General features: G+C 67.3%; 50 protein-coding genes (1 of these 50 cut by a window edge). 34 read left to right on the forward strand and 16 right to left on the reverse strand.

The genetic code is table 11. The features are described 5' to 3' along the window. The first annotated feature begins 401 nt into the window (after window positions 1-401). From AC3WL7_RS15710 to pcaC, 12 genes are all read left to right on the forward strand, one after another. Window positions 402-1,913 (forward strand): right-handed parallel beta-helix repeat-containing protein, encoded by a 1,512-nt coding sequence (locus tag AC3WL7_RS15710; protein WP_492751466.1) that lies wholly within the window; start codon window positions 402-404, stop codon window positions 1,911-1,913. A 22-nt stretch (window positions 1,914-1,935) separates the two neighbouring features. Then, window positions 1,936-3,237 (forward strand): carbohydrate porin, encoded by a 1,302-nt coding sequence (locus AC3WL7_RS15715; RefSeq protein ID WP_492751468.1) that lies wholly within the window; start codon window positions 1,936-1,938, stop codon window positions 3,235-3,237. Window positions 3,238-3,272: 35 nt separating this feature from the next. After that, the gene (gene aroD, locus AC3WL7_RS15720) at window positions 3,273-4,124 is read left to right on the forward strand and encodes a type I 3-dehydroquinate dehydratase (RefSeq protein WP_492751470.1); all 852 of its coding nucleotides are present in this window, start codon (window positions 3,273-3,275) and stop codon (window positions 4,122-4,124) included. 53 nt (window positions 4,125-4,177) lie between these two features. After that, on the forward strand, window positions 4,178-5,497 hold the full coding sequence (locus AC3WL7_RS15725; protein ID WP_492751472.1) for an MFS transporter: 1,320 nt from the start codon (window positions 4,178-4,180) through the stop codon (window positions 5,495-5,497). A 171-nt stretch (window positions 5,498-5,668) separates the two neighbouring features. Then, window positions 5,669-6,349 (forward strand): 3-oxoacid CoA-transferase subunit A, encoded by a 681-nt coding sequence (locus tag AC3WL7_RS15730; protein WP_492751474.1) that lies wholly within the window; start codon window positions 5,669-5,671, stop codon window positions 6,347-6,349. Next, window positions 6,346-6,993, forward strand: coding sequence for a 3-oxoacid CoA-transferase subunit B (locus tag AC3WL7_RS15735; protein ID WP_079221589.1), 648 nt, complete (start codon window positions 6,346-6,348; stop codon window positions 6,991-6,993). The genes AC3WL7_RS15730 and AC3WL7_RS15735 overlap by 4 nt, the downstream gene beginning before the upstream one ends. 1 nt (window position 6,994) lies before the next feature. Continuing rightward, window positions 6,995-8,209, forward strand: coding sequence for a 3-oxoadipyl-CoA thiolase (gene pcaF / locus AC3WL7_RS15740; protein ID WP_492751477.1), 1,215 nt, complete (start codon window positions 6,995-6,997; stop codon window positions 8,207-8,209). Window positions 8,210-8,278: 69 nt separating this feature from the next. After that, complete coding sequence (gene pcaH, locus AC3WL7_RS15745; RefSeq protein ID WP_079221590.1) at window positions 8,279-8,989, forward strand: protocatechuate 3,4-dioxygenase subunit beta; 711 nt, start codon at window positions 8,279-8,281, stop codon at window positions 8,987-8,989. A gap of 4 nt (window positions 8,990-8,993) precedes the next feature. Beyond that, window positions 8,994-9,557, forward strand: a complete 564-nt coding sequence (gene pcaG / locus AC3WL7_RS15750; protein WP_283220605.1) for a protocatechuate 3,4-dioxygenase subunit alpha — start codon at window positions 8,994-8,996, stop codon at window positions 9,555-9,557. A gap of 90 nt (window positions 9,558-9,647) precedes the next feature. Continuing rightward, window positions 9,648-10,991, forward strand: a complete 1,344-nt coding sequence (locus AC3WL7_RS15755) for a 3-carboxy-cis,cis-muconate cycloisomerase (RefSeq protein ID WP_492751480.1) — start codon at window positions 9,648-9,650, stop codon at window positions 10,989-10,991. Between the two features lie 23 nt (window positions 10,992-11,014). Further along, entirely contained in the window at window positions 11,015-11,800 is a 786-nt protein-coding gene (gene pcaD / locus AC3WL7_RS15760) for a 3-oxoadipate enol-lactonase (RefSeq protein WP_492751482.1), read from the forward strand. 22 nt (window positions 11,801-11,822) lie between these two features. Further along, window positions 11,823-12,209 (forward strand): 4-carboxymuconolactone decarboxylase, encoded by a 387-nt coding sequence (gene pcaC, locus AC3WL7_RS15765; protein ID WP_079221594.1) that lies wholly within the window; start codon window positions 11,823-11,825, stop codon window positions 12,207-12,209. Window positions 12,210-12,289: 80 nt separating this feature from the next. On the opposite strand, the gene AC3WL7_RS15770 is transcribed toward pcaC, so the two are convergent. After that, window positions 12,290-13,144: an IclR family transcriptional regulator domain-containing protein gene (locus AC3WL7_RS15770; RefSeq protein ID WP_079221595.1), complete on the reverse strand. Its 855-nt coding sequence runs from the start codon at window positions 13,142-13,144 to the stop codon at window positions 12,290-12,292. Window positions 13,145-13,245: 101 nt separating this feature from the next. Further along, complete coding sequence (locus tag AC3WL7_RS15775) at window positions 13,246-15,669, reverse strand: membrane-bound PQQ-dependent dehydrogenase, glucose/quinate/shikimate family (protein ID WP_492751485.1); 2,424 nt, start codon at window positions 15,667-15,669, stop codon at window positions 13,246-13,248. Window positions 15,670-15,967: 298 nt separating this feature from the next. Here AC3WL7_RS15775 and AC3WL7_RS15780 point away from each other — a divergent pair, with 298 nt between their 5' ends. After that, window positions 15,968-16,507, forward strand: coding sequence for an adenine phosphoribosyltransferase (locus AC3WL7_RS15780; RefSeq protein ID WP_079221597.1), 540 nt, complete (start codon window positions 15,968-15,970; stop codon window positions 16,505-16,507). Between the two features lie 89 nt (window positions 16,508-16,596). Here AC3WL7_RS15780 and dbpA read toward each other — a convergent pair whose 3' ends face one another. From dbpA to AC3WL7_RS15795, 3 genes are all read right to left on the reverse strand, one after another. Next, window positions 16,597-17,973, reverse strand: a complete 1,377-nt coding sequence (gene dbpA / locus AC3WL7_RS15785) for an ATP-dependent RNA helicase DbpA (protein ID WP_200733492.1) — start codon at window positions 17,971-17,973, stop codon at window positions 16,597-16,599. A gap of 35 nt (window positions 17,974-18,008) precedes the next feature. After that, window positions 18,009-18,281, reverse strand: coding sequence for a hypothetical protein (locus AC3WL7_RS15790; protein ID WP_295516813.1), 273 nt, complete (start codon window positions 18,279-18,281; stop codon window positions 18,009-18,011). Between the two features lie 62 nt (window positions 18,282-18,343). Next, entirely contained in the window at window positions 18,344-19,420 is a 1,077-nt protein-coding gene (locus tag AC3WL7_RS15795; protein WP_492751488.1) for a YeiH family protein, read from the reverse strand. A gap of 102 nt (window positions 19,421-19,522) precedes the next feature. Between AC3WL7_RS15795 and AC3WL7_RS15800 the strand changes: the two genes are divergently transcribed. Together AC3WL7_RS15800 and AC3WL7_RS15805 are read left to right on the forward strand one after the other, a co-directional pair. Continuing rightward, a complete protein-coding gene (locus AC3WL7_RS15800) occupies window positions 19,523-20,401 on the forward strand; it encodes a LysR family transcriptional regulator (RefSeq protein ID WP_492751490.1) in 879 nt (292 codons plus the stop codon). Between the two features lie 177 nt (window positions 20,402-20,578). Further along, window positions 20,579-22,462, forward strand: coding sequence for an ATP-binding cassette domain-containing protein (locus AC3WL7_RS15805; RefSeq protein WP_492751492.1), 1,884 nt, complete (start codon window positions 20,579-20,581; stop codon window positions 22,460-22,462). Window positions 22,463-22,609: 147 nt separating this feature from the next. On the opposite strand, the gene AC3WL7_RS15810 is transcribed toward AC3WL7_RS15805, so the two are convergent. Together AC3WL7_RS15810 and AC3WL7_RS15815 are read right to left on the reverse strand one after the other, a co-directional pair. Further along, window positions 22,610-23,071: a c-type cytochrome gene (locus tag AC3WL7_RS15810; RefSeq protein WP_079221603.1), complete on the reverse strand. Its 462-nt coding sequence runs from the start codon at window positions 23,069-23,071 to the stop codon at window positions 22,610-22,612. Between the two features lie 9 nt (window positions 23,072-23,080). Next, window positions 23,081-23,470, reverse strand: a complete 390-nt coding sequence (locus AC3WL7_RS15815; RefSeq protein ID WP_492751495.1) for a c-type cytochrome — start codon at window positions 23,468-23,470, stop codon at window positions 23,081-23,083. A 206-nt stretch (window positions 23,471-23,676) separates the two neighbouring features. On the opposite strand from AC3WL7_RS15815, the gene AC3WL7_RS15820 reads away from it, so the two are divergent. The 3 genes from AC3WL7_RS15820 to AC3WL7_RS15830 are packed head-to-tail and all read left to right on the forward strand — an operon-like array spanning window position 23,677 to window position 31,426. Then, window positions 23,677-24,834, forward strand: a complete 1,158-nt coding sequence (locus tag AC3WL7_RS15820) for an efflux RND transporter periplasmic adaptor subunit (RefSeq protein ID WP_492751497.1) — start codon at window positions 23,677-23,679, stop codon at window positions 24,832-24,834. Continuing rightward, window positions 24,831-28,355 (forward strand): efflux RND transporter permease subunit, encoded by a 3,525-nt coding sequence (locus AC3WL7_RS15825; protein ID WP_492751498.1) that lies wholly within the window; start codon window positions 24,831-24,833, stop codon window positions 28,353-28,355. Before AC3WL7_RS15820 ends, AC3WL7_RS15825 begins: the two co-directional genes overlap by 4 nt. Continuing rightward, window positions 28,352-31,426 carry an efflux RND transporter permease subunit gene (locus tag AC3WL7_RS15830; protein WP_079221607.1) on the forward strand — a complete coding sequence of 1,025 codons (3,075 nt, stop codon included), beginning with the start codon at window positions 28,352-28,354 and terminating at the stop codon, window positions 31,424-31,426. The genes AC3WL7_RS15825 and AC3WL7_RS15830 overlap by 4 nt, the downstream gene beginning before the upstream one ends. A 221-nt stretch (window positions 31,427-31,647) precedes the next feature. Here the strand turns inward: AC3WL7_RS15830 and AC3WL7_RS15835 are convergent, their stop codons facing one another. The 6 genes from AC3WL7_RS15835 to ykgO all read right to left on the reverse strand — a co-directional run bounded on the left by AC3WL7_RS15835 (window position 31,648) and on the right by ykgO (window position 36,151). After that, entirely contained in the window at window positions 31,648-32,868 is a 1,221-nt protein-coding gene (locus tag AC3WL7_RS15835) for a TraB/GumN family protein (RefSeq protein ID WP_108746514.1), read from the reverse strand. Window positions 32,869-32,872: 4 nt separating this feature from the next. Beyond that, window positions 32,873-33,403, reverse strand: a complete 531-nt coding sequence (locus AC3WL7_RS15840) for a GNAT family N-acetyltransferase (RefSeq protein ID WP_079221609.1) — start codon at window positions 33,401-33,403, stop codon at window positions 32,873-32,875. Between the two features lie 14 nt (window positions 33,404-33,417). After that, on the reverse strand, window positions 33,418-34,305 hold the full coding sequence (locus AC3WL7_RS15845; protein WP_079221610.1) for a carbon-nitrogen hydrolase: 888 nt from the start codon (window positions 34,303-34,305) through the stop codon (window positions 33,418-33,420). A 164-nt stretch (window positions 34,306-34,469) separates the two neighbouring features. After that, entirely contained in the window at window positions 34,470-35,507 is a 1,038-nt protein-coding gene (locus tag AC3WL7_RS15850) for an agmatine deiminase family protein (protein ID WP_492751502.1), read from the reverse strand. Between the two features lie 39 nt (window positions 35,508-35,546). Continuing rightward, window positions 35,547-35,876 carry a hypothetical protein gene (locus AC3WL7_RS15855; RefSeq protein WP_079221612.1) on the reverse strand — a complete coding sequence of 110 codons (330 nt, stop codon included), beginning with the start codon at window positions 35,874-35,876 and terminating at the stop codon, window positions 35,547-35,549. A 149-nt stretch (window positions 35,877-36,025) separates the two neighbouring features. Then, window positions 36,026-36,151 (reverse strand): type B 50S ribosomal protein L36, encoded by a 126-nt coding sequence (gene ykgO / locus AC3WL7_RS15860; protein WP_054656844.1) that lies wholly within the window; start codon window positions 36,149-36,151, stop codon window positions 36,026-36,028. A gap of 197 nt (window positions 36,152-36,348) precedes the next feature. On the opposite strand from ykgO, the gene cmk reads away from it, so the two are divergent. From cmk to galU, 8 genes are all read left to right on the forward strand, one after another. Further along, a complete protein-coding gene (gene cmk / locus AC3WL7_RS15865; protein WP_492751508.1) occupies window positions 36,349-37,026 on the forward strand; it encodes a (d)CMP kinase in 678 nt (225 codons plus the stop codon). A 212-nt stretch (window positions 37,027-37,238) separates the two neighbouring features. After that, window positions 37,239-38,924 (forward strand): 30S ribosomal protein S1, encoded by a 1,686-nt coding sequence (gene rpsA, locus AC3WL7_RS15870; protein ID WP_012510790.1) that lies wholly within the window; start codon window positions 37,239-37,241, stop codon window positions 38,922-38,924. Between the two features lie 90 nt (window positions 38,925-39,014). Then, window positions 39,015-39,320 carry an integration host factor subunit beta gene (locus AC3WL7_RS15875; RefSeq protein ID WP_005409286.1) on the forward strand — a complete coding sequence of 102 codons (306 nt, stop codon included), beginning with the start codon at window positions 39,015-39,017 and terminating at the stop codon, window positions 39,318-39,320. 77 nt (window positions 39,321-39,397) lie between these two features. Beyond that, on the forward strand, window positions 39,398-39,682 hold the full coding sequence (locus AC3WL7_RS15880; RefSeq protein WP_053511270.1) for a LapA family protein: 285 nt from the start codon (window positions 39,398-39,400) through the stop codon (window positions 39,680-39,682). A 6-nt stretch (window positions 39,683-39,688) separates the two neighbouring features. Then, the gene (gene lapB, locus AC3WL7_RS15885) at window positions 39,689-40,867 is read left to right on the forward strand and encodes a lipopolysaccharide assembly protein LapB (protein WP_108746518.1); all 1,179 of its coding nucleotides are present in this window, start codon (window positions 39,689-39,691) and stop codon (window positions 40,865-40,867) included. A gap of 3 nt (window positions 40,868-40,870) precedes the next feature. Next, complete coding sequence (locus AC3WL7_RS15890) at window positions 40,871-41,848, forward strand: MraY family glycosyltransferase (RefSeq protein ID WP_492751515.1); 978 nt, start codon at window positions 40,871-40,873, stop codon at window positions 41,846-41,848. A 15-nt stretch (window positions 41,849-41,863) separates the two neighbouring features. After that, entirely contained in the window at window positions 41,864-43,774 is a 1,911-nt protein-coding gene (locus AC3WL7_RS15895) for a polysaccharide biosynthesis protein (RefSeq protein WP_492751517.1), read from the forward strand. Then, window positions 43,775-44,656, forward strand: coding sequence for a UTP--glucose-1-phosphate uridylyltransferase GalU (gene galU / locus AC3WL7_RS15900; protein WP_079221617.1), 882 nt, complete (start codon window positions 43,775-43,777; stop codon window positions 44,654-44,656). Between the two features lie 533 nt (window positions 44,657-45,189). On the opposite strand, the gene AC3WL7_RS15905 is transcribed toward galU, so the two are convergent. The 3 genes from AC3WL7_RS15905 to AC3WL7_RS15915 all read right to left on the reverse strand — a co-directional run bounded on the left by AC3WL7_RS15905 (window position 45,190) and on the right by AC3WL7_RS15915 (window position 49,589). Then, window positions 45,190-46,398 (reverse strand): acetyl-CoA C-acyltransferase, encoded by a 1,209-nt coding sequence (locus AC3WL7_RS15905; RefSeq protein WP_492751520.1) that lies wholly within the window; start codon window positions 46,396-46,398, stop codon window positions 45,190-45,192. A 111-nt stretch (window positions 46,399-46,509) separates the two neighbouring features. Continuing rightward, window positions 46,510-48,882: a 3-hydroxyacyl-CoA dehydrogenase/enoyl-CoA hydratase family protein gene (locus tag AC3WL7_RS15910; protein ID WP_492751522.1), complete on the reverse strand. Its 2,373-nt coding sequence runs from the start codon at window positions 48,880-48,882 to the stop codon at window positions 46,510-46,512. A gap of 53 nt (window positions 48,883-48,935) precedes the next feature. Beyond that, on the reverse strand, window positions 48,936-49,589 hold the full coding sequence (locus AC3WL7_RS15915) for a TetR/AcrR family transcriptional regulator (protein ID WP_079221619.1): 654 nt from the start codon (window positions 49,587-49,589) through the stop codon (window positions 48,936-48,938). A 324-nt stretch (window positions 49,590-49,913) separates the two neighbouring features. On the opposite strand from AC3WL7_RS15915, the gene ndk reads away from it, so the two are divergent. The 8 genes from ndk to moeB form a co-directional block, all read left to right on the forward strand. Beyond that, complete coding sequence (gene ndk, locus AC3WL7_RS15920) at window positions 49,914-50,339, forward strand: nucleoside-diphosphate kinase (RefSeq protein ID WP_008265389.1); 426 nt, start codon at window positions 49,914-49,916, stop codon at window positions 50,337-50,339. A gap of 10 nt (window positions 50,340-50,349) precedes the next feature. Then, window positions 50,350-51,555, forward strand: coding sequence for a dual-specificity RNA methyltransferase RlmN (gene rlmN / locus AC3WL7_RS15925; RefSeq protein ID WP_079221620.1), 1,206 nt, complete (start codon window positions 50,350-50,352; stop codon window positions 51,553-51,555). Then, window positions 51,542-52,345 (forward strand): type IV pilus biogenesis/stability protein PilW, encoded by an 804-nt coding sequence (locus tag AC3WL7_RS15930; protein ID WP_492751525.1) that lies wholly within the window; start codon window positions 51,542-51,544, stop codon window positions 52,343-52,345. Before rlmN ends, AC3WL7_RS15930 begins: the two co-directional genes overlap by 14 nt. A 19-nt stretch (window positions 52,346-52,364) precedes the next feature. Continuing rightward, a complete protein-coding gene (locus AC3WL7_RS15935; protein ID WP_492751527.1) occupies window positions 52,365-53,228 on the forward strand; it encodes a RodZ domain-containing protein in 864 nt (287 codons plus the stop codon). A 64-nt stretch (window positions 53,229-53,292) separates the two neighbouring features. Continuing rightward, the gene (locus AC3WL7_RS15940) at window positions 53,293-53,931 is read left to right on the forward strand and encodes a YfgM family protein (RefSeq protein WP_079221623.1); all 639 of its coding nucleotides are present in this window, start codon (window positions 53,293-53,295) and stop codon (window positions 53,929-53,931) included. Further along, a complete protein-coding gene (bamB, locus tag AC3WL7_RS15945) occupies window positions 53,931-55,139 on the forward strand; it encodes an outer membrane protein assembly factor BamB (protein ID WP_108746524.1) in 1,209 nt (402 codons plus the stop codon). Before AC3WL7_RS15940 ends, bamB begins: the two co-directional genes overlap by 1 nt. A 15-nt stretch (window positions 55,140-55,154) precedes the next feature. Then, window positions 55,155-56,552 (forward strand): ribosome biogenesis GTPase Der, encoded by a 1,398-nt coding sequence (gene der, locus AC3WL7_RS15950; protein ID WP_108768625.1) that lies wholly within the window; start codon window positions 55,155-55,157, stop codon window positions 56,550-56,552. Between the two features lie 257 nt (window positions 56,553-56,809). Next, window positions 56,810-56,899, forward strand: partial view of a molybdopterin-synthase adenylyltransferase MoeB gene (moeB, locus tag AC3WL7_RS15955; RefSeq protein ID WP_492751532.1) — the 5' portion only. 1,047 nt of this gene lie beyond the right edge of the window; 90 of the gene's 1,137 nt are visible here — the first part of the coding sequence; it begins with the start codon at window positions 56,810-56,812; the stop codon falls past the right edge of the window.

Consider the following 56,899-nt stretch of genomic DNA (forward strand, 5'->3'; position numbering starts at 1 on the left):
CAGTAGATCCACGCCATGCGTGGATGAATTCATTCGATATCTGACAGATGTGCCGACCAACGGTCGGCACCCACCAACAGCACACGGAACCCGCCATCCCACGGAATGTGGCCTTTGACGTTGACGTTGACGTTGCCCTGGCTCGAAGCAGGTGCAGGGCGGCAGCCCTGCCAACACCCCCACCTACAACGATGGTATTACCCATTCAGTGCGATATTCGCACGCGTAGTCGATTACCGCACTTGAATGGTGCAGTGCGATAAACCTAATTTCACTCCCACAGTTTCACAGCAGTCCAAGCGATCCACCCCTGGCGGGGCGAGGGCAGCAGCCGGTCCGGTGCTGAAGCCAGGTGCAGGGGATGACCGCCGGATTTCCCTTCATCTGTGCGGAGTGATCGCATGCGCCGTCGTCTGTCCGTTGTTTCCCTGTCCCTGCTTGCCGTGCTGCCGTCGCTGGCGCTGGCTTACCAGGCCGAACCGCCGCGCGAAGACCTGCAGGTCCTGCGCGTGGACCGCTATGCCGACGACGCCAATGCCGGCTCGCTGCGCTGGGCCATCACCACCGCCAACGCTGCGCCGGGCCGCTATCGCATCGAGATCGACGCCGTCGGCACCGCACCCTACGTGATCAAGCCGGCCGCGCCGCTGCCGGAAATCAAGGGTCCGGTGCAGATCATCGGCACGCCGTGGGCGCGCGATGGCCAGTACGTCGCCATCGATGGTTCAGCCTACGTCACCGGCACCGGTACCGATGCCTGCCCGGGCGCCGAGCCGGGCCAGTCCGGCACCAACGTGCGCACCACCACGCTGCCGGGCCTGGTCCTGCGCGATACCCAGGGCGTGGAACTGGCCGGCCTGGAGATCCGCAACTTCTGCATCGGCGTGCTGGTCAACCGCGCCAGCCACAACGAGATCCATGACAACCGCATCGTCGCCAACAAGGGCGGCGCCGGCATCATGCTCACCGGCGACGACGGGAAGGGCCAGTCCACCGCCACCACCACCGTGCACAACCGCATCGTGCGCAATGCGTTCCTCGACAACGGCGACGGCCTGGAGCTGACCCGCGGCGCGGCCTGGAACCTGGTGGCCGACAACCTGTTCCAGTCCACCCGGGCCAACCCGGAACCTTCGCAGGGCATCGAAATCCTGTGGGGCAACGACAACAGCGTGGTCCACAACCGCTTCGTCGATTACTCCGATGGCCTGCAGATCAACTGGGGCAACCGCAACTACATCGCCGCCAACACCTTCACCGGCAATTCGCTGGGCCTGAGCATCACCGGCAGCGGCAACGTGGTCGATGGCAACACCATCACCGGCAATGGCATCGGCATCGGCGTGCGCCCGCAGCCGGTCAGTGCGCCGAACCGCTTCACCGCCAACCGCATCTTCGGCAACGGCCTGCCGATCGAGCGCTGCGAAGCCGGTGGCGCCTGCGTGAAGGGCCAGCCGCGCGGCGCCATCGTGTTCGGCGTACCGGGCCTGGAACACGCCAGCTTCGTCGGCTCGCGGGGCCGTGGCGTCGACAACGATCCGTCCAAGCGTGCACGCATCTGCACCGCTGCCGGCCAAGCCGATTGCCAGCCGCTGCCGAACCTGGGCCAGGCAGCGCCGCAGCTGACCGCCGTGCAGGGCAAGGGCGCGCAGCGCCAGCTGACCGGCCGTTTCCAGGGCGTGCCCGACAGCCGCTACCAGGTGGAAGTGTTCGGCAACCGTGCAGCCAGCGGCAGCGAGGCCGAGCTGGTGCTGGGCAGCGTCGAGGCCCGCACCGATGCGCAGGGGCAGGGCAGCTTCACCTTCGCGCTAGGTGCCGGGGCAGATGCTGCCGCTGCCGGCAGCCTGACCGCCACTGTCACCTCGGCGCAGGGCGCCACCTCCCCCCTGAGCGCGCCGCTGTCGCTGCGCTGATCACCTCCACGAGACCGCGACCATGAATCCTGCGAAATCCCCTTCATTGGGCCTGTCCCTGGGCATCCTCGCCACTGCGCTGCTGCCGGCCCTGGCCAGCGCGCAGTCCAGCAACCGCTACGACGGCAAGACCCTCACCGGCGACTGGGGCGGTACCCGCACCGACCTGTACGAGCGCGGCATCGCGTTCCGCGGTGACTACGTGGGCGAAGCGATGGGCGTGGTGGACGGTGGCTACGGCGAAACCGGTGCGCGCTACGCGCAGCAGGTGCGCGTGGGCATGGATCTGGACATGGGCAAGCTGGCCGGCTGGGACGGCGGTGCGTTCCACTTCACCCTCAACGACCGTCGCGGCCGCAGCACCTCGGTGGATTTCGTCGGCAACCGCTTCCCGATCCAGGAAGCGTACGGCGGGCAGTACACGCGGCTGACCGAACTGAGCTACGACCAGACCTTCAACGCAGGCCAGTCGTATTACAAGCTGGGCTACTACGCAATGGGCAACCAGTTCGGCCTGCACAGCCTGCTGACCCACTTCGTCAATGCGGCCTTCTGCGCGCACCCGCTGGCGATGTCCGGCAACAGCGGCTGGTACAACTACCCGATGGCGCGCTGGGGCGGCGAGTTCGCGCAGCAGATCAGCCCGGCGGTGAACGTGCGCACCGGCTGGTTCCAGGTCAATCCGAACCTCGGCGGCAACATCGAGCGCAATGCGTTCCGCCCGTTCGTCTCGGGCACGACCGGTTCGCTGTTCCCGGTGGAAGTGACCTGGACCCCGGCCAAGGGCAGCCGCTACGCCGGCGTCTACAAGTTCGGCGGTTACTACGACACCTCGCGCGTGGACAAGCGAGGCCTGGATACCTCGCCGACCACCGGCCGCCACGGCGCCTACGTCCTGGCCGAGCAGCGCCTGACCCAGGAGTCGGCCGACCCGAGCCGCGGCCTGACCGCGTTCGCCCAGTACATGGTGTCCGACACCGATACCGCGCAGATCAAGCGCTGGTATGCGCTGGGCGGCGTCTACCAGGGCATCGGCTCGCGCGCGCAGGACAGCATCGCGCTGGGCTACGTGGGCGCCGACATCAACGACCGCCTGGTCGATGCGCGCCGGGCCACGCTGATGGCCGGGGGCGTGCCCACCGATTCGCCGCTGTACAACCTCAGCCAGGCCGAGGAGCTGTTCGAACTGTCCTACAGCTTCCAGGTGAACCCGTGGCTGATGATCCGCCCGGACGTGCAGTACATCGTCAACCCGGGCACCTTCAATTACAGCGGTACCGACAACGCCTGGGCCGTCGGTGTCCAGGCCAAGGTGACCTTCTGATGGCCGCGCGCTCCCTCCACGCTCTGGTGACTGCCATGAAATTCCCGTTCGCGTCCGTTGTCCTCGCCGGTGCGCTCAGCGCCTCCCCCCTGCTGGCCCTGGCCGCACCGCCGCCGGCGGTGCTGCAGGTCGGCCAGCTGCGCATCGGCGAGGGCAGCCCCCGCACCATCGTGCCGATCACCGGTGCCACGGCTGACGTTGCCCTGCAGCAGGCCGCTGCGATTGCCGCCAGCAAATCCACCGACATCGCCGAATGGCGCATCGATTACCTGGACATCGCCACCGACGGCAAGGCGCTGGTCGCGCTGGGCAAGCGCATCCAGGCGACGCTGGGCGGCAAGCCGGTCATCGTCACGTTCCGTACCAAGGCCGAAGGCGGCGCCAAGCCGATCAGCGATGCCGACTACGGCGCGCTCTACGCCACGCTGCTGCGCGGGGGCGTCGCCCAGCTGATCGACGTGGAGATGTTCCGCGACCCGAAGGTGGTGCAGGCGCTGGTAGCGCAGGCGCACAAGGCCGGGGTGAAGGTGGTGATGTCCAACCATGACTTCCACGCCACGCCGCCGCGCGAAGAGATCGTCGCGCGCCTGCTGAAGCAGCAGGAACTGGGCGCGGACGTGCTGAAGATCGCCGTGATGCCCCGCGATGCCGGTGATGTGCTGGCCCTGCTCGATGCCACCTGGCAGGTGCGCCAGCAGAGCGACAAGCCGCTGCTGACGATGTCGATGGGCGGCACCGGCGTGGTGTCCCGGCTCGCGGGCGAAACCTTCGGCCAGGCCCTGACCTTCGGCATGATCGGCACCCCGTCGGCGCCAGGACAGGTCGAGGTCGATCGCCTGCAGGACGTCCTGCAGGTCATCCATGCATCCAGCCAGGCCGGTCGTTGAGACCTTCCCCGCCGGACGTTCCATCGCATCACTCTGTTGCAGGAAACCGCACCATGAGCCACGCCTCCGCCGCCGCACCCTCGCTTGTCCTGGAACGGATGAGTCCCTTCCAGTGGACCGCCATCGCCATCTGCGTGCTGTTGAACATGCTCGATGGCTTCGATGTGATGGTCATGGCCTTCACCGCACCGCACGTATCGGCGGACTGGGAACTGTCGGGCAAGGTGCTGGGGCTGATGCTCAGTGCTGGCCTGGTCGGCATGGCGCTGGGTTCGTTCCTGCTGGCGCCGCTGGCGGATCGCTGGGGCCGGCGGCCGATGATCGTCTGCTGCCTGCTGATCCTGACCAGCGGCATGGCGCTGTCGGCGCTGGCGGCCAACGCCTGGCAGCTGGGCGCGCTGCGCGTGTATACGGGCATCGGCATCGGCGGCATGCTGGCCGGTGTCGGCGTGATCACCGCCGAGTACGCCAACGCCAAGTGGCGCAGCACGGCGGTCGCGCTGCAGGCCACCGGCTATCCCATCGGCGCCACTGCCGGCGGCCTGCTGGCGGCGTGGATGCTGGAGCACTGGTCCTGGCACAGCGTGTTCCTGATCGGCGCGGGTGCCTCGCTGCTGTGCATTCCGCTGGTGCTGAAGTGCCTGCCGGAATCGCTGGATTTCCTGGTCGCACGTCGCCCGGCCAACGCGCTGCCGCGGCTGAACGCACTGCTGTCGCGCATGCGCATGCCGGAACTGCAGGCACTGCCGCCGGCACCGGTGCGTGATGGCCAGCGCCAGGGCTATGCGGCGCTGTTCGTGGGCGACCTGCGCCGCGTCGCGCTGCTGATCGCGCTGGCCTTCTTCCTGCACATGTTCGCCTTCTACTTCGTGCTGAGCTGGACGCCGAAACTGCTGGTCTCGGCCGGGGTCTCGGCGCAGCAGGGCATCACTGGTGGCGTGCTGCTGAACCTGGGCGGCATCGTCGGCGGCAGCCTGTTCGGCTGGCTGGCCTCGCGCTGGTCGCTGTCGAAGCTGACTGCCGGTGCGTTGCTGCTGGCGATGGCCTCGATGCTGGGCTTTGCCGCCTTCAATACGCAGCTGGGCGTGGCGTTCCCGTTGGCCTTCGTGATCGGCGCGGCGTTGTTCGCGGCGATGGCTGGCCTGTATGCGGCAGCGCCGGTGGTGTTTGCCGCCGAAGTGCGTACGACCGGCCTGGGCTGGGCCATCGGCATTGGCCGCGTCGGCGCGATCCTCTCGCCGCTCACCGTGGGTGTGCTGGTGGACGGCCACTGGCAGCCCTCGGCGCTGTACGTGCTGTGCGCACTGCCGCTGCTGCTGGCGGCCTGGGCATGCCTGGGCCTGCGCGTCGGCGTGGGCCAGAACCGGCGTTGAACCGATGTCCAGAGCCTATTACTCAATGTGCGATTATCGAATCAACTGGCCGAATATCGCATTGACCGGACGGGGCGCCGTGGCGACCATGTCCGGGTCGCGTTTTCCCTTCGCAGTGGCCCTGCAGCGTGGCGGCGGTGACCGCCGGCAGGCAGGGCAAGGAGCAATGCAGTGATCGACAAGACCGTGGCCAGCGTGGAAGCAGCGGTGGCCGATATCCATGATGGCGCCACCGTGATGATCGGCGGCTTTGGTACCGCCGGCATGCCTGACGAGCTGATCGACGCGCTCATCGCACAGGGCGCGCGCGAACTGACCATCATCAACAACAACGCCGGCAACGGCGATACCGGCCTGGCTGCGCTGATCAAGCACAAGCGCGTGCGCCGCATCGTCTGCTCGTTCCCGCGCCAGGCCGATTCGCAGCACTTCGATGCTGCCTACCGCGCTGGCGAGATCGAACTGGAGCTGGTGCCGCAGGGCAACCTGGCCGCGCGCATCCACGCGGCCGGCTCCGGCCTGGGCGCGATCTTCACCCCGACCGGCTACGGCACCGAGCTGGCCCAGGGCAAGGAAACGCGCGAGATCGACGGCCGCCACTACGTGCTCGAGTACCCGCTGCATGCCGATTTCGCGCTGATCAAGGCCGACTGCGGCGACCGCTGGGGCAACCTGGTGTATCGCAAGACCGCGCGCAACTTCGGCCCGCTGATGGCGATGGCCGCGCGCTGCGCCATCGTGCAGGTGCGTGAGGTGGTGGCGCTGGGCGAACTGGACCCGGAGGCCGTGGTGACCCCGGGCATCTTCGTGCAGCGCGTGGTGCCGGTGGCCGCTGAAGGAGTGCAGGCATGAACAAGCTCAGCCGCGAACAGATGGCCGCGCGCGTGGCGCGCGACATTCCCGAAGGGGCCTACGTCAACCTGGGCATCGGCCTGCCGACCACGGTGGCCAACTTCCTGCCGGCCGACAAGGAGATCTTCCTGCAGTCGGAAAACGGCCTGCTGGGCATGGGCCCGGCGCCGGCCCCAGGCCAGGAAGATCCGGACCTGATCAACGCCGGCAAGCAGCCGGTCACGCTGCTGACCGGCGGCTGCTATTTCCACCATGCCGATTCGTTCGCGATGATGCGTGGCGGCCACCTCGACATCTGCGTGCTCGGTGCGTTCCAGGTGTCGGCACACGGCGACCTGGCCAACTGGAGCACGGGCGCTGCCGACGCGATCCCCGCCGTGGGCGGTGCGATGGATCTGGCCATCGGTGCCAAGCAGGTCTTCGTGATGATGGACCTGTTCACCAAGAAGGGCGAAAGCAAGCTGGTGGCCGAGTGCAGCTACCCGCTCACCGGCCTGCGCTGCGTGTCGCGCGTGTATACCGATGTGGCGGTGTTCGACCTCGGCGCCGACGGTGCGACCGTGCTGGAAATGGTCGAGGGCATGGACATCGAACAACTGCGTGAATTGACCGGCCTGCCGCTGGCACTGGCTGAGGGAGCCTGAGATGAGCCTGCACGAGACCTACATCGTCGATGGCATCCGCACCCCGATCGGCCGCTACGGCGGCGCGCTGTCCGGCGTGCGCGCCGATGATCTCGGCGCGATCCCGCTGAAGGCACTGCTGGCGCGCCACCCGCAGCTGGACCCGGCGCGGGTCGAGGATGTCTACCTGGGCTGCGCCAACCAGGCCGGTGAGGACAACCGCAACGTCGCCCGCATGAGCCTGCTGCTGGCCGGCCTGCCGGTGACGGTGCCGGGCAGCACGATCAACCGCCTGTGTGGTTCGGGCCTGGATGCAATCGGCACCGTGGCCCGCGGCATTGCAGCGGGCGAGCTGGGCCTGGCCATCGCCGGCGGCGTCGAATCGATGTCGCGCGCGCCGTTCGTGATGGGCAAGGCGACCGCGCCGTTCGCCCGCGACCAGCAGATCGAAGACACCACCATGGGCTGGCGCTTCATCAACCCGCGCCTGCGTGAACTGCACGGCGTGGAGACGATGGGGCAGACCGCCGAAAACGTGGCCGAGCGCTACGGCATCAGCCGCGAGGACCAGGATGCGTTCGCCCTGCGCAGCCAGCAGCGCACGGCTGCTGCGCAGGCGCGTGGCTTCTTCGACGGCGAGATCGTGGCGGTGGACGTGCCGGGCCGCAAGCGCGGCGAAACCTTGACCGTCGACCGCGATGAACACCCGCGCGGCGATACCACCGCCGAGGCGCTGGCCAGGCTGAAGCCGCTGTTCCGCCAGCCGGGCACGGTCACCGCCGGCAATGCCTCGGGCATCAACGATGGCGCCGCCGCGCTGCTGCTCGCGTCGGGCGCGCAGGTGAAGGCGCTGGGCCTGACCCCGCGCGCGCGCATTCTTGGCTTCGCCAGCGCCGGCGTTGAGCCGGCCATCATGGGCATGGGCCCGGTGCCGGCGAGCCAGAAGCTGATGGCACGGCTGGGCCTGTCGATCACCGATTTCGATGCCATCGAACTGAACGAAGCCTTCGCCTCGCAGGGCCTGGCCTGCATGCGCCAGCTCGGCCTGGCCGACGATGCCGCGCACGTGAACCCCAACGGCGGTGCCATCGCCCTGGGCCATCCCCTGGGCATGAGCGGTGCGCGGCTGGCGCTGACCCTGCTGCGCCAGCTGGAAGCCAACGGTGGCCGCCGTGGCCTGGCCACGATGTGCATCGGCGTGGGGCAGGGCGTGGCGCTGGCCATCGAGCGCGTGTAAGCCTTCCCCCGTATCCATGATCTGCAAGACAGCCGCGGCCTTCGGGCCGCTCGCCAACAGGAGTACGCCATGAGCGATCCCACCGAACTGCGCGGCTACCGCAAGCCGTACCCCGGCAGCCAGCCGCCGCGCATCCATCTGCCGTATGCCTCCACCGCGCTGCGTGGCCCGGGTACCGACCCGATCGCCATCCCGGTGACGCTCTCGGAAGTGACCGGCCCGAGCATCAACCGCATCACCCTGGGCGAGCATGCCGCCGACCTGACCGCCGGTTTCCCCGGCCAGCCGCAGGGCGAGCGCATCATCGTCAGCGGCCGCGTGCTGGACGAGAACGGCCGCCCGGTGCGCAACACCGTGGTCGAGGTCTGGCAGTGCAACGCCGCCGGCCGCTACCTGCACAAGGGCGACCAGCACGACGCACCGCTGGACCCCAACTTCAAGGGCACCGGCCAGGTGCTGACCGACAGCGAAGGCCGCTACCGGTTCACCACCATCAAGCCCGGCGCATACCCGTGGCGCAACCACTACAACGCCTGGCGCCCGGCACACATCCATTTCTCGCTGCATGGTGATGGCATCGGCCAGCGCCTGGTCACTCAGATGTATTTCCCCAACGACCCGCTGCTGGCGTTCGATCCCATCTACAACTGCGTGGATGACGCCAAGGCGCGCGAGCGCATGGTGTCCTCGTTCGACTGGGAAAACACCGCCAACGAATTCGCGCTCGGCTACCGCTTCGACATCGTGCTGCGCGGTCGCAAGATGACCGTCTGGGAGTAAGACCATGAGTTTCCAATCCACTCCGTGGCAGACCGTAGGCCCGTACTACCGCCTGGGCCTGGAACCGCTGTACCGCACCGAAATCGCCCCGGCCACCGCGCAGGGTGAACGCGTGGAGGTGCAGGGCCAGGTGTTCGATGGCAACGGCGTACCGGTGTCCGATGCCGTGCTGGAAATCTGGCAGGCCGACGCGCAGGGCATCTACGCCCATGGCGAAGACCCGCGTCGCGGCAACCACGACCCGGCCTTCGACGGCTGGGGCCGCGTGCCCACCGATGACCAGGGCCGTTTCGCCTTCACCACCGTCAAGCCGGGTCGCGTGCCGGGCCTGCGTGGCGAGCCGCAGGCACCGCACCTGGTGGTGCTGGTGTTCATGCGCGGCCTGCTGCAGGCCACCCGTGGCCGCATCTATTTCAGTGACGAGGCCAGCAATGGCGAGGACGGCATCCTCGCGCTGGTGCCGGCCGAACGCCGCCACACCCTGGTCGCGCAGGCGCAGGGCAAGGGCCTGTACCACTGGGACGTGCGCATGCAGGGCCCGGATGAAACGGTGTTCTTCGCCTACTGATCGCGGCGCGCCCGACGCGCCTTCCGGCCACTCCACGCCCGCATGCAGCGGGCGCGGGTAAGCTGTGGCCACCCAGGATGGACTGCACCGATGAGCCACTCCCCAACGCTGCTGGGCGGTCTGTTCGGCGACCCCGCCGTCGACGCCGTGTTCAGTGATGAAGCACGCCTGCAGGCGATGCTGGATGTCGAACGCGCCCTGGCGCGCGCGCAGGTGCAGTGCGGGGTGATCCCCACCGCTGTGCTGGCGCCGATTGAAGCGGCCTGCAGCGCCGACCTGTACGCCGTACCCGCGCTGTCGGCCGCTACGGCACTTGCCGGCAACCCGGCCATTCCGCTGGTCAAGGCGCTTACCGCGCAGGTCAAGGCGAACGATGCCGACGCCGCGCGCTGGGTGCACTGGGGCGCCACCAGCCAGGACATCATCGATACCGGCGCAGTGCTGCAGCTGCGCGCGGCGGTCAGCCACGTGCGGGCGCGCCTGCAGGTGCTGTGCACGGCGCTGGCGCGGCTGGCCGAGGCCGAGCGCGGCACCGGCCTGCCGGGGCGCACGCTGCTGCAGCAGGCGGTGCCGGTGACGTTCGGGTTGAAGGCGGCCGGTTGGCTGGATGCCCTGCAGCGCAGCCAGCGGCGCCTTGATGCGCTGGCCGACGACACCTTGGTTCTGCAGTTCGGCGGTGCCGCCGGTACGCTGGCCTCGCTGCAGACGCGCGGGCTGGACGTGGCCGAAGCCTTGGCCGCCGAGCTGCAGTTGCCGCTGCCGGCGCTGCCCTGGCACACCGCGCGTGATCGCATCGCCGAGTTCGGCAGCGTGTTCGCGCTGCTGACCGGCAGCCTCGGCAAGATCGCCACCGACATCGTGCTGCTGATGCAGTCGGAAGTTGCTGAAGCCTTCGAGCCGGCGGGCGAGGGCAAGGGTGGTTCCTCGGCGATGCCGCACAAGCGCAACCCGGTTGGCTGCGTGGCGGCCATTGCCGCCGCAACGCGCGTGCCGGGCCTGCTGTCCACGTTGTTCAGCGCCCTGCCGCAGCCGCACGAGCGCGCGGCCGGGCAATGGCACGCCGAGTGGGACACCGTGCCGGAGATCGTGCGCCTGTGCGCCGGCAGCCTGGCCCAGGTGAGCGTGGTGGTGCAGGGCCTGCAGCTGGACCGCGGGCGCATGCGCCAGCACCTGGACAGCCATGGTGGCCTTCTCTATGCCGAAGCCGTCGCAGTCACCCTGGGCGAGCGCATCGGCAAGCCGGCCGCGCACGCCCTGGTGGAACACGCCGCCAAGCAGGCGCTGGCGCAGTCGCTGCATCTGCGCGAGGTGCTGGCGCAGACGCCGGAGGTTACCGCGCAGCTGTCGCCCGTACAACTCGATGCCCTGTTCGCCGCCGACAGCTGGCGCGGCATGGCCGATACCTGGATCGACCGCGTGCTCGCGCGCGGCTGATCCCCACATTCGCTGGAGCACGCATGCCCTTCCTCGACCTTCCGCAGCATCGCCTGCATTACCAGACCGAGGGCCGCGCCGACGGGCCGTGGCTGACTTTCTGCAATTCGCTGGGTACCGACCTGGGCATGTGGCAGCCGCAGGTGGATGTACTGGCCTCGCAGTACCGCATCCTGCGCTATGACCGTCGCGGCCATGGCCAGTCCACTGCGCCGCCGGGGCTGTACACCGTGGCCGAGCTGGGCGCCGACGTGCTGGCGTTGTGGGATCACCTTGGCATCGAGCGCAGCCATTTCTGCGGGCTGTCGATCGGTGGCCTGACCGGGCAGTGGCTGGGCGTGCATGCAGGCAACCGCCTGCGCACGCTCACCGTGGCTGCCACTGCAGCAAAGATCGGCACGCTGGACGGCTGGCAGGCGCGCATCGCCCAGGTCCAGCACGATGGCCTGCTGCCACTGGTGGACGGCACCCGCGAGCGCTGGTTCACCGCCGCCTTCGCACAGACCCATGCCAGCCAGGTGGAGGACATCCTGCAGCGCTTCCTCGCCACCAGCGTGGCCGGCTATGCAGGCTGCTGCAACGCCGTGGGCATGGCCGATTTCCGTGATGTGCTGGGTCGCATCGGCGTGCCGCTGCTGGCCATTGCCGGTGACGACGATCCGGTCTGCGTGCCGGCCGAGCTGCAGGCCATCGCCGAGGGCGTGGCGCAGGGGCGTTATGCCGCTGTAGCAGGCCGCCACATCTGCAATCTGGAATCGCCGCAGGCGTTCACTGCCGCACTGGCCGCGCATCTTTCCGCGCAGCACTGAATCACTCAACAGGGTTACGACGATGGACGAACAGGAACGCTACGAAGCCGGCCTTGCGGTGCGCCGCCAGGTGCTGGGCGAGGCGCACGTTGACCGCTCGCTGCAGGCGCGCACCGAGTTCACGACTGAATTCCAGGATTTCATCACCCGCACGGCGTGGGGCACGGTGTGGACGCGCGAGGGACTGCCGCGGCATACGCGCTCGCTGCTGACCATCGTGATGATGGTGGCACTGGGCCACGATGAAGAGTTCAAGCTGCACATCCGCGCCGCCCGCAACAACGGCGTAACGCCGGAGGAGATCAAGGAGGTGCTGCTGCAGGCCGCGATCTATTGTGGCGTGCCGGCGGCCAACCACGCGTTCGCGCTGGCCAAGCCGATCCTGGAAGAGCAGGCGTCAGAGGGCTGACGCCGAACATCCGCCGGGCATGGCCCGGCGCTACCACGCCGCGGCCCCGTTAGCGCCGGGCCATGCCCGGCGGCTGCGCCTCAATTCAACAACGTGCCCAGCCGTTGCGCTGCTTCGCGCAGGCGCGGCAGCAGCTGGGTCTGCATCACGCCCAGGCCGATGCGGCCCGCCTGGGTGCCGATGTTCAGCGCGGCCACCACATCGCCGCTGCGCGAACGCACCGGCACGGCGATCGAGCGCAGGCCGATCTCCAGCTCCTGGTCGACCAGCGAGACGCCTTCACGACGCACTTTTTCCAGCAGGTCGAGGAAGTCATCCATGCGGGTGACGGTGCGGTCGGTGCGCGGCCTCAGCGGGTTGCGTTCCAGGTAGCCTTCCAGCGTGTCGCGCGGCAGGGCGGCCAGCAGCACGCGGCCCATCGACGTGCAGTAGGCCGGCAGGCGGCTGCCCGCACGCAGGCCGATCGACATGATGCGAACGGTTTCCGCGCGTGCCACGTAAAGGATGTCATCGCCATCAAGCACGCCCAGCGAGCAGGATTCGTGCACGTCATCGCGCAGGGCATCCAGCACGGGCTGTGCGGCCGCGGTCATCGACGACGAGGCGACGTAGGCGCCGCCCATGCCCAGCACGCGCGGCAGCAGCACGAAACCGCGGCCCTGCTCGCCCACGTAGCCCAGCTTTTCCAGCGTGTACAGCACGCGCCGCACGGCTGCGCGCGAGATGCCGGTATCGGTGCTGATCTGCGACATCGTCACTTCGCGCGGGTGCTGCGAGAACACGCTCAGCACGGCCAGGCCGCGGCCGAGCGAGGTCATGAAATCCGGATCGCCCTGGTTGTCCTGGATCTGCTGCATCAGCTCATGGGCCAGTCCGCGGTCCTGCGGTGGCGCAGGCGGGCGCTTGGGGCGACGGCTGGGAGGAACGGCAGGCATGGCAGCAGCTTTCATCAGGTTCGACCTTGCATGTTAAGCGCTGGAACCGGTAACCGGTACCCACGCGGCGCAGCCTGCCAGGCTGCACCGCGTGGCACGGCTCACTTGCGCTCGGGCAGCGCGTAGGCGATCACGTAGTCGCCACGGTCCGGCGACTGGCGTGCGCCACCGGCGGAGATCACCACGTACTGGCGGCCGGTTTTCGGCGAAACGTAGGTCATCGGCGTGCCCTGGCTGCCGACCGGCATGCGTGCCTTCCAGACTTCCTCGCCGGTGCGGCTGTCATAGGCGCGCAGGTAGTAATCCTGCGTACCGGCGAAGAACAGCAGGCCTGACTGCGTAGCCAGCGAACCACCCAGCGTCGGCATGCCGATCGGAATCGGCAGGCCCATCTTGATGCCCATCGGCCCGGTGTCCTTCACCGTGCCCACCGGCACCTGCCAGACCAGCTGGCGGGTGGCCAGGTTGATCGCCGACATCGTGCCGAACGGGGGCTTCTGGCAGGGGATGCCCAGCTTGGACAGGAAGCGGTCGCGCAGCGAGCCGTACGGCGTGCCGGTCTGGGAAGCCGCACCCATTTCCACGCCACCGTCGCCGCTGGTCATCTGCGTGCGCGGGATGAGCTTGGTCCACAGGCCCAGGCGCATGTCATTGACGAACAGGTAGCCGGTGGTCGGGTCGATCGAGGCGCTGCCCCAGTTCATGCCGCCCAGCGAACCCGGCCACTGCAGCGCGAGGTCTTCGCCCGGCGGCGTGTACATGCCGTCGTAGCGGAACTGCTTGAACTGGATGCGGCACAGCATCTGGTCGATCGGGGTGGCGCCCCACATGTCCGATTCGGTCAGCGTCTGCGCACCGATCTGCGGCAGGCCCACCGACAGCGGCTGGGTCGCGGCATAGCGCTCGCCTTCAGCATTGCCCTGCGGCGCGGGGATGTTGCGCACCTCGCTGATCGGCACGCCGGTCTGGCGGTTGAGCATGAAGATCTGCCCGGCCTTGGTGATCTGCAGCAGGGCCGGCAGCGTGCCGCCCTTGCCGTCGGGCACGTCGGTCAGGGTCGGCTGCGCGGGCAGGTCGTAGTCCCACAGATCGTGGTGCACGGTCTGGTAGACCCAGCGTTCCTTGCCGGTGGCAACATCCAGCGCGACTACGGCCGAGCTGTACTTGTCATCCTGCGGGGTCCGCTCGCCGGCCCACTGGTCCGGCGTGGTGTTGCCGGTGGGCAGGTAGACCAGGCCCAGCTGCGGGTCGTAGGCCATCGAGGTCCACACGTTCGGGGTGGCACGGGTGTAATGGATCGAGGGATCCAGCGGCACGTCCGGGGTTTCCTTGGACAGATCCCAGACCCAGGCCAGCGCACCGGTACGCACGTTGTAGGCGCGCACCACGCCGGACGGTTCACCCACTTCGATGTTGTCGGCCACGCGGCCGCCAACCACGATCAGCTCGCCCGCCACCAGCGGCGCGGCGGTGAGCGTATAGAAGCCGGGCTTGATCTCGCCCATGCCGGTCTTCAGGTCGACCACGCCGTTGCTGCCGAAGTCCGGGCAGAGGGCGCCGGTCTTCGCATCCAGCGCGAACAGGCGGGCATCGATCGAGGTCATCAGGATGCGCTTTTCGCACAGGGCCGGGCCGGCGCTGGCGGTTTCGGTGGCCGGCATCGGCGCAGGCGTCGGCGCAACCGTCGTTGCCGCTGCCGGTGCGGTGGTCGCATCGAAGTAGCCGAGGCCACGGCAACGCTGCCAGTTCGGTGCGGTCGCCTTGGGATCGAAGGCCCAGCGCTGCTTGCCGGAGTCGGCATCGATGGCGATCACCTGGTTGTGCGGCGTGCACAGGTACAGGGTGTCGCCGATCTGCAGCGGGGTGTTCTGGTCCTCGGCACCGAAGCCGTTGCTTTCCGGCACGTCGCCGGTGTGCGCGGTCCAGGCAACCTGCAGTTCCTTCACGTTGGCCGGGGTGATCTGGTCCAGCGCGGCGAAGCGGGTGCCGGCGGTGGTGTTGCCCCAGTGCATCCAGTCGCGCTGTTCAGCGCCCTTGGCCACCGGCACCACCGGCGGCGTGGTGCCCTGCGCGGTCTGTACCGGGCGCGGCTGGAACGCCGACACCGCCGTGCCCAGCAGGCCGACCAGCAGCACTGCAGCCACGCCATAGGCGCCGCGACCGGCAGCCTGGCCGCGGCTGCGGCGCAGCACCGGCCAGGCCAGGGCAACCAGCAGGGCCAGCACGGCCGGCATCACCAGGCGCGAGACCAGCGGCCAGAACTCCCAGCCCGCATCCACCAGCGCCCAGGCCAGCGTGGCCACGAAGGCCAGGCCGTACAGCAGCGCACCGTTCGGCCTGCGCATCGCCAGCAGCACGCCAGCCACGGCCGACACCGCACCCATCAGCAGGAAATACCAACTGCCCCCCAGCTGTACCAGGCGAACACCGCCGACCAGCAGAGCCAGGCCGAACAGGGTCACCAGGATGCCGAGCAGGACCACCAGCACACGGCACAGGGCCGGAACTTTCGTCGTCTCGTCCACGTTGCATGAACCTCATTGCGAAGAACCCGCACGGAGGCGGGCAAAGCCCCGCGCGCGCCAGGCGTGGCGGGGGCCGTCGGCATCCCGGGCGGCTGCGGGCCATGGCGGCGGGCAGGCGTCGGCCTGCTTATGACGCAGGCTGGGTGAATGACCGGTTAGGGCGATTATCGCACGCGTGTGCGATTTTGGCGTGACGCCAGCGCGCCACCGGTGGAACGCAGCGGCGCGGTGGTGCCGGGAACGGGCAGGGCAGGGGCGAACCGGTTACCCTATGCCGCCATACAAGCTGGTAGCTGCAATGACCGACGCCACCGTGGCCGTCCCCGCCTGGGCTTCGCGCCTGCGCGATATCGCCGATTTCCCGAAGCCCGGCATCCTGTTCAAGGACATCATGCCGCTGCTGGCCCACGGCGAAGACTTCCGCGGCGCGATCTCGGCCATGGCCGACCGCTGGCGCGGGCAGCAGCTGGATGCCATCGTCGGCATCGAATCGCGCGGGTTCATCCTGGGCGCCGCCATGGCGCTGGAACTGGGCGTGGGCTTCGTGCCGGTGCGCAAGCCGGGCAAGCTGCCGGGCAAGGTGCTGCGCGAGGAATACACGCTGGAATACCGCAGCGACTGCATCGAAGTGCATGCAGACGCACTGCCGGCCGGCGCGCGCGTGGCCATCATCGATGACGTGCTGGCCACCGGCGGCACCCTGGGCGCCGCGCTGTCGCTGGTACGCCGCTTGGGCGTTGAAGTGGTGGGTGCCGGCGTGCTCGTCGAGCTGGACGGCCTGGGTGGCCGCGCCCGCTGGGAAGCCGGCCTGCCGCTGCACACCGAACTGGTGTTCTGAGCGGGACGGATCGAATCACCGCACTCCGGTAGTTGCCAACCTTGGTTGGCATTGCCCGGGATGGCCAACCAAGGTTGGCCGCTACCAGATCACATCATCCGCACGCGGAAGCGACGGCCCTTGATCTTGCCGGCTTCCAGCTTCGCGACCGCCTTGTTGACCTGCTCACGGGCGATGGCCACGTAGGAGCGGGTCGGGAAAATCGCGATCTTGCCGATGTGCTTGGCCGAAAGGCCGGCATCACCGGTGAGCGCGCCGAGGATGTCACCTGCGCGCAGCTTGTCGGTCTTGCCGCCATCGATGCGCAGGGTGCGCATTGCCGCCTGCGGCAGCTCGGCCGGGCGCGAAGTCGCCAGCGGCGTCTTCTGCCAGTCCAGCGGCTGGCCCATATGGGCTTCCACCGCCTCGGCGCGGGTCTTTTCACGACCGGCCACCAGGCTGATCGCCAGGCCGCTGGCACCGGCGCGGCCGGTACGGCCCACGCGGTGCTGGTAGCTTTCCACGTCGGTGGGCAGCTCGTAGTTGATCACCGCTGCCAGCTCTTCCACGTCCAGGCCGCGCGCGGCGACGTCGCTGGCCACCAGCACGTTGCAGCTGCGGTTGGCCAGGCGGAGCAGCACTTCCTCGCGGTCACGCTGTTCCATGTCGCCATGCAGGGCCAGCGCCGAGAAGCCGAACTGCTGCAGCGAGTTGGCGACCTCGTCCACATCCTTGCGGGTGTTGCAGAACACCACCGCCGATTCCGGCGTGTACTTCAGCAGCAGGCCGGCCAGCGCCTTCTGCCGGTGCGCCGGTTCCACTTCGCAGAACAGGTGGCGGATGGCCGGAGCCTGGTCGGCGCCTTCCACGGTCACTTCCACCGCGTCGCGCAGCAGGTCACGGGCGATCTCGCGGATGCTGTCGGGGAAGGTGGCCGAGAACAGCAGGCTCTGCCGCTCCTTGTGGGTGCGGCCGGCGATCTCGCGGATCGGCTCTTCGAAGCCCATGTCCAGCATGCGGTCGGCTTCGTCCAGCACCAGGGTGCGCACCGCGCCCAGGTTCAGGGCGCGCTTGCGGGCCAGCTCCTGCACGCGGCCGGGGGTGCCGACCACCACGTGCGGATCATGGCCTTCCAGCGAGGCCAGCTGCGGGCCCAGCGGCACGCCACCGACCAGCAGCAGCAGCTTCAGGTTGGGGATGCCGGTGGCCAGCTTGCGGATCTGCTTGGCAACCTGGTCAGCCAGTTCGCGGGTGGGGCACAGCACCAGCGCCTGCACGCGGATCAGGCTGGGGTCGATGGCCTGCAGCAGGCCGAGGCCGAAGGCGGCGGTCTTGCCGCTGCCGGTCGGCGCCTGTGCAATCACATCGCGGCGATCCAGGATCGCCGGCAGGCTCTGCGCCTGGATCGGCGTGAGAGTGGTATAGCCAAGGGCGTCCAGGCCGGGCTGCAGGGCCGGGCTCAGCGGCAGGGTCGAAAAGTCAGTCATGGCACATTGTACCTGTGCGCGGGGCTGGTCCCGCCTCAGCCCAGCCCGATGGCTGCCAACCGCACGGCCATCGCCTGCAGCTGCGCTGGCGTCGCCGGATGTCCATCGGCCTGCGGCCCCAGCAGCAGCTGGTGGAACCACGGGTTGGCGTGCCGTGTGTCGAAGTCGAACGAGCAGGTCGCCCGCACGCCCATCACGGCCTGCACGATCCCGATCAGCGTGTCCTCCGCCTCGTCGACATTGCCCGGCCCGTAGCGGTCATCGAGCAGTCGCAGGGGAATCGGCAGCAGGGCGGGCGAGGCGGTCATGCCCCAAGTCTAAGCTCACCCCAGCAGATCCACGCCATGCATGGATGGCATTGCCCCGGCGCTCAGCCCAGCACCGCCAGCACACCCTGGTGAATGGCCAGCCCACCCAGCAGCAGCCACGCGAACAGGATCGATGCCAGCAGCAGCGGCTTCAACCCGGCCTGGCGCAGCGCCGACACATGCGTGGTCAGGCCCAGCGCGGCCATCGCCATCGCCAGCAGCACGGTATCCAGCTGCACCAGCCCGGCCTGCACGCCCGCCGGCAGCAGATGCAGCGAATTGAAACCGGCCACCGCCACGAACCCGAACGCGAACCACGGCACCACGATGCGCGGCGTGCTGCCATCGGCCGCCTTGCCGCCGCGTGCCAGCCACAGCGACAGCACCACCAGGAACGGCGCCAGCAGCATCACCCGCACCATCTTGGTGATGACCGCGGTATCGGCGGCCGACTCGCTCACCGCGCGGCCGGCGGCCACCACCTGCGCCACCTCGTGCACAGTCGCACCGGTGAACAGCCCGTACTGGCGCGCGTCCATGGCCAGCCAGCCATGCGACTGCACCAGTGCATACAGCGCCGGGTACAGGAACATCGCCAGCGTGCCGAACACCACGACCGTCGAGACCGCCACGGTGACCTGTGCCGCCCGCCCGCGCACCACCGGCTCGGCGGCCATCACCGCTGCCGCGCCGCAGATGGCGCTGCCGGCGCCGATCAGCATCGCCGCCTCGCGGTCCATCCTGAAAACACGCACGCCCAGCCAGCACGCAAGCCCGAAGGTGCTGGCCACCACCAGTGCATCCATCGCCACGCCGGCCACGCCCACATGGCCGATGTCCTGGAAGGTCAGGCGCAGGCCATACAGCACGATGCCGGCGCGCAGCAGCCAGTGCTTGGAAAAGCCGACACCGGCTGCGCTGCCCGGCGCCAGCCGCGGGTAGAACGTATTGCCGACCACGATGCCGGCGACGATGGCCACGGTCAGTGCACTCAGGCCATGGGCCTGCAGCCAGGGCAGCTCGGCCAGAGACAGCGATGCCGCCGCCACCAGGCCTACCAGCAGCAGGCCGGGCAGGCGCGGCTGCCAGCGCTGGCGCAGGGCGGGCAGGGACCAGGGGGACAGGGTGGAGGCGTTCATGGCGGGACAGGGGCTGAGGAGATGCGTACAGACTGCGCTCGCGCTGTTGACCCGTAAAACGAATAATATTGATGAAACCTACCTATCCAGCAGGTACCTTCCATGCGCTTGACGCTGCGCCAACTGCAGGTCTTCGTGGCCATTGCCGACCATGGCAGCACCACCGCCGCCGGCCAGGCGATCGCGCTTTCACAGTCCGCCAGCAGCGCCGCCCTGCAGGAACTGGAAGCCCATTTCGGCACGCCGCTGTTCGACCGCATTGGTCGCCGCCTGGCCCTGAACGGGCACGGCCGCGCCCTGCTGGAACCGGCCCGTGCGCTGCTGGTCAACGCCGCCGATCTGGAGCGCCAGCTCGCTGCCGGAGGCGATCCCGGCCAGGGCGCGCCGCTGCGGCTGGTGCTGGCCGCCAGTACCACCATCGGCAACTACCTGCTGCCGCCGCGCATTGCCGCGCTGTTGCGGCAGGCCCCCCAGGCCGAGGTCGACCTTCGTATCGACAACAGCGCGGGCGTGGTCGCCGCCGTGCAGCGGCTGGACGTGGACGCCGGCCTGATCGAGGGCCCGTGCCACGAGCGTGGCCTGCAGGTGACCCCGTGGCAGCAGGACCCGCTGGTGATCGTGGCTGCCGCCGACGCGCCCGCGCGCTGGTCGCTGGACGAACTGCGCGGCGCCCGCTGGCTGCTGCGCGAGCCGGGTTCCGGCACCCGTGAAGCGGTGGAACAGGCGTTGCTGCCACACCTGCACGGCTTCGCCCAGACCCTGCAGCTGGGCAATACCGAAGCCATCAAGCAGGCCGCCATCGCCGGCCTCGGCGTGGCCTGCCTCTCGCGTCACGCGCTGGAAGAGCCGCTGGCCCTGGGCCGACTGCGCGTGCTGGAGACCCCGCTGCCCCCCCTGCAACGTACGCTGTGGCTGGTACTCCATCCCGGCAAGCAATGGCTGCCGGGCCTGCAGGCGTTGCTGGGGGAGGTGCAGCGGTAGAGTCGACCATGTGCCTTGGTAGAGTCGACCGTTGGTCCACCATGTGCCTTGGTAGAGTCGACCGTTGGTCGACTATCGCGCAGCGCAGGCCTGCCCCCGGATCGAAGAACAGTCGACCAACGGTCGACGCTACCGCCGAGATTCCGACTGACGCCCGGCAACCGGTACAATGGCCGGATGCCTCTGATTACCCTACAGAACGTCGACTTCAGCGTCGGCGGCCCGTTGTTGCTGGAAAAGGCCGAACTGTCGATCGAGCCGGGCGAACGCATCGCCCTGATCGGCCGCAACGGCGCCGGCAAATCCACCCTGCTCAAGCTGCTGTCCGGCGACCACAAGCCCGATGACGGCGAAGTGCGCGTGCAGCAGGGCGTCCGCGTGACCCGCCTGGAGCAGGAAGTGCCGCATGGCGCTGCCGGCTCGGTGTTCGACGTCGTGGCAGATGGCCTGGGCGAACTGGGCCAGTGGCTGGCCGAGTTCCACCACCTCAGCCATGCCGAGTTCTTCGATGGCGAAGCCTTGGGCAACGTGCAGGCCAAGATCGATGCCGCCAACGGCTGGGGCCTGGACCAGCGCGTCAGCGAAACCCTCACCAAGCTCGACCTGGATGGCGAGGCCGAGTTCGGCCGCCTGTCCGGCGGCATGAAGCGCCGCGTGCTGCTGGCCCGCGCGCTGGTGTCCAGCCCCGATGTGCTGCTGCTGGACGAACCGACCAACCACCTCGACATCGAAGCCATCGACTGGCTTGAAGCGTTCCTGAAGGGCTGGAGCGGCAGCGTGGTGTTCGTCACCCATGACCGCCGCTTCCTGCGCGCACTCGCCACCCGCATCGTCGAGATCGACCGCGGCCAGGTCACCAGCTGGCCGGGCGACTGGGCCAACTACGAGCGCCGCCGCGAGGAACGCCTCAACGCGCAGGCGCAGGAAAACGCCCGCTTCGACAAGCTGCTGGCGCAGGAAGAAGTCTGGATCCGCCAGGGCATCAAGGCGCGCCGCACCCGCGATGAAGGCCGCGTTCGCCGCCTGAAGGCGATGCGCAACGAGCGTTCGCAGCGCCGCGACCTCAGCGGCAACGTCAAGATGGAAGCCGCGCAGGGCGTCAGCTCCGGCAAGAAGGTCATCGACGTCAAGGACATTTCGTTCGCCTTCGGCGAGCGCACCATGGTCCGCGACTTCACCACCACCATCCTGCGTGGCGACCGCATCGGCCTGATCGGCCCCAACGGCAGCGGCAAGACCACGCTGCTGAAGCTGCTGCTGGGCGAACTGCAGCCGGCCAAGGGTGAAGTCAACGCCGGTACCAACCTGCAGATCGCCTATTTCGACCAGTACCGTGCGGTGCTGCGCGAGGATTGGAGCGCGATCGAGAATGTGGCCGAAGGCCGCGATTTCCTCGAGTTCAACGGCAAGCGCAAGCACGTGCATGCCTACCTGCAGGACTTCATGTTCACCCCCGAGCGTGCGCGCGCGCCGATCACCCGCCTGTCCGGTGGTGAACGCAACCGCCTGCTGCTGGCCAAGCTGTTCGCACAGCCATCCAACCTGCTGGTGATGGACGAACCGACCAACGATCTGGACGTGGAAACCCTGGAGCTGCTGGAAGAGCTGCTGGGTGAATACACCGGCACCCTGCTGCTGGTCAGCCATGATCGTGATTTCATCGACAACGTGGTGACCTCCACGCTGGTGATGGAAGGCGATGGCGTGATTGGCGAATACGTGGGCGGCTACACCGACTGGCAGCGCTATGCGGCCAGCGTGGCTACGCCTGCCGCTGCGCCCGCCACCAAGCCGGCCGCTGCTGCACCGGCCGCCGCGGCGGCTGCGGTGCCGGCCGCACCCAAGCGCAAGCTGGCCTACAAGGAAGCACGCGAGCTGGAACAGCTGCCCAAGACCATCGAGAAGCTGGAAGGCGATGTCGAAGGACTGACTGCGGCGATGAACGACCCGTCGTTCTACACCCGCAGCAGTGCAGAAGTGACCGCGCACACCCAGCAGCTGGCCAAGGTGCAGGCCGAGCTGGATGCCGCCTACGCGCGCTGGGAAGAGCTGGAAGGCTGATCATGCGGGATTGGTGCGGACCAACGGTCCGCACCTACCGACGCCGACGCCGGGTAGATCCACGCCATGCGTGGGTGGGTGATCCGTCAGTGCGGACCAACGGTCCGCACCCACCACCAACGGTCCGCACCCACCGGAATGCCGGGGTTATTTCACCCCGTGCAGATCCCGCAGCTGGCTCGGCCGGCTGCCGAAGTACGCCGCCAGGTCGGCGATGTCCTGGTCGCTCAGGTCCTTCGCCTGCGGCGTCATCAATGCATGCTGGCGGTCGCCGGCCCGGTAGGCCTGCAGGGCATGGGCCAGGTAATCGCCGTACTGGCCACCCAGCTTGGGGTAGGTCGGGTCGATCGGCGCGTTGCCATCGGCACCATGGCAATCAATGCAGCTCTGGTTGGTCGCCTTGCCCTTCACCTTGGCGCGGGCTTCACCGGCTGCCTCGCGGCCCGGCGGCAGGCCGGCCGAGGAGGACGAACCGTGTTCGCCACTGGCGTGGCCAGGGTCGCCGGCCGATTTTTCACTGCTTTCCACCTGCGACTGCGAGCAGGCCGCCAGCAGCAGGGCAACGGACAGGGCGATGGCGTGACGCATCGTATGCGCGGCTTTCGACATGGGCGGGCCTTACTTGACGGTGGACAGGTAAACAGCGAGATCGGCGATCTCCTGTTCGCTGAAGCTCATCGACTGCGCCTGCATCGTCGGATGCCGGCGCTTGCCCTGGCGGTACTCGGTCAGGGCCTGGGTCAGGTACTGCTGGGTCTGGCCACCGATCTTCGGTACCCGGTAACTGGGGTAGGCGTTCTTGTAACCGGTGATGCCGTGGCAGCCCTGGCAGGTATAGGCCAGCACCCGGCCATTATCGAAGTTGCCGGCCGGGGCGGCGGCAGCGGGCGGGGGGGCCTGGGCCGGAGCCGGGGCGGGTGCTGCAGGAGCAGGAGCGGGCTGTGCGGCGGCCCCGAGGGGCAGGAGGACGGCCAGAGCGAGACAAGCGGCGAGCGGCTGCGGGCGCATGATGTCGTTATCCGGGGATTCGGGTCTGGTCGTTCCGGCGTGGGGTACGGAACGACCCGAGTATAGCCTCAGGTTTCATCTAGCTGAAATGGGGGCGGGCCGACCAGCGGCGTGAAGGCACCATGACCTTTGGGATATGGTGTTGCCGTGAAGTGGTGCATTACTTTGCTACCACACCTGCCCACGCATCTTCCAGGGATCTGACGATGTCGCACCCAACCTTCCTGCCCGGCCGCCGCACTGGACTCTGTGCCGCTGCCCTGCTGATCTCCACCTCCCTGCTGCTGGGCGGTTGCGCCGCGGGCCCCAATTCCGAAGCCAAGGCGGCCGAAACCAAGGACGAGAAGAAGATCGACGCGGTCCCGGTGGAAGTGGCCGTGGCCAGCCACCGCGCCGTGGCAGCCAGCTACACCGGCACCGCTGCGCTGGAACCGCGCGCCGAATCGCAGGTGGTGGCCAAGACCTCCGGCGTGGCGCTGGCGGTGCTGGTCGAGGAGGGCCAGCGGGTGACCGCCGGCCAGCCGCTGGTGCGCCTGGACCCTGACCGTGCGCGCCTGGCCGTGGCGCAGAGCGAAGCGCAGATGCGCAAGCTGGAGAACAACTACCAGCGTGCACAGAAGCTGGTCGGCCAGCAGATGGTCAGCGCCTCCGACGTCGACCAGCTGCGCTACGACCTGGAAAACATGCGCGCGCAGTACCGCCTGGCGACGCTGGAACTGTCCTACACCACGGTGGTGGCGCCGATCTCCGGTGTGATCGCCTCGCGCTCGATCAAGACCGGCAACTTCGTGCAGATCAATACGCCGATCTTCCGCATCGTCGACAACTCCCAGCTGGAAGCCACCCTCAACGTGCCCGAGCGCGAACTGGCGACGCTGCGCGCCGGCCAGCCGGTCGTGCTCTCGGCCGATGCGCTGCCGGGCAAGACCTTCACCGGCACCGTTGATCGCATCGCACCGGTGGTCGATTCGGGCAGCGGCACGTTCCGCGTGGTCAGCGCCTTCAACGGCACCGAGCACGCGCTGCAACCCGGCATGTTCGGACGCATCCGCATCGATTACGACCAGCGCGCCGATGCCCTGGTGGTGCCACGCCTGGCCATCCTGGACGACGGCGAGCCGGCGGTGTTCCGCGTGCGCGAAGGCAAGGTGGCGCGCGTACCGGTGAAGCTGGGCTATGCGGAGGGCCCGTGGGTGGAGATCCGCGAAGGCCTGGCCGCCGGCGACAGGATCGTCACCGCCGGCAAGGTCGCCCTGCGCGACGGCACCGCCGTGCAGGTCATCGCCGATCCCAAGGCTGCCAAGGCCAAGCCGGCCACCGTGGCCGCCGGTAAATCCGCAGACAAGGCCGGGAGCCAGCAATGAGCGCCCCGGGACACGACCACGGTGCCTCGCCGGGCAGCGATGGCGCCGCTGCCGGCCTGCGCGGCGGCCTGGTGGAATTCGCCACCCGCCGCCGCGTCACCATCGCCATGTGCACGGTCACGCTGCTGCTGTTCGGCCTGATCGCGCTGGGCAACCTCAAGGTCAACCTGCTGCCCGACCTGAGCTATCCCACCTTGACCGTGCGCACCGAATACACCGGTGCGGCACCGACCGAAATCGAAAGCCTGATCACCCAGCCGGTGGAAGAAGCCGTGGGCGTGGTCAAGAACCTGCGCAAGCTGAAGTCGGTTTCGCGTACCGGGCAGAGCGATGTGGTGCTCGAGTTCGCCTGGGGCACCAACATGGACCAGGCCAGCCTGGAGGTGCGCGACAAGATGGAAGCGCTGAACCTGCCACTGGAGGCCAAGGCCCCGGTGCTGCTGCGCTTCAATCCGTCCACCGAGCCGATCATGCGCCTGGTGCTGTCCACCAAGGCGGCGCCGACCAGCGATGAGGACGCCATCCGCGAACTGACCGGCCTGCGCCGCTATGCCGACGAAGACCTGAAGAAGAAGCTGGAGCCGGTGACCGGCGTGGCTGCAGTGAAGGTCGGCGGTGGCCTGGAAGACGAGATCCAGGTGGACATCGACCAGCAGAAGCTGGCCCAGCTCAACCTGCCCATCGACACCGTCATCAAGCGGTTGAAGGAAGAGAACATCAACATTTCCGGCGGGCGCCTGGAGGAGGGCTCGCAGCGCTTCCTGGTGCGCACCGTCAACCAGTTCGCCGATCTGGAAGAGATCCGCAACCTGCTGGTCACCACCCAGTCGTCCAACGGCAGCGCGGCCGATTCGGCCCTGCAGCAGATGTTCAACATCGCTGCGTCCACCGGTTCGGCAGCAGCCGTCGCTGCGGCGTCGGCGGCGCAGAGTGCCTCCTCCGGCGGCGGCTCCAGCGTCGTTGCCAACGGCGTGCCGGTACGCCTGAAGGATGTGGCAACCGTGCGCCAGGGCTACAAGGAGCGCGAAGCGATCATCCGCCTGGGTGGCAAGGAGTCGGTCGAGCTGGCGATCTACAAGGAAGGCGACGCGAATACCGTGGCCACCGCCGAAGCACTGCGCAAGCGCCTGGAACAGATCAAGGCCACCTTCCCCGGCGATGCCGAACTGACCACCATCGAGGACCAGTCGCGCTTCATCGAACACGCCATCAGTGACGTCAAGAAGGACGCGGTGATCGGCGGCCTGCTGGCCATCCTGATCATCTTCCTGTTCCTGCGCGATGGCTGGTCCACCTTCGTGATCAGCCTGTCGCTGCCGGTCTCGATCATCGCCACGTTCTTCTTCATGGGCCAGCTCGGCCTGAGCTTGAACGTGATGTCGCTGGGCGGCCTGGCGCTGGCCACCGGCCTGGTGGTGGACGATTCGATCGTGGTGCTGGAAAGCATCGCCAAGGCGCGCGAGCGTGGCCTGGGCATCCTGCAGGCGGCCATCGTCGGTACCCGCGAAGTGAGCATGGCGGTGGTGGCGTCCACCCTGACCACCATCGCGGTGTTCCTGCCGCTGGTGTTCGTCGATGGCATCGCCGGCCAGTTGTTCCGCGACCAGGCGCTGACCGTGGCCATTGCCATCGCGATCTCGCTGCTGGTGTCGATGACCCTGATCCCGATGCTGAGCTCGCTGAAGGGCCGGCCGCCGCTGGCCTTCCCGGAAGAAGCCGCTGCCGAACCGTGGCATCCGCAGAGCCGCTGGCAGAAGCCGGTCGCGCTGGGCCGTCGTGGCGTCGTGGCCAGCGTGCGCTGGAGCTTCTTCGCCCTGGCCTGGCTGGTGGTGCGCCTGTGGCGCGGCGTGGTCGCCGTGGTCGGGCCGGTCATGCGCAAGGCCAGCGACATCGCGATGAAGCCCTATGCCGGTGCCGAGCGTGGCTACCTGCGCCTGCTGCCCAATGCGCTTGCCCATCCCGGCAAGGTGCTGGGCCTGGCTGCGCTGGCCTTCGTCGGCACCATGGCCCTGGTGCCGATGCTCGGTGCCGACCTGATTCCGCAGCTGGCCCAGGACCGTTTCGAAATGACGGTAAAGCTGCCTGCCGGCACGCCGCTGAAGCAGACCGATGCGCTGGTGCGCGAGCTGCAGCTGGCACACGGCCAGGGTGAAGGCGTGGCTTCGCTGTACGGCGTCAGCGGCAGCGGCACGCGGCTGGATGCCAGCCCGACCGAGAGCGGCGAAAACATCGGCAAGCTGACCGTGGTGATGGAAGGCGGCGGCAACGCACGCACCGAAGCGGAAATCACCGAGCGCCTGCGTGACACCATGGGCCAGCACCCCGGTGCCCAGGTCGACTTCGCGCGCCCGGCGTTGTTCAGCTTCTCCACGCCGCTGGAAATCGAGCTGCGCGGGCAGGACATGGCCACCCTGGAGCAGGCCGGCCAGCGTCTGGCAGCCCTGCTGCGCAGCAACGCGCACTACGCCGATGTGAAGTCGACGGTGGAAGAGGGCTTCCCGGAAATCCAGATCCGCTTCGACCAGGAACGCGCCGGTGCACTGGGCCTGACCACCCGCCAGATCGCCGATGTGGTGGTGAAGAAGGTGCGTGGCGACGTGGCCACCCGCTACAGCTTCCGTGATCGCAAGATCGATGTGCTGGTGCGTGCGCAGGAGGGGGACCGTGCCAGCGTGGACAGCATCCGCCGCCTGATCGTGAACCCGGGCAGCAGCCGTCCGGTCACCCTGGATGCGGTGGCCGATGTGGTCGCCACCACCGGCCCCAGCGAGATCCATCGCGCTGACCAGACCCGCGTGGCCGTGGTGTCGGCCAACCTGCGCGACATCGACCTGGGCGCGGCCATGCGCGAGGTGCAGCAGATGGTGGCCGAGCAGCCGCTCGGCGCCGGCGTCGGCCTGCATATCGGCGGCCAGGGCGAGGAGCTGGCACAGGCTGCCAAGTCGCTGATCTTCGCCTTCGGCCTGGCCATCTTCCTGGTCTACCTGGTGATGGCCTCGCAGTTCGAATCGCTGCTGCACCCGTTCGTCATCCTGTTCACCATCCCGCTGGCCCTGGTCGGTGCGATCCTGGCGCTGCTGATGACCGGCAAGCCCATTTCGGTGGTGGTGTTCATCGGCCTGATCCTGCTGGTCGGGCTGGTCACCAAGAACGCGATCATCCTGATCGACAAGGTCAACCAGCTGCGCGAGGCCGGTGTGGCCAAGCACGAGGCGCTGGTGGAAGGTGCGCGTTCGCGCCTGCGGCCGATCATCATGACCACCCTGTGCACCCTGTTCGGCTTCCTGCCGCTGGCGGTGGCGATGGGCGAGGGCGCCGAGGTGCGCGCACCGATGGCGATCACCGTCATCGGCGGCCTGCTGGTGTCGACCCTGCTGACCCTGCTGGTCATCCCGGTGGTGTACGACCTGATGGATCGCCGCGGCGATGCCTACTACCGCGAGCGCGGCCGCAAGCATGCCGGCGAAGGCCTGCACGCTGCCGAGGCTGGCCCCAGCGGCGGCGCGGAGGAACCGGCATGAGCGTCGCCGAGTTCTCCATCCGCCGCCCGGTCACCACCATCATGTGTTTCGTGTCGCTGGTGGTGGTGGGCCTGATCGCCTCGTTCCGGCTGCCGCTGGAGGCGCTGCCGGACATCTCCGCGCCGTTCCTGTTCGTGCAGATTCCCTATACCGGCTCGACCCCGGAAGAAGTGGAGCGGACCATCATCCGCCCGGTGGAGGAATCGCTGGCGACGATGACCGGCATCAAGCGCATGCGCTCGCAGGCCACGTCCGAAGCCGCCTCGATCTTCATCGAGTTCAGCGACTGGGACCGGGATATCGCCATCGCGGCCTCCGATGCACGCGAGCGCATCGATGCCATCCGCAGCGACCTGCCCGACGACCTGCAGCGCTACAACGTGTTCAAGTGGTCCAGCAGCGACCAGCCGGTGCTGAAGGTACGCCTGGCCAGCGCCACCGACCTTACCGCCGCCTATGACATGCTCGACCGCGAGTTCAAGCGGCGCATCGAGCGCATCCCGGGCGTGGCGCGCGTGGACATCACCGGTGCGCCGCCGAACGAGGTCGAGATCGCCATCGATCCGGACCGGCTCAGCGCGCATGGCCTGAGCATCAACGAACTCAGCGACCGCCTGCGCACGCTGAACTTCTCGATCTCGGCCGGGCAGATCAACGACAACGGACAGCGCGTGCGCGTGCAGCCGGTGGGCGAGATCACCGACCTGCAGGAAATGCGTGACCTGGTGATCAACGCCAAGGGCCTGCGCCTGGGTGACATCGCCGAGGTGCGCCTGAAGCCGGCGCGCATGAACTACGGGCGCCGCCTGGACGGCAACCCGGCCATCGGCCTGGACATCTTCAAGGAGCGCAGCGCCAACCTGGTGGATGTCTCGCGCGCTGCCCTGGCCGAAGTCGAGGCGATCCGCGCACAGGACTCGATGCGTGACGTGCAGATCAAGGTGATCGACAACCAGGGCAAGGCGGTTACCTCCTCGCTGCTGGAACTGGCCGAAGCCGGTGCGGTCGGCCTGATCCTGTCGGTCACCGTGCTGTTCTTCTTCCTGCGCCACTGGCCGTCCACGCTGATGGTGACCCTGGCGATCCCGATCTGCTTCACCATCACCCTGGGCTTCATGTACTTCGCCGGGGTGACGCTGAACATCCTGACCATGATGGGCCTGCTGCTGGCCGTCGGCATGCTGGTGGACAACGCCGTGGTGGTGGTGGAAAGCATCTACCAGGAACGCGAGCGCATGCCGGGGCAGCCGCGCCTGGCCTCCATCATCGGCACCCGCAACGTGGCCATCGCGCTCAGTGCCGGCACCCTGTGCCACTGCATCGTGTTCGTGCCCAACCTGTTCGGCGAGACCAACAACATCAGCATCTTCATGGCGCAGATCGCGATCACCATCTCGGTCTCGCTGCTGGCCTCGTGGCTGGTGGCCGTCAGCCTGATCCCGATGCTGTCCGCGCGCATGGCCACGCCCAAGCTGCTGCATTCGCAGACCGGCGTGATCGCGCGGCTGCAGCGCCACTATGCCCGCCTGCTGGACTGGTCGCTGCGCCATCGCGGCTGGAGCCTGCTCGGCATCGTGCTGGTGGTGCTGGTCAGCCTGGTGCCGATGAAGTTGACCAAGGTCGACATGTTCGGCGGCGGTGGCGGCAAGGACGTCTTCATCGGGTACATGTGGAAGGGCGCCTACACCTACCGGCAGATGTCCGAGGAAGTCGGCCGTGTTGAAGCCTGGGTCGAACAGAACCGCGAGCGCCTGCACGTGCAGCAGGTCTATTCCTGGTACAGCGAACAGGAAGGTGGCTCGACCACCGTCACCATCGACGAGAAGTACGCCAAGGACATCAAGGCGCTGCAGGAAGAGATCCGCAAGGGCCTGCCGAAGTCGGCGCGCGCCGATTACTTCATCGGCAACCAGGGCGGCGATGGCGGTGGCAACCAGGGCGTGCAGGTCCAGCTGGTGGGTGATTCCAGCAGCATGCTGCAGGAGATCGGCCAGGAAGTGCTGCCGCTGCTGGCCCAGCGCCCGGAGCTGCGCGACGTGCGCATCGACAACGGCGAGAAGGGCGGCGAACTGAAGGTGCACGTCGACCGCGAGCGCGCCGCTGCGTTCGGCTTCAATGCCGAGCAGGTGGCCAGCTTCGTCGGCCTGGCCCTGCGCGGTGCACCGCTGCGCGAGTTCCGTCGTGGCGACAACGAGGTGCCGGTGTGGGTGCGCTTCGCCGGTGCCGAGCAGAGCAGCCCGGAAGACCTGGCCAGCTACAGCGTGCGCACCGGCGATGGCCGCAGCGTGCCGCTGCTGAGCCTGGTCAGCGTCGATGTGGGTTCGTCGGCCACCCAGATCGGCCGTACCAACCGCCAGACCACCCTGACCATCAAGGCCAACCTGGCCGAGAAGATCACCGCGCCCGATGGCCGCAAGGCGATCGAAGCGGTGCTCAAGCCGATGAGCTTCCCCGCCGGCTATGGCTTCACCTTCGATGGCGGTGACTACGGCAACGACAACGAAGCGATGCAGCAGATGGTGTTCAACCTGCTCATCGCCCTGGTGATGATCTACGTGGTGATGGCGGCGGTGTTCGAGTCGCTGCTGTTCCCGGCGGCCATCATGAGTGGCGTGCTGTTCTCGATCTTCGGCGTGTTCTGGCTGTTCTGGGTCACCGGTACCTCGTTCGGCATCATGTCCTTCATCGGCATCCTGGTGCTGATGGGCGTGGTGGTGAACAACGGCATCGTGATGATCGAGCACATCAACAACCTGCGGCGCGGCGGCATGGGCCGCACCCAGGCGCTGGTGGAGGGCTCACGCGAGCGCCTGCGGCCGATCATGATGACGATGGGCACGGCGATCCTGGCCATGGTGCCGATCTCGCTCACCAATACGCAGATGTTCGGCGATGGCCCGGAGTACGCACCGATGGCGCGCGCGATTGCCGGCGGCCTGGCGTTCTCCACCGTGGTCAGCCTGCTGTTTCTGCCGACCATCTACGCGGTGCTGGATGACCTGCGCAGTGCGGTGACACGCCTGATCCGGCGCGCGCGCGGCCTGGACAAGGCGGCCGCAACGGCCGCGTAGCGTCGAGCCTGCTCGACTATCGGGCACGACAACGTGTTGTGGTGTGGGGGAGACCGGTCGTAGTGGGGCGGTCTCCCCCTTTTTTTTCCTGCCGTGCAGGGCGTTGCCAACCAAGGTTGGCCTCTACCTTTCGCCGCCTTGCGGCGCCGCCTGGGCATGGGCTCGGGCGCTACGGGTTCCGTGACCGGTAGCGCCGGGCCACGCCCGGCGGGGCGCTGCAATCAACCCGCGACCTTGCCCCACACCTTGCCGGCGGTCAGCCACAGGCCCAGCATGCTGCCCAGGTTGGTCAGCATGAAGGTCAGCACCACGCGGGTGACGCGGTTGCGGTACCAGCCCTTCAGGCTCTGCGCATCGTCGCGCAGCTTGAGGAAGTCCTCGTAGGCCGGCTTGCGCAGGCGCGCTTCCACCAGCGCCGAGAACGCACCGGTGGGAATGCTCAGGCGGAACGGCTTGAACGGCGCCACCGCGATCGCGGTGAGGATGCTCAGCGGGTGGCTGCCGGCCAGCAGGCAGCCGATGCCGGCCAGGCCGCCGGTGTACATCGCCCACGTCGCCAGCAGTTCGGTGCCCACGCCCAGGCCGCCACGGTAGAAGCCCACGGCAACGCCGGTGATCACGATGGCCAGGATGATCAGGGTCAACCACGGGATGTTGCGCTTCTTCGGCACGGCTTCCAGTTCCGCGCGCAGCGGTGCCGGTTCGGCGGTGTCGGTTTCCAGGTAGCGCGCCAGCCCGGCCAGGTGGCCGGCGCCGACCACCGCCAGCACCTCGCGCAGCTGCGGGTTGTGTTCCTCGCGCAGGCGCGTGGCCATGTAGCGGTCGCGCTCGCCGATGATGGTCTCGTACAGCGCCGGGCTTTCGGTGGCGAATTCACCGAAGCTCGATTCCAGCATGTCGCCCTGCTTGAGCTTCTCGATCTCGTTCTCGCCCACTTCTTCCGAGGAGAACAGGCCCGCGCCGAGGCCGGCCACCAGCTTCAGCTTGCCGAAGAAGCCCAGGCGCTGCGAGGCGCGGCGGAAGGTCAGGCCGACTTCGCGGTCGATCAGGTGCACCGGCAGGCCGCGCTCGCGCGCCAGGTCCACCGCGCGCTTCAGCTCGGCACCGGGCTCGATGCCCAGCTGTTCGGCCAGGCGGCGCTGGTAGGCCGACAGGGCCAGATTGGCGGCGAACAGCGCCACGCGGCCCTTGCGGATCACTTCCACCAGGTCCAGCTTTGCCAGCGTGTCCGGGTCGCTCAGCGCCTGCAGGCGCTGCGGGTCCAGCTCGACGGCCACCGCATCGAAGCGGCCGCTGTCGATGGCTTTTTCCACCGCCTCGACGCTGGCGTGGGAAACGTGGGCGGTGCCCAGCAGGGTGTAACGCACGCCGTCGCGTTCAACGACGCGCACCGGCTGGCCGGCGAAAAGATCGTCGCCGGTTTCGGGAAGGGTTTCAGTCATGGATTCATTCATTGGAAGGTGCGGTGTCGGCGCCATCGCCGAGCGCGCGCTGCATCTGCACGGTGTCCAGCCAGCGGCCATGCTTGCGGCCCAGGCCCTTGAACACGCCCACCAGGTGGAAGCCGAAGCGTTCGTGCAGCTTGATCGAAGCGGTATTGGTCGGTTCGCCGATCACCGCCACCATCTGCCGGTAGCCGCGCGCCACGCAGGCATCGATCAGCGCCTGCAGCAGGCCGGTGCCCACGCCCTTGCCCTGGTAGGCAGCGTCGACATAGACCGAGTTCTCCACGGTCCACTGGTAGGCCACGCGGGTGCGGTAGGTGTTGGCGTAGGCATACCCCGCCACCTGGCCGTCGATCTCGGCGACCAGGTAGGGGAAGCCACGGTCGATGATGTCGCGCATGCGGCGCAGCATCTCGTCCTGGTCGGGGATGTCGTACTCGTAGGTGTTGACGAAGTCGGTCACTTCCACCGCGTAGATCGCGGTGATTGCGGCGATGTCGGCCGGGCCGGCATCACGGATGAGGACGGCCATGGCAGCGCTCCGGCTCAGTCGATGTAGCGCTTGAGCAGGTCACCGTACGCATCGATGCGACGGTCGCGCAGGAACGGCCAGATGCGGCGCACGTGTTCGCTGCGCTGCAGGTCCACATCGCACACCAGCACGGTGGCGTCGGTGCCGGCCTCGGCCAGGAACTCGCCCTGCGGGCCCAGCACGTGGCTGTTGCCCCAGAACTGGATGCCCGACGCGCCCAGCGGCGACGCTTCATGGCCGACGCGGTTGCAGCTCAGCACCGGCAGGCCGTTGGCCACGGCATGGCCGCGGTGGCTCAGCACCCACGCGTCGCGCTGGCGGGTCTTCTCGTCCTGCACGTCGTCCGGGTCCCAGCCGATGGCAGTGGGGTAGAGCAGCAGTTCGGCACCGGCCAGCGCCATCAGGCGCGCCGCTTCCGGGTACCACTGGTCCCAGCACACCAGCACGCCAAGGCGGCCCACCGAGGTATCGATCGGGGTGAAGCCGATGTCGCCCGGGGTGAAGTAGAACTTTTCGTAGAAGCCCGGATCGTCCGGGATGTGCATCTTGCGGTACTTGCCCAGCAGGGTGCCGTCCTTCTCGAAGACCACGGCGGTGTTGTGGTACAGGCCAGCGGCGCGGCGTTCGAACAGCGAACCGACCAGCACCACGCCATGCTTCTTCGCCAGTGCGCCCAGGCGCTCGGTGCTCGGGCCGGGAATCGGCTCGGCCAGGTCGAATTCATCGACCGATTCGTGCTGGCAGAAGTACGGGCCGTTGTGCAGTTCCTGCAGCAGCACCAGTTTCGCGCCCTGCGCAGCCGCCTCGGCCACGCGTGCTTCGATCACCGCCAGGTTGGCGGCGGCATCACCGTGGTTGCGCTCCTGGATCAGGGCGACGGTAAGGGGGCTGCGCGAGTTCATGCGGGGCGTTCCTGCGGGGGAAAACCTGCATGTTAGCGCGGATGGCATGCCGCGGCGTGTCGGCCGCTGAATGGCGTGCGCGCAAGGTAGCGCCGGGCCATGCCCGGCGGATCTTCAGGATGCCGCTGCGCTCGCCGGGCAGGGCCCGGCGCTACCGGATCGGCTTACGCCTTCAGCAGCCCTGCCGGCAGCTGCATGGTGATGCAGTGCAGGCTGCCGTTCTGCCAGATCAGCGAGCGGCAGGGCACCTGCACGATCTCGCGGCCCGGGTGGGCCTGGGCCAGCACGTCGCGGGCCAGGTCGTCGGCCGGGTCGCCATAGGCGGGCATCAGCACCGCGCCATTGACGATCAGGTAGTTGGCGTACGACGCGGCCAGGCGGCGGCCTTCGTCGATCACCGGCTGTGCCCACGGCAGCGGGAACAGGCGGTACGGCTGCCCATCCTTGGTGCGCAGCGCAGCCAGCTCGTTGCCCATCGCCTGCAGTTCGGCGTAGTGCGAGTCGCTCTGGTCGTCGCAGGCCTGGTAGACGATGCTGTCAGGCGAAGCGAAGCGGGCCAGGGTGTCGATGTGGGCGTCGGTGTCGTCGCCTTCCAGGTAACCATGGTCCAGCCACAGCACGCGGTCCTGCTGCAGCCAGTCGGCCAGGTCCGCGCTCAGGCTGGCGCGGTCGCGGTCCGGGTGGCGCTCGTGCAGGCACTTCCAGGTAGTCAGCAGGGTACCTTCACCGTCGGTCTCGATGCCGCCGCCTTCCAGCGCGAACGGGATGCTGCGCACCGGTGCGTTGTTGAACACGCCAGCCTGGTCAAGCGCGCCCACCAGCTGGTCGTCCAGGGTGGCGTCGAACTTGCCGCCCCAGCCGGTGAAGCGGAAGTCCAGCAGCTGGAAGCTGCCGTCGGCGCGGCGCAGGGTGATCGGGCCGGAGTCGCGCAGCCAGGTATCGTCATAGGCCGCCGTCGTGAAGCGGACCCGGTCCATGTCGATGCGGTTGGAGCGCAGCCGCATTTCGGCATAGGTCTCCACATCGTCGTCGGCCACACAGATCAGCACCGGCTGGAAGCGGGTGATGGCCGCGACCAGCGCGATGTAGGTTTCCTCCACCTGGCCCAGGCGGTCGGCCCAGTCGGTGTCGGCGGTGGGCCAGGCAATCAGGACGCCGCTCTGGGCTTCCCATTCGGCAGGAAAACGAAGGGTCTGGTTCATGGTCTCGCTACACAGGCCCGCCAGCGGCGGGTAGGGGGTTCAGCGGATCGGCGGCTTCGGGCCGATCTCGTTCGGATCCGCCTTGTTGGCCACCACGTCGATCACCTTCTGCTTCTCGAAGTAGACGGTGAACTGCGGGTAGACCCAGCGGTTGATGGTCGGCCACTGGCGCTTCTGCCCGCCGCGCGGCTGCAGCTGCTCGCTCGGCGCACCGAACTGCGACTGCACCTGCTGCATGCTCTGGCCGCGGACGGGCAGGGCACCGGCCGGCTTTTCATTGGCGCGGTCGACCAGCAGGGTATCGGCCAGCGCCGGCGTGGCGGCGGCCAGGGTGGCCAGGACGGCCAGTGTGCTCAGGTAACGCTTCATCTCGATCTACTCCCCAGTGGTCAAGAAAGGCGATTACAGCAAAAAACGGCGGGAAAAAAAGCTGCATGCAACAAAAAACCGCCCGAAGGCGGTTTTTTGCATCGGGTCGGTCCCGCGTGGGACCAGCCGCGGCCCAAAGGCCGTGAGGCTCAGCGCTGACGCGCCTTGAAACGCGGGTTCGACTTGCAGATGACGAAGATCTTGCCACGACGACGGACGACCTTGCAGTCGCGGTGACGGGCCTTCGCCGACTTCAGGGAGGACAGGATTTTCATGGCATACCTCGGCGTAAACAGTAGTTGTTCGGGTGGAGCGTGGCCGCGATATGCGCAAGACAATCGGCAGTTGGCGCTCGTTCAAGCCCGCCATTCTACCGGGCTTTTTGTCGTCGTTTCAAGTGGTTGCGCGAAAGTCTCTGCGCGGGGGCTTGGGCAGGGGCTAGAATGGCCCCTTCACACGCGCTAGGACCCCCATGAATCCACTCGCTCCCGTCCTGACCATCGACGGCCCTTCGGGGGCCGGCAAGGGTACCATCAGCCGCATCGTGGCGCGCCGCCTGGGCTGGCACTACCTGGATTCGGGCGCGTTGTACCGGGCGGTGGGGGTGGCTGCGAGCTGGGCCGATATCGATACCTCCGATGCCTCGGCCCTGGTGCGCTGCACCTTCGACACCCAGGTTCAGTTTGTTGAACAGGGTGAGTCGATGCGGGTCATGGTCAACGGCACCGATGCCACCGACGAGCTGCGCCTGGAGACCACCGGTGCGCTGGCCTCGGCCATTGCCGCCATTCCCGAGGTCCGTGCCGCACTGAAGGAGCGCCAGCGCGCATTCAGGGAGCTGCCGGGCCTGGTCGCCGACGGCCGCGACATGGGCACGGTGATCTTCAAGGACGCCCCCTACAAGGTCTTCCTGACCGCCAGTGCCGAGGAGCGCGCCGAGCGCCGGCATAAGCAGTTGAAAGACAAGGGGGTTTCTGTTAACTTTGATGACCTCCTGCGCGAGATCATGGCCCGCGACGCCCGTGATGCTCAGCGTACCGTGGCGCCCCTGAAGCCGGCAGACGATGCTGTCCTCATCGACACCACAGGCATCGGCATCGATGATGTCGTTGCCCGAGTGATGGATCTGCTTCCGGTTCCGGCTGCCTGATCCGTTCGCGCGGGAGCACTGCCAGCAGCATCGGCGGTGGTCGCGCATAGCAGTGCTGTACCAGCTCCGTCGCGCAATGATGCGTGGCGGTTTTCCTACTACACACGACCTGCTTTTCCGGGGTCGACCAACAGGCGGGCGGTAGCGGTCTTCAGTGGGGCATGTCCCCGAAAGGAAGCCAACCGACCCATGTGTCCAACAGAGTAAATCTAATGACCGAATCATTTGCCGAACTGTTTGAAGCCAGCCAGGCCAACCTGGCCAAGCTGAAGCCGGGCGCCATCGTCAGCGGTACCGTTGTTGAAGTCCGCGGCGACGTCGTGGTGATCAACGCTGGCCTGAAGTCCGAAGGCATCGTGCCGATCGAACAGTTCCGTAACGACGCTGGCGAAATCGACGTCGCCGAAGGCGACATCGTCAAGGTCGCCCTCGACTCCATCGAGAACGGCTTCGGCGAAACCGTCCTGTCGCGCGAGAAGGCGAAGCGCGCGATGGTGTGGGACGAGCTGGAAGAAGCGTTGGAAAAGAACGAAACCATCACCGGCCGCATCAGCGGCAAGGTCAAGGGTGGTTTCACCGTGGACATCAAGGATGTCCGCGCCTTCCTGCCGGGTTCCCTGGTCGATGTGCGCCCGGTGCGCGATCCGGCCTACCTGGAAGGCAAGGAACTCGAGTTCAAGCTCATCAAGCTGGACCGCAAGCGTAACAACGTCGTGGTTTCGCGCCGCGCTGTCGTCGAAAGCGAGCACTCGGAAGAGCGCGAGCAGCTGATGGACAAGCTGCAGGAAGGCGCGATCCTGAAGGGTGTCGTCAAGAACCTGACCGACTACGGCGCGTTCGTGGACCTGGGTGGCATCGACGGCCTGCTGCACATCACCGACATGGCATGGAAGCGCGTGCGCCATCCGTCCGAAGTCGTGAACGTCGGCGACGAGCTGGACGTGCGCGTGCTGAAGTTCGACCGCGAGCGCAACCGCGTTTCGCTGGGCCTGAAGCAGCTGGGCGAAGATCCGTGGGATAACATCGCCCGTCGTTACCCGGCCAACAGCCGCGTCTTCGGCAAGGTCTCCAACGTCACCGATTACGGCGCGTTCGTCGAGATCGAGCCGGGCGTCGAAGGCCTGGTGCACGTCTCCGAGATGGATTGGACCAACAAGAACGTCAACCCGTCCAAGGTTGTGCAGGTTGGTGACGAAGTCGAAGTGATGGTGCTGGACGTCGACGAAGAGCGTCGCCGCATCTCGCTGGGCATGAAGCAGGTTGCCGCCAATCCGTGGGAAACCTTCGCTGCCACCCACAAGAAGGGTGACAAGGTGTCGGGCCAGATCAAGTCGATCACCGACTTCGGCATCTTCATCGGCCTGGACGGCGGCATCGACGGCCTGGTTCACCTGTCCGACATCAGCTGGGCGACCACTGGCGAAGACATCGTTCGCAACTTCAAGAAGGGCGATACCCTGGACGCCGTCGTCCTGGCTGTCGATCCGGAGCGCGAGCGCATCTCCCTGGGCGTGAAGCAGCTGGAGCAGGATCCGTTCGGCCAGTACATGGCTGCCAATCCGAAGGGCTCCAAGGTCGAAGGCGTGGTGAAGGAAGTCGACGCCAAGGGCGCGATCATCGAGCTGGCTGACGGCATCGAAGGTTACGTCTCGGCACGCGACATCGCCAACGAGCGCGTTGACGACGCTACCCAGCACCTGAAGGTCGGCGACAAGGTCGAAGCCAAGTTCGTGGGCATGGACCGCAAGGGCCGTACCCTGCAGCTGTCGATCAAGGCCAAGGACGACGCTGAAATGCGCGAAGTGCTGGAGGAATACCAGTCCTCTTCGGCTGCCAGCGGCACCACCCAGCTGGGCGCGCTGCTGCGTGCACAGCTGAGCGGCAACAAGTCCGAGTAATCGGCCTTACGCTGTACGTTGTTTCCTGGACGGCCCGGGCATTGTTGCCCGGGCCGTTTCAGGGTGAGTGACCCTTGATGTGAGCCGGCAATGACCAAATCCGAACTGATCGAAATCCTCGCGCGCCGCCAGGCGCACCTGAAGGCCGATGATGTCGATCTGGCGGTGAAGTCGTTGCTGGAAATGATGGGCGGTTCCCTCTCTGCCGGGGATCGCATCGAAATCCGTGGCTTTGGCAGCTTCTCGCTGCACTACCGTCCGCCGCGCCTGGGCCGCAATCCCAAGACCGGCGAATCGGTCGCCCTGCCGGGCAAGCACGTTCCCCATTTCAAGCCAGGCAAGGAACTGCGTGAGCGGGTCAGCAGCGTGCTGCCGCTGGACGCCGATCCGGCCTGAGTGTCCCGTCGCGTCACCGCGTGCGAATACCGCGGCGAGTCGGATAAGCTACGACCTCCTGCCACTGGAGCTGTCGCATGAAGGTTTTTCGTCTGCTGGTCCTGCTGGCGGTGCTGCTTCTCGGGTTGATCATCGGTGCCATGAACATGGACGAGATGACCATCAACCTGGTGTTCACCCAGCTCAAGACCTCGATCGGCGTGGCGATCATCGCTTCGCTGCTGATCGGCGTCATCGTCGGTGCCGGCCTGGTGCTGGTGAGCGTGGTCATTCCGCTCTACGCCCAGCTGCGCCGTGCCAACAAATCGGTCGCCACCCCCGTGGCCCCGGTTTCCCCCTCCCAATCTTTTGATGGACGCTGATCGAAGATGGATTTCGTCACCGAGTGGTTCTGGTTCTTCCTGTTCGTTCCCCTGGCGGCGCTGGCCGGCTGGGTCATCGGGCGGCGCGGCGGGCAACGCCATGGCGACAACCAGGTCAGCCACCTGTCCAGCACCTATTTCCGTGGCCTGAACTACCTGCTCAACGAGCAGCCGGACAAGGCCATCGAACTGTTCCTGCACATCGCCGAGCTGGACAAGGAAACCTTCGAGACCCAGGTCGCGCTGGGCCACCTGTTCCGCCGTCGTGGCGAAGTGGATCGTGCGATCCGCCTGCACCAGGGCCTGGTCAACCGCAACGACCTGAGTGACGCCCAGCGCGTGCAGGCGCTGCTGGCGCTGGGCGAGGACTACATGAAGTCCGGCCTGCTGGACCGTGCTGAAACCGTGTTCACCGAACTGGCCCAGCTGGATCAGCGCGCACCGCAGGCGCTCAAGCACCTGATCGGCATCTACCAGGCCGAGCGCGACTGGGAAAAGGCCATCGACAACGCCACCCGTTTCGAGGATGTCACCGGCGAGCCGATGGGCAAGCTGATCGGGCAGTTCGAGTGCGAGCTGGCCGAGCGCTTCCGTGGCGCCGGCAAGCTGGAGGAGGCGAGGGCGGCCATTGCCCGTGCCTACCAGGCCGATGCCATGTCGGTGCGCGCCGGCATCATTGAAGGCCGCCTGGAAACCGATGCCGGCAACGCCGAGGCCGCCGTGCGCGCCTTCGAGCGCGCCGCGCGCAATGATCCCGAGTACCTGCCCGAGCTGCTGCCGGCGCTGATGGAGAACTACCGCAAGGTGGGTGATCTTGGCGGCGCGCGTGCTTTCCTGTCGGAAATGACCGAGCACTACCGCGGCATCGCCCCGGTGCTGGCGCTGACCCGCCTGATGGAAGAGCAGGAGGGCGTGGCACCCGCCCGTGCCTACCTCGGCCGCCAGTTGAAGGATCGCCCGTCGGTGCGCGGCGAATCAGCCCTGATCGACCTGACCCTGGCCGAAGGTGCCGATTCCACGGCCACCCTGCACGACCTCAAGCACATCACCGACCAGTTGCTGGTGCGCAATCCCGCCTACCGCTGCACCCGCTGCGGTTTCGGCGCGCGTACCCACCACTGGCAGTGCCCGAGCTGCAAGGAGTGGGGCACGGTCAAGCCGCTGCTGAACTACGCGGTGCTCTGAGCCATGGTCTGGCAGGTGATGGCCGCGCTGCTGGGGCTGGCCCTGCTCAGCGCCGCGCTGACCTGGGCGGCACGCGGCTATGCGCTGCGCCAGCAGTTGCTGGATCAGCCCGGCGAACGCCGCAGCCACAGCGTGGCGACCCCGCGCGGCGGTGGCATCGCCATCGTCATCAGCCTGCTGGTGGCCGCCGTGGCAGCCATGTGGGTGTGGCCGGCCGCCGCTGCCAGTCTTGGCGTGGCCAGCCTCGGCCTGCTGCTGGTGGCGGGCATCGGCTGGTGGGATGACCATCGGCCCCTGCCGGCCCTGCGCCGCCTGCTGGTGCACTTCGTTGCCGCCGGCCTGCTGGCCGCGCTGGTCAAGGTGCACGGTGGCAGCTGGCTGCTGGCCCTGCTGGTGCTGGTCTTCACCGCCTCGCTGATCAACATCTGGAACTTCATGGATGGGATCAACGGCATCGCCAGCAGCCAGGCGGTACTGGCCGCGCTGGGCTTCGCCGCCGTGCTGCCCTGGCCCTGGTCGCTGGTTGCCATCGCCCTGGGCCTGGCCTGCCTTGGTTTCCTGCCGTTCAATTTCCCGAAGGCGCGCATCTTCATGGGCGATGTCGGAAGTGGCGCGCTTGGCTATGCCGTCTCCGTCGTCCTGGCGGTGGCCGCGCTGCGTACGGAAATCAACTGGTTGCTGCTGCTGGTGCCCATTTCCCCGTTCCTCGTGGACGCGGGCTTCACGCTGTTGGCGCGCATCCTTTCAGGACAACGCTGGATGGAACCCCACACCCAGCATGTCTACCAGCGCGCGGTGCAGGCAGGAGCCAGCCACGCCCAGGTGACAGGGATGTATTTTGTTGTAGGCCTGTTCAGTATTACAGTGTTCAATATCTGCACCAGATTGCAGCCGAGGTGGGAGGCTGTCGTAGCGGTCGCGTGGATTTCCGCGCTGGCCCTGCTTTGGCTCCTCCTGCGCAATGGATTGCGCCACCGATAAGGAATTACTCGAAATATGTCTTCACCCTGGCGGGACAGAATCCTTGGCCTGTTGCCACGCACGGCCATCGTCTGCCATGACCTGTTCATGGTCTGGGCCTGTTGGCAGCTGCTGCATGCCGGCCGTTACTCCATCCTGCCTGACGCCCCGTCGCTGCCCCTGTGGAACGTCGATACGACGCTCGTGCTGGCGCTGCAGGGCATCGTGTTCTGGCGGGTCGGCCTGTACCGTGGCCTGTGGCGGTTCGCCAGCGTCAGCGACCTGCTGAACATCTTCAAGGCCAGCTTCATCGGCCTGGTCGCCATCGTGCTCATGCTGGCCTGGAAGCGCTTCAACGGCGTTCCGCTGTCGGTGCTGGTGATCTATCCCTTCGCGCTGTCGGCGCTGCTGGGCGCGCCGCGCCTGCTGTATCGGGCGTGGAAGGACTACCAGGCGCTGCAGTCCGATTCGACCGCGCGGCGCGTGCTCATCCTGGGCGCCGGGCAGGCGGCCGAGACCCTGGTGCGCGACCTGCGCCGCTCCGGCAACTTCGAGCCGGTCGGCCTGCTGGATGACGCCCCGCACCTGCGCGGTGCCAAGCTGCAGAGCCTGCCGATCCTGGGCACCCTCGATGACGCCCCGGCCGTGGCCCGCGAAACCGCGGCCAAGCTGCTGGTCATCGCCATTCCCTCGCTGGACGCGGTGGGCATGCAGCGCGTGGTTGCCATCTGCGAAAGCACCGGCATTCCGTTCCGCACCGTGCCCAAGCTCAGCGACATCCTGCAGGGCCAGTCGCTGCCGGGCCAGCTGAAGGAAGTGGCCATCGAGGACCTGCTCGGTCGCAAGCCGATCATGCCGGACTGGAACCTGATCCGTGGCTGGCTGGGCGGGCGCACGGTGATGGTCACCGGTGCCGGCGGCTCGATCGGTTCGGAACTGTGCCGCCAGTGCGCGCGCCACGGCGCCGGCCGCATCGTGCTGCTGGAAATGAGCGAGCTGCTGCTGCTGACCATCGAGGCCGAGCTGCGCCGCAGCTTCCCCGACGTGCAGATCGAAGCGGTGCTGGGCGACTGCGGTGACCCGGCGGTGATGCGCCACGCGCTGTCGCTGCACCCGGTCGATACCGCCTTCCATGCGGCCGCCTACAAGCATGTGCCGGTGCTCGAGCGCCAGCTGCGCGAAGCGGTGCGCAACAACATCCTGGCTACCGAAAACGTCGCGCGTGCGTGCATGGAAGCCCGCGTCGAGCATTTCGTTTTCATCTCCACCGACAAGGCCGTCGATCCGGTCAATGCACTGGGCGCCAGCAAGCGCTACGCCGAGATGATCTGCCAGAGCCTGGACCAGAAGTCCACGCATACCCGTTTCGTCACCGTGCGCTTCGGCAACGTGCTCGATTCGGCCGGCAGCGTGGTGCCGCTGTTCCGCGAGCAGATCCTGCGCGGCGGCCCGATCACGGTGACCGACCCGGAAGTGACCCGCTACTTCATGACGATCCCCGAAGCCTGCCAGCTGATCCTGCAGGCAGCGGCGTCGGCGTCGCACGGTGCCATCTACACCCTGGACATGGGCGAGCCGGTGCCGATCCGCGTGCTGGCCGAACAGATGATCCGCCTGGCCGGCAAGCAGCCGTACAAGGACATTCCGATCATCTACACCGGCCTGCGCCCGGGCGAGAAGCTGCACGAGACTCTGTTCTATTCGGACGAGGATTACCGGCCGACCTCGCACCCCAAGGTGCTGGAAGCCGGCGTACGCACGTTCTCGCGCGACATCGTGCTGGGCAACGTGCCGAGACTGCGTGACGCTATCGCCGAGTACGACACTGATACGATCCGGGAAGTGCTGTTCGCGACGATGCCGGAGTTCTCTCCGATTGAACAGGACGCTTACATCTCCTCCGCTAAAGTTGTTCCCTTTCCGGCACGCGAGGCCAACAGGTACTAAATGAGCAAGCGAATTCGTAAGGCGGTTTTTCCAGTGGCAGGGCTCGGGACGCGCTTTTTGCCGGCAACCAAGACGGTTCCGAAGGAAATGCTGCCGATCATCGATCGTCCGCTTATCCAATACGCTGTTGACGAGGCCATCGAGGCCGGTTGCGACACCCTGATCTTCATCACCAACCGCTACAAGCACGCCGTTGCCGATTATTTCGACAAGGCCTACGAGCTGGAACAGAAGCTGGAGCGTGCGGGCAAGCACGAACAGCTGGAGATGATCCGCCACGTTCTGCCTGAAGGTGTGCGTGCGATCTTCGTCACCCAGGCCGAGGCGCTGGGACTGGGCCATGCCGTGCTGTGTGCGAAGTCGGTGATCGGTGACGAACCGTTTGCGGTGCTGCTGCCGGACGATCTGATCTGGAACCGTGGCGACGGCGCGCTGAAGCAGATGGCTGACCTCAACGAGGCCAGCGGTGCGAGCGTGATCGCAGTGGAAGACGTGCCGCACGAGAACACCGCCAGCTACGGCATCGTGGCGACCGAAGCGTTCGATGGCCGCAAGGGCCGTATTTCGCAGATCGTGGAGAAGCCGAAGCCCGAGGACGCGCCGAGCGATCTGGCGGTGGTCGGCCGTTACGTGCTGAGCCCGAAGATCTTCGAGCTGCTGGAATCCACCGGCACCGGTGCCGGCGGCGAGATCCAGCTGACCGATGCGATCGCTTCGCTGCTGGCGACCGACGAAGTGGACGCGTACCGCTTCGAAGGCACTCGTTTTGACTGTGGTACCCATCTGGGCCTGGTCGAAGCGACGATCCGTTTCGCGCTGGAGAACAAGAAGCTGGCGAAGCCGGCGCGCGCGAAGCTGACGGAGATGCTGGCGGAAGAGTGAGGGTGTTCGAGCGCTCCGTTTGCGCCTCCCTGTATAGCCGGGGAGGCGGAGGCGGGCCGCTGCAGGACACGCCGTGAACCCATCCATGGGGGCTCGTAGGCGCCTTGCTCGTGTGCGCTGTCCTGCGCACACGGCAAGACCGGGGTTGGGCTTCCTGCCCAACCCGCCCGAGGCATGCCTCGGGCCCATGGCGCCTGCGGTCCTGCATCGGCCCGCCCCCGCCTCTCGACAGTTTCCGTGGGGCGCGGACGGGGAGGGCGGAATCAAGGGCAAGAGCAAAAGCAAAAAAAAGGCAGCCGATGGCTGCCTTTTTTGTATTCCGGCGAGAGCATCCACGCATGGCGTGGATCTACTGCCTTTGCTCACCCCTCCGCCGCGGGGAGGCTGGAAGGGACGGGTCGGCAGGGCTGCCCGGGACCGTTGGCGCCATGGATGGCGCCATCGAGCCCCCATGGATGGGTTCACGGCGTGTCCCGGGCAGTCCTGCCGACCCGGCCCACGCCATGAAGCCCAACGAGGCAACGCCTTGAACCTTACAGCGCCTCGAAAATACCCGCCGCGCCCATGCCGGTGCCGATGCACATCGTCACCATGCCGTACTTCTGCTGGCGACGACGCAGGCCGTGCAGCAGGGTCGCGGTACGGATCGCGCCGGTCGCGCCCAGCGGGTGACCCAGGGCAATCGCGCCGCCCAGCGGGTTGACCTTGCTCGGGTCCAGGCCGCAATCGCGGATCACCGCCAGCGACTGCGCGGCGAAGGCTTCGTTGAGCTCGATCCAGTCCAGCTGGTCCTGGGTCAGGCCGGCCTGCTTCAGTGCCTTCGGGATCGCGGCGATCGGGCCGATGCCCATCACTTCCGGACGCACGCCGGCCACCGAGAAGCTGACGAAACGGGCAAGCGGGGTCAGGCCGTAATCCTTGATTGCCTGCTCCGACGCCAGCAGCACGGCGCCGGCGCCATCGCTCATCTGCGAGGAGTTGCCGGCAGTGACCGTGCCGCCGAACTGGCCGTTGCGGAACACCGGGCGCAGCTTGGCCAGGCCTTCGGCCGAGGAATCCGGGCGCGGGCCTTCGTCGGTGTCGGCCACCTTGTTGCGGGTGATGATGCGCTGGCCATCGGCCAGGTCCGGCAGGTGCGAGACGATTTCGTACGGGCTGATCTCATCCTTGAACTCGCCGTTCTGGATGGCGGCCATGGCCTTCTGGTGCGAGGCCAGGGCAAAGGCGTCCTGGTCTTCGCGCGAGACCTTCCACTCCTCGGCCACCTTCTCGGCAGTGATGCCCATGCCGTAGGCGATGGCGACGTGGTCGTTGTCGAACACGCTCGGCGTCATCGCGATCTTGTTGCCCATCATCGGCACCATCGACATCGACTCGGTGCCGCCGGCCAGCATCAGGTCGGCGTTGCCCAGGCGGATCGCATCGGCGGCCTGCGCCACGGCCTGCAGGCCGGAGGAGCAGAAGCGGTTCACGGTCTGCGCGGCAATCGTGTTCGGCAGGCCGGCCAGCAGCACGCCGATGCGGGCCACGTTCATGCCCTGCTCGGCTTCCGGCATGGCGCAGCCGATGATCGCGTCATCGATGCGGTTGACGTCCACGCCCGGGGCCTGGGCGACGACGCTGCGCAGCACGTGCGCAAGCATGTCGTCGGGGCGGGTGTTGCGGAACATGCCCTTGGGCGCCTTGCCGACCGGGGTACGGGTGGCGGCGACGATGTAGGCGTCCTGGATTTGCTTGGTCATTGCGGTGATCTCTCGAATTTTTTAGCCGGAGTGCCGACCAGCGGTCGGCACCTACCAGGGGCAGATGAGTGCCGACCCACGGTCGGCATCCACCAGAAGCAGGGATGGCGATCAGTTCCGCAGCGGCTTGCCGGTCTTCAGCATGTGCGCGATGCGGGCCTGGGTCTTTTCCTGCTGGGCCAGTTCGACGAAGTGCTTGCGCTCCAGGGTCAGCAGCCACTCTTCGTCCACCAGGGTGCCGCGGTCGACCTTGCCGCCGCACAGCACGGTGGCGATGCGCTCGGCGATCTCGTAGTCGTACGGGCTGATGAAACGGCCTTCCAGCATGTTGACCAGCATCATCTTGAAGGTGGCGATACCCACGTCACCGGCAACCTGGATGCGGCGTGCCGGCAGCGGCGGGCGGTAACCGGCTTCGGCCAGCGCACGGGCTTCGGCCTTGGCGATGTACAGCGCTTCATAGCTGTTGAACACCACCTTGTCGGTGCTGCGCAGCAGGCCCAGTTCCTGGGCGTTGACCGCCGAGTTGGACACCTTGGCCATCGCCACGGTCTCGAAGGTCTTCTTCAGTTCGGCGAACACGTCACCGCCCGGGCCTGCGGCCTGCGAGGCGCGCACGGCCAGTTCCTTCAGGCCGCCACCGGCCGGCAGCAGGCCGACACCGGCCTCGACCAGGCCGATGTAGCTTTCCAGGAAGGCGACAGTCTTGGCGCTGTGCATCTGGAACTCGCAGCCGCCACCCAGGGCCAGGCCGCGCACGGCAGCCACCACCGGCACCAGCGAGTACTTGATGCGCTGGCTGGTGCGCTGGAAGTTGGCGACCATCTCTTCGAACTGGTCGACCTTGCCGGCCTGCAGCAGGCCGAGGGCACCAGCCAGGTCGGCACCGGCGGAGAAGGGTTCCTTCTGCTGCCAGATCACCAGGCCCTGGAAGTCCTTCTCGGCGCGGCTGACGCATTCCTGCAGGCCGTCGAGCACCTGGTCGGAGACGGTGTTCATCTTGGTCTTGAAGCTGACCACGGCGATGCCGTCGCCGTCATGCCACATGCGCAGGCCGTCGTTCTCGAACACGGTCTCGCCCGGGGCGAACTTCTCGCCCAGCAGCGGGTCCGGGAAACGCTGGCGCTGGTACACCGGCAGCGACGAGCGCGGCAGCTTGGCGTTGCGCGACGGGCTGTAGCTGCCTTCGGCGGCATGCACGCCGTCGCGGCCATCGAACACCCAGTCCGGCAGCGGGGCGCTGCTCATGCTCTTGCCGGCGACGATGTCATCGGCGATCCACTGCGCGACCTGCTTCCAGCCGGCAGCCTGCCAGGTTTCGAACGGGCCCAGCGACCAGCCGTAGCCCCAGCGGATGGCGAGGTCGACGTCGCGCGCGGTCTCGGCAATGTCGGCCAGGTGGTAGGCGCTGTAGTGGAACAGATCGCGGAAGGTCGCCCACAGGAACTGCGCCTGCGGGTGCTGGCTTTCGCGCAGCTTGGCGAACTTCTCGGCCGGGTTCTTGATCTTCAGGATCTCGACCACTTCCGCTGCGGCAGTGCGGTCGGCCGGGCGGTAGTCCTGCTTCTCCAGGTCCAGTACGACGATGTCCTTGCCGACCTTGCGGAAGATGCCGGCACCGGTCTTCTGGCCCAGCGCGCCCTTGGCGATCAGCGCGTCCAGCCACTTCGGCGACTTGAAGAACTCATGCCACGGGTCGTTGGGCAGGGTGTCGCCCATGGTCTTGATGACGTGGGCCATGGTGTCCAGGCCGACCACGTCGGAGGTGCGGTAGGTGGCCGACTTCGGGCGGCCGACCAGCGGGCCGGTCAGGCCGTCCACTTCATCGAAGCCCAGGCCGAACTGCTGGGTGTGGTGGATGGTGGACAGGATCGAGAACACGCCGATGCGGTTGCCGATGAAGTTCGGGGTGTCCTTGGCGTACACCACGCCCTTGCCCAGGGTGGTGACCAGGAATTCTTCCAGGCCTTCCAGCACGGCGGCGTCGGTGGTGCTGGCCGGGATCAGTTCGGCCAGGTGCATGTAGCGCGGCGGGTTGAAGAAGTGCACGCCGCAGAAGCGGTGGCGCAGCTGCTCGGGCAGCACGTCGGCCAGCTTGTTGATGCCCAGGCCCGAAGTGTTGGAGGCCAGCACCGCGTGGTCGGCCACGAACGGGGCGATCTTCTTGTACAGGTCCTGCTTCCAGTCCATGCGCTCGGCGATGGCCTCGATGATCAGGTCGCAGTCCTTCAGCTGGTCCAGGCTCGACTCGTAGTTGGCCGGGGTGATGGCTTCGGCCAGCGACTTGCTGGCCAGCGGCGCCGGGCTCAGCTTGCCCAGGTTGGCGATCGCCTTCAGCACGATGCCGTCGGCCGGGCCTTCCTTCGCAGGCAGGTCGAACAGCACGGTGTCGACGCCAGCGTTGGTGAGGTGGGCGGCGATCTGGGCACCCATGACGCCGGCACCCAGCACGGCGGCGCGGCGGACTAGCAGGGAATTGGACATGGTGTAGGGCCTTTGTTGGTCAGCAGTTACTGGGTGGGTCACACCCGGTGGAATCACGGGGAAGCGGGCAGGGCGCTGCCGCGTGCGGCGGCGCGGAACCCGGCTTCGGCGAAATGGATCAGTTCATGGGCGGCATGGGCACGATGCGCCGCTTCGGTGACACCTGCGGGTCGCTTGATCAGGCCGAAATCGGCCATGGCATAGGTGAGCGAACCGGCGAGGAAATCCAGGCGCCAGTACAGTTCTTCCTTGCTCAGGCCCGGCACGCACTCGGCGATGGCCTTGCCGAACGCGCGCAGCACGTGGCCGTAGTGGTCGGACAGGAACTTGCGCAGGTTGTCGTTCTTTTCGGCGTAGGCGCGGGCGATCACCCGCACGAAGGCGCCGCCGCTCTGCCGGTCCTGGGCCATGGCCAGGGCGGGCTCGACGAAGGCGGCCAGCACCGGGCGCAGCTGCCCGGGGTGTTCGCTGCGGGCGCGTTCGAGCTGGGCCAGGCGCACGCTGGTCATCTCGTCCATGCGCCGGCGGAACACCTCGTTGACCAGGTTTTCCTTGGAGCCGAAGTGGTAGTTGACCGCCGCGATGTTGACGTCGGCCTGGCTGGTGACCTGGCGCAGCGAGGTGCCAGCGAAGCCATGCAGGGCGAACAGCTCCTCGGCGGCCCCGAGGATCCGGTCCTTGGTCGAGAAGTGGGCGGGCTTGGCCATGGGGCGGCGGACCTTAATCAAACGATTGTTTGATACTAGGACCAGACGGGGGCGTATGGCATTTTGCAGTGCAGCAAAACCGGCGGGTCGGTCAGAATCCGCTCAGGTGGGTGAATGGGCCCAGAGGGTAGTGCCGGCCGCTGGCCGGCAGCCGCGGACATCCCATGGGGTACCCGCCTGCCGGCCAGCGGCCGGCACTACCACCCGGCCGCGTTATCTCTTACAATTCGCCTACGTTTATCAGGCTAAGCCCGCGTCCCGACGCGGGTTTTTTTCATGTTACCCTTCGGGCCATCAGCGGCCCGATTCCATTGGAGACATCCCATGGCGCTGGAGCGCACCCTTTCGATCATCAAGCCGGACGCCGTTGCCAAGAACGTCATCGGCGAAATCTACGCCCGCTTCGAGAAGGCCGGCCTGAAGGTCGTGGCCGCCAAGTACAAGCAGCTGTCGCGTCGTGAAGCCGAAGGCTTCTACGCCGTGCACCGCGAGCGTCCGTTCTTCAACGCGCTGGTCGAGTTCATGATCTCCGGCCCGGTGATGATCCAGGCCCTGGAAGGCGAGAACGCCGTCCTGGCCCACCGCGACCTGCTGGGCGCCACCAACCCGAAGGAAGCCGCTGCGGGCACCATCCGCGCCGACTTCGCCGAATCCATCGATGCCAATGCCGCCCACGGCTCGGACTCGGTCGAGAATGCCGCGATTGAAATCGCCTACTTCTTCGCCGCCACCGAAGTCGTCTCGCGCTGAGAGTAATGCCGTGAACGAGGTCGTACAGTCCCCCGCCATCCAGCCGCTGCCGAAGTCGGCACCCACGGCTGGCAAGCAGAACCTGCTCGACCTCGATCGCGCGGGCCTGGAGAAGTTTTTCGTCGAGGTTCTCGGCGAGAAGAAGTTCCGTGCCCATCAGGTGATGAAGTGGATCCACCATCGCTACGTCACCGATTTCGATGAAATGACCGACCTCGGCAAGGTCCTGCGCGCCAAGCTGCAGGCCCATGCCGAGGTGCTGGTTCCCAACATCGTGTTCGACAAGCCCTCCGCCGACGGCACCCACAAGTGGCTGCTGGCGATGGGCGTGGATGGCAAGAACGCCATCGAGACCGTGTACATCCCCGACAAGACCCGCGGCACGCTGTGCGTGTCTTCGCAGGTCGGTTGCGGGCTGAACTGCACGTTCTGCTCCACCGCCACCCAGGGCTTCAACCGCAACCTGACCACCGCCGAGATCATCGGCCAGGTGTGGGTTGCCGCACGCCACCTGGGCAACGTGCCGCACCAGATGCGCCGCCTCACCAACGTGGTGATGATGGGCATGGGCGAGCCGCTGATGAATTTCGACAACGTCGTGCGCGCCATGAGCGTGATGCGCGACGACCTGGGCTACGGCCTGGCCAACAAGCGCGTGACCCTGTCGACCTCCGGCCTGGTGCCGCAGATCGACCGCCTGTCCACCGAAAGCGACGTGTCGCTGGCGGTGTCGCTGCACGCGCCGAACGATGCGCTGCGCGAGACCCTGGTGCCGCTCAACAAGAAGTACCCGATCGCCGAGCTGATGGCTTCGTGCGCACGCTACCTGCGCGCCAACAAGCGCCGTGAATCGGTCACCTTCGAATACACCCTGATGAAGGGCATCAACGACAAGCCCGAGCATGCCCGCGAGCTGGCCCGCCTGATGCGCCAGTTCGACAACGCGGTGCAGGCCAAGGATTCGGGCAAGGTCAACCTGATTCCGTTCAACCCGTTCCCGGGCACCCGCTACGAGCGTTCGGAAGAAGCGCACATCCGTGCCTTCCAGAAGATCCTGCTCGACAGCAACGTGCTGACGATGGTCCGCCGCACCCGTGGCGACGACATCGATGCCGCCTGTGGCCAGCTCAAGGGCCAGGTGATGGACCGTACCCGCCGCCAGGCAGAGTTCAACAAGACGCTGCAGGCAGGGAAGGGGAGCGATGCGGCCGCGTGACCGCCTCTGGCCAGTCCTGATTGCAGGGGTGCTGGCCGTTTCGGCCAGTGGCTGCAGCAAGACCGTCAAGTCCCAGCTTCCCGACGAATACACCCGTGGCGGTGACATTGCCCCGGAGCGCCACGTGCGCGATTCGCCCGGCGTGCGCGAGGAATTCCGTTACCAGGACCAGCTGGCCCTGGCCGCCCGCGACATGCAGGTGGGCAACCTCGACGAGGCCGAGCGCAAGGTGCGCCAGGCCCTGAAGGCCCGCCCCAAGGGCGTGGACGCGGTGATGCTGATGGCCGGCATCGACGAGCGCCGTGGCCGCTCGGAGAAGGCCGGCGAGGGCTTCCGCCGCGCCACCGAGCTGGCCCCGCAGCGCGCTGACGTACTCAACAATTACGGCGCCTGGCTGTGCCAGCACGGCAGTGCCGCCGAATCGCTGGTGTGGTTCGACCGTTCCCTGCAGCTGCCGGGCAATGCCTCCGCGGGCGGGGCGATGGCCAATGCCGGCCGCTGCGCGCTTGACGCCGGCCAGGTGGAGCGTGCCGAGCGCGACCTGCGTGCGGCGCTGGTGATGGTGCCTGCCAACCCCGTCGCCCTCGAGGCGATGGCGCAGCTCAACGTCCGCCGTGGCCAGTTTTTCGAGGCGCGCGCCTTCGCCGAACGTAGGATTGCGGCTGCACCGGCCACACGTTCCGTGTTACAACTTGCGTCTGAAATCGAGGCGCGACTGGGCGATCAGGCGGCATCCGATCGTTACCTGCAGCGGATTCGACAGGAATTTCCGCAGGACGCGGGCTCCTAACCTCCAGGGTTGATGCATTGTGATTGATGACCAGACTGTGAGCGCTCTCGATACTGCGGCCGGCTGCGGCACCCGCCTGCGCCAGGCCCGAGAGGCGGCCGGACTGACCCTTGATGATGTCGGCCAGCGCCTGCGCATGCCGGTCCAGGTGGTCAGGTCGCTTGAAGAAGAACAGTGGCAGAAGCTCGGCGCCCCGGTGTTCGTCCGCGGCCAGCTGCGCAGCTATGCGCGCCTGCTGAACGTGGATGTCAGCCAGCTGCTGGAGCAGGCCCAGGTCGGTGCGGTGGTTCCGCCCACCCTGGTCAGCCATACCCATACCCCGCGTGCCCGCCGCATCGCCGAGAACCTCGGCCGGCGCATGCTGTATGTCGGCATCACCGCGGTGCTGGCGGTGCCGGTGTGGTTTGCCACCCGCGGCCACTTCGACAACACCCCGTCCGCGCCGAACACGGCCTCGCTGGACGCGATCCCGGCCGCCGTGCCGGTCGCCCCGGCCACCGTCGGAAGCGAGCCGGCAGCGCGCAACGAGCCGGCGGCGGTTGCGGCCAAGCCGGCGGCCACGCCATACGTGGCGTCGCTGGCCCCGGTGCCGCGCCCGGCCCCGGCCGCTGCGGCCCCCGCCAACCTGGACATGCAGTTCAGTGGCGACAGCTGGGTCGATATTGCCGGTCCGGATGGCGGCTCGGTCGAGAAGGCGCTCATCAAGGCCGGCGAGACCCGCAGCTTCACTCCGGGCCAGGTGAGCCGCGTGACCCTGGGCAATGCCTCGGCGGTCCAGGTTCAGCAGAACGGCGCTATCGTCGATCTGACCCCCTACCAGCGAGCCAACGTGGCCCGCTTTCAGGTATCCTCTGAAGGCTCCGTTGTCCCGGTTTCACACTGAGACGCGGTTTCACCACCTTCGATAATCCCAATGGTCCCTCCCTACGGGCGGGGCGAGAGTACGCATGGCGATCGACGATCTGCTCGACGAGCACGAACAAAGTGAACGTGTCCGCAGCTGGCTGCGGAAGAATGGCGCCAGCATCATCGGTGGCGTAGCGATCGCCATCGGCGCCATTGCCGGCTGGCAGTGGTACCAGACCAACCAGGGCGGCAAGCTGGCCTCGGCCAACGTCGAGTACCAGAAGGCGCTGGTCGGCCTGCAGGACAACAAGCTGGACGACGCTGCCAAGGCGGTCAAGGCGCTGGAGGCTGGCCCGAACAGCATCTATGGCGACCTGGCGGCCCTGCAGCTGGCCAAGGCCCAGGTCGATGCCGGCAAGAACGAAGAAGCACTGGCCACCCTGCGCGGCGTGAAGGTCGAAGGCGACCTGCAGCGCGTGGTTGACCAGCGCGTGGCCCGCCTGCTGGTGGCCACCGGCAAGAGCGACGAGGCGATCAAGCTGCTTGGCAGCGCGACGGACAGCGGCAGCCTGGAAATCCAGGGCGATGCACTGCTGGCGCAGGGCAAGCGCGATGCGGCCCGTGAACAGTATGAGAAGGCGCTTAAGACGCTGGACGTGGCAGCGCCGCAGCGGCGCGTGCTGGAAACCAAGGTTATGGACGCTGGCGGCACCGTCGCCGCCCCTGCGGAGTCGGTTTGATGAGTCAGAAGGTCATGATTACGCGCGTCGCCTCCGTCCTGCTGCTGGGCATGGCACTGACCGGCTGCAGCACCATGAAGGGCTGGTTCGCCGGTAAGGACGCCGCCGCCAAGAAGGCGCAGGAGCCGGCGGAACTGGTCAAGTTCGAGCCGACCCTGAAGGTCAACAAGGCCTGGTCGGTCAACCTGGGCAAGGGCGAGCGCCGCATCGGCGTGCGCCAGGGCCCGGCGGTGGCCAATGGCCACGTGTTCGCCGCGGCGATCACCGGTGGCGTGCATGCCATCGACCTGCAGACCGGCAAGAAGGTCTGGACCTGGGAGCCGCAGAAGGAAAAGAAGAAGGCCAAGCTGCGCCTGTCCGGCGGCCCGGGTGTCGGCGAGAACCTGGTGGTCATCGGTACCCTCGATGGCCAGGTGATCGCGCTGGACATCAATGATGGCAGCGAGAAGTGGCGTGCCCGCGTGCCGGGCGAAGTGATCTCGGCCCCGGCCGTGTCTCAGGGCCTGGTGTTCGTGCGCAGCAATGATGGCCGCGTCACCGCGTTTGAAGCCTCCAACGGCACCCAGAAGTGGTTCAACCCCAGCGAGCTGCCGGCGCTGACCGTGCGCGGCAACGCGCCGGTGGTCACCGGCCCGGGCGTGCTGTTCATCGGCAAGGATGACGGCGCTGTCGCCGCCCTGGCCATGCAGGACGGCCGCACCCTGTGGGACCAGACCGTGGGCAGCCCTGAAGGCCGCACCGAGCTGGACCGCATGGCCGACGTCGACGGCGCACCGGTGCTGGAAGGCAATACGCTCTTCGTGAGCAGCTTCAAGAACCAGACCATGGCCATCGAAGGCCCGACCGGTCGCCCGCTGTGGGCGCGCGACCACGGCGGTGCCGGCGGCGTGGCGGTGTCTTCGGGCAATGTGTTCGTTACCGACCCCAAGGGCGGCGTGTTCGGCCTGGACAAGACCAGCGGCACCGCGATGTGGTCGCAGACCGGCCTGGCGCGTCGTTCGCTGACCGGTCCTGCGCTGCAGGGTGATTACGTGGTCGTCGGTGACTACAAGGGATACCTGCATTGGCTGCAGGCCTCCGACGGCGCGATGGCGGCGCGGGCCAAGAGCGGCGGTGATGCCCTTCTGGCCCAGCCAGTCGTCGTCGACGGGGTGCTGCTGGTGCAGAATGTTGATGGCAAGCTGACCGCATTCCGGTTGGCAAATTAATACGGAGTAATCGCGATGCTGCCTTTGGTCGCCCTGGTTGGACGGCCGAATGTCGGCAAGTCGACCATCTTCAATGCTTTGACCCGCACGCGTGACGCCCTGGTCCATGACCAGCCCGGCGTCACCCGCGACCGCAACTACGGCGTCTGCCGTCTGGACGAGGACAACCATTTCCTCGTCGTGGACACCGGCGGTATTGCCGAGGAAGAGGAAGGCCTGGCTGGCGCCACCACGCGCCAGGCCCGTGCCGCTGCGGCCGAAGCCGATCTGATCCTGTTCGTTGTCGATGCCCGCGAGGGCACCTCGGCGATGGACGACGAGATCCTGGCCTGGCTGCGCAAGCTGTCGCGCCCGACGCTGCTGCTGATCAACAAGATCGACGGCACCGACGAGGACACCGTCCGCTCGGAATTCGCCCGTTACGGCTTCAGCGAAATGCTGACCGTGTCGGCCGCCCATCGCCAAGGTCTGGACGACCTGATGGATGAGGTGATCCAGCGCCTGCCCGAAGAAGGCAGCGGCGAAGAGCTGGACAACGATCCGAACCGCATCCGCATCGCCTTCGTCGGCCGCCCCAACGTGGGCAAATCGACGCTGGTCAACCGCATCCTCGGCGAAGAGCGCATGATCGCCTCGGACGTGCCGGGTACCACCCGCGATTCCATCGCCGTGGACCTGGAGCGTGACGGTCGCGAGTACCGCCTGATCGATACCGCCGGCCTGCGCCGTCGTTCGCGCGTGGACGAGGTCGTCGAGAAGTTCTCGGTGGTCAAGACCATGCAGTCCATCGAGCAGTGCCAGGTGGCCGTGCTGATGCTGGACGCCACCGAAGGCGTGACCGACCAGGACGCCACCGTGCTGGGCGCGGTGCTGGATGCCGGCCGTGCACTGGTCATCGCCATCAACAAGTGGGATGGCCTGACCGAGTACCAGCGCGAGCAGGCGGAAACGATGCTGTCGCTGCGCCTGGGCTTCGTGCCGTGGGCCGAGTCGGTGCGCATTTCCGCCAAGCATGGCTCCGGCCTGCGCGAGCTGTTCCGTGCGGTGCACCGCGCGCACGAGTCGGCCAACAAGACCTTCACCACCAGCGAAGTGAACAAGGCGCTGGAAATGGCCTACGAGACCAACCCGCCGCCGACCATCCGCGGCCACGTCTCCAAGCTGCGCTACGTGCACCCGGCTGGCGCGAACCCGCCGACCTTCATCGTGCACGGCACCCGCCTGAAGGAACTGCAGGAATCGTACAAGCGCTACCTGGAGAACTTCTTCCGCAAGCGCTTCAAGCTGATCGGCACGCCGGTGAGCTTCATCTTCCGCGAGGGTACCAACCCGTACGAGGGCAAGAAGAACGTCCTCACCGAGCGGCAGGTCAAGGCCAAGCGGCGCTTGATGAAGCACGTCAAGGGCAAGTGATCCACCAGAGGCGGCCGCAGGGCCGCCTTTTTTGTTGGTAGCGCCGGGCCGTGCCCGGCGGATTCATGCGCGCCGCTGCGCTCGCCGGGCATGGCCCGGCGCTACCGTACGCTTGCGGTGGACCTGTAGAGCCGAGCCCATGCTCGGCTGCCTTTCGCGTATTGCCGCGGGCGCGCTGCGCGCGCCAGCCGAGCACGGGCTCGGCTCTACAGATTCTGGTCAAGGCGGGTGGCCGCCACGTGCGTGATAATGCGGCCATGAGCATTCCAGAGCTTTCCCCGGAACAGGCACGCGCGCGTGTGGCCCACGGTGCGGTGCTGATCGATGTGCGCCAGGCGCATGAGCGC

The sequence above is a fragment of the Stenotrophomonas sp. FW305-3-2-15-E-LB1 genome (assembly GCF_058787375.1).

Coding starts and splice junctions, on each gene's coding strand:
- pcaH (WP_079221590.1), top strand. CDS start 8,279: ATGAGCGATCCCACCGAACTGCGCGGCTACCGCAAGCCGTACCCCGGC.
- AC3WL7_RS15845 (WP_079221610.1), bottom strand. CDS start 34,305: ATGAACTCGCGCAGCCCCCTTACCGTCGCCCTGATCCAGGAGCGCAAC.
- der (WP_108768625.1), top strand. CDS start 55,155: ATGCTGCCTTTGGTCGCCCTGGTTGGACGGCCGAATGTCGGCAAGTCG.
- AC3WL7_RS15755 (WP_492751480.1), top strand. CDS start 9,648: ATGAGCCACTCCCCAACGCTGCTGGGCGGTCTGTTCGGCGACCCCGCC.
- AC3WL7_RS15880 (WP_053511270.1), top strand. CDS start 39,398: ATGAAGGTTTTTCGTCTGCTGGTCCTGCTGGCGGTGCTGCTTCTCGGG.
- AC3WL7_RS15710 (WP_492751466.1), top strand. CDS start 402: ATGCGCCGTCGTCTGTCCGTTGTTTCCCTGTCCCTGCTTGCCGTGCTG.
- pcaG (WP_283220605.1), top strand. CDS start 8,994: ATGAGTTTCCAATCCACTCCGTGGCAGACCGTAGGCCCGTACTACCGC.
- dbpA (WP_200733492.1), bottom strand. CDS start 17,973: ATGACTGACTTTTCGACCCTGCCGCTGAGCCCGGCCCTGCAGCCCGGC.
- AC3WL7_RS15735 (WP_079221589.1), top strand. CDS start 6,346: ATGAACAAGCTCAGCCGCGAACAGATGGCCGCGCGCGTGGCGCGCGAC.
- AC3WL7_RS15905 (WP_492751520.1), bottom strand. CDS start 46,398: ATGACCAAGCAAATCCAGGACGCCTACATCGTCGCCGCCACCCGTACC.
- pcaD (WP_492751482.1), top strand. CDS start 11,015: ATGCCCTTCCTCGACCTTCCGCAGCATCGCCTGCATTACCAGACCGAG.
- cmk (WP_492751508.1), top strand. CDS start 36,349: ATGAATCCACTCGCTCCCGTCCTGACCATCGACGGCCCTTCGGGGGCC.
- AC3WL7_RS15895 (WP_492751517.1), top strand. CDS start 41,864: ATGTCTTCACCCTGGCGGGACAGAATCCTTGGCCTGTTGCCACGCACG.
- AC3WL7_RS15875 (WP_005409286.1), top strand. CDS start 39,015: ATGACCAAATCCGAACTGATCGAAATCCTCGCGCGCCGCCAGGCGCAC.
- AC3WL7_RS15825 (WP_492751498.1), top strand. CDS start 24,831: ATGAGCGCCCCGGGACACGACCACGGTGCCTCGCCGGGCAGCGATGGC.
- AC3WL7_RS15805 (WP_492751492.1), top strand. CDS start 20,579: ATGCCTCTGATTACCCTACAGAACGTCGACTTCAGCGTCGGCGGCCCG.
- AC3WL7_RS15855 (WP_079221612.1), bottom strand. CDS start 35,876: ATGAAGCGTTACCTGAGCACACTGGCCGTCCTGGCCACCCTGGCCGCC.
- AC3WL7_RS15835 (WP_108746514.1), bottom strand. CDS start 32,868: ATGACTGAAACCCTTCCCGAAACCGGCGACGATCTTTTCGCCGGCCAG.
- AC3WL7_RS15840 (WP_079221609.1), bottom strand. CDS start 33,403: ATGGCCGTCCTCATCCGTGATGCCGGCCCGGCCGACATCGCCGCAATC.
- ndk (WP_008265389.1), top strand. CDS start 49,914: ATGGCGCTGGAGCGCACCCTTTCGATCATCAAGCCGGACGCCGTTGCC.
- lapB (WP_108746518.1), top strand. CDS start 39,689: ATGGATTTCGTCACCGAGTGGTTCTGGTTCTTCCTGTTCGTTCCCCTG.
- ykgO (WP_054656844.1), bottom strand. CDS start 36,151: ATGAAAATCCTGTCCTCCCTGAAGTCGGCGAAGGCCCGTCACCGCGAC.
- AC3WL7_RS15830 (WP_079221607.1), top strand. CDS start 28,352: ATGAGCGTCGCCGAGTTCTCCATCCGCCGCCCGGTCACCACCATCATG.
- AC3WL7_RS15780 (WP_079221597.1), top strand. CDS start 15,968: ATGACCGACGCCACCGTGGCCGTCCCCGCCTGGGCTTCGCGCCTGCGC.
- AC3WL7_RS15725 (WP_492751472.1), top strand. CDS start 4,178: ATGAGCCACGCCTCCGCCGCCGCACCCTCGCTTGTCCTGGAACGGATG.
- pcaF (WP_492751477.1), top strand. CDS start 6,995: ATGAGCCTGCACGAGACCTACATCGTCGATGGCATCCGCACCCCGATC.
- pcaC (WP_079221594.1), top strand. CDS start 11,823: ATGGACGAACAGGAACGCTACGAAGCCGGCCTTGCGGTGCGCCGCCAG.
- AC3WL7_RS15815 (WP_492751495.1), bottom strand. CDS start 23,470: ATGCGCCCGCAGCCGCTCGCCGCTTGTCTCGCTCTGGCCGTCCTCCTG.
- galU (WP_079221617.1), top strand. CDS start 43,775: ATGAGCAAGCGAATTCGTAAGGCGGTTTTTCCAGTGGCAGGGCTCGGG.
- bamB (WP_108746524.1), top strand. CDS start 53,931: ATGAGTCAGAAGGTCATGATTACGCGCGTCGCCTCCGTCCTGCTGCTG.
- AC3WL7_RS15890 (WP_492751515.1), top strand. CDS start 40,871: ATGGTCTGGCAGGTGATGGCCGCGCTGCTGGGGCTGGCCCTGCTCAGC.
- AC3WL7_RS15770 (WP_079221595.1), bottom strand. CDS start 13,144: ATGCCTGCCGTTCCTCCCAGCCGTCGCCCCAAGCGCCCGCCTGCGCCA.
- AC3WL7_RS15930 (WP_492751525.1), top strand. CDS start 51,542: ATGCGGCCGCGTGACCGCCTCTGGCCAGTCCTGATTGCAGGGGTGCTG.
- AC3WL7_RS15910 (WP_492751522.1), bottom strand. CDS start 48,882: ATGTCCAATTCCCTGCTAGTCCGCCGCGCCGCCGTGCTGGGTGCCGGC.
- AC3WL7_RS15715 (WP_492751468.1), top strand. CDS start 1,936: ATGAATCCTGCGAAATCCCCTTCATTGGGCCTGTCCCTGGGCATCCTC.
- AC3WL7_RS15850 (WP_492751502.1), bottom strand. CDS start 35,507: ATGAACCAGACCCTTCGTTTTCCTGCCGAATGGGAAGCCCAGAGCGGC.
- rpsA (WP_012510790.1), top strand. CDS start 37,239: ATGACCGAATCATTTGCCGAACTGTTTGAAGCCAGCCAGGCCAACCTG.
- AC3WL7_RS15800 (WP_492751490.1), top strand. CDS start 19,523: ATGCGCTTGACGCTGCGCCAACTGCAGGTCTTCGTGGCCATTGCCGAC.
- AC3WL7_RS15810 (WP_079221603.1), bottom strand. CDS start 23,071: ATGTCGAAAGCCGCGCATACGATGCGTCACGCCATCGCCCTGTCCGTT.
- AC3WL7_RS15790 (WP_295516813.1), bottom strand. CDS start 18,281: ATGACCGCCTCGCCCGCCCTGCTGCCGATTCCCCTGCGACTGCTCGAT.
- AC3WL7_RS15795 (WP_492751488.1), bottom strand. CDS start 19,420: ATGAACGCCTCCACCCTGTCCCCCTGGTCCCTGCCCGCCCTGCGCCAG.
- AC3WL7_RS15915 (WP_079221619.1), bottom strand. CDS start 49,589: ATGGCCAAGCCCGCCCACTTCTCGACCAAGGACCGGATCCTCGGGGCC.
- AC3WL7_RS15940 (WP_079221623.1), top strand. CDS start 53,293: ATGGCGATCGACGATCTGCTCGACGAGCACGAACAAAGTGAACGTGTC.
- AC3WL7_RS15820 (WP_492751497.1), top strand. CDS start 23,677: ATGTCGCACCCAACCTTCCTGCCCGGCCGCCGCACTGGACTCTGTGCC.
- aroD (WP_492751470.1), top strand. CDS start 3,273: ATGAAATTCCCGTTCGCGTCCGTTGTCCTCGCCGGTGCGCTCAGCGCC.